Annotated in this window: 55 protein-coding genes (1 of these 55 running past the window's edge); 37 read left to right on the top strand and 18 right to left on the bottom strand. The window is 40.6% G+C overall.

The genetic code is table 11. The features are described from left to right. The 3 genes from Q3A68_RS21215 to msrB all read left to right on the top strand — a co-directional run. Positions 1-2894, top strand: partial view of a tolB protein precursor gene (locus tag Q3A68_RS21215; RefSeq protein WP_302903144.1) — the 3' portion only. 316 nt of this gene lie to the left of the window's left edge; only the last 2894 of its 3210 coding nucleotides appear in the window; the start codon falls outside the window, past its left edge; the stop codon is at positions 2892-2894. Positions 2895-2986: 92 nt separating this feature from the next. Continuing rightward, the gene (locus Q3A68_RS21210; RefSeq protein ID WP_302903143.1) at positions 2987-3595 is read left to right on the top strand and encodes a fasciclin domain-containing protein; all 609 of its coding nucleotides are present in this window, start codon (positions 2987-2989) and stop codon (positions 3593-3595) included. 22 nt (positions 3596-3617) lie between these two features. After that, positions 3618-4088 carry a peptide-methionine (R)-S-oxide reductase MsrB gene (gene msrB, locus Q3A68_RS21205; RefSeq protein ID WP_302903142.1) on the top strand — a complete coding sequence of 157 codons (471 nt, stop codon included), beginning with the start codon at positions 3618-3620 and terminating at the stop codon, positions 4086-4088. Here msrB and Q3A68_RS21200 read toward each other — a convergent pair. Continuing rightward, complete coding sequence (locus Q3A68_RS21200; protein WP_302903141.1) at positions 4078-4434, bottom strand: GIY-YIG nuclease family protein; 357 nt, start codon at positions 4432-4434, stop codon at positions 4078-4080. The genes msrB and Q3A68_RS21200 overlap by 11 nt on opposite strands. Before the next feature lie 83 nt (positions 4435-4517). On the opposite strand from Q3A68_RS21200, the gene Q3A68_RS21195 reads away from it, so the two are divergent. The 6 genes from Q3A68_RS21195 to Q3A68_RS21170 all read left to right on the top strand — a co-directional run bounded on the left by Q3A68_RS21195 (position 4518) and on the right by Q3A68_RS21170 (position 9023). Continuing rightward, on the top strand, positions 4518-5291 hold the full coding sequence (locus Q3A68_RS21195; RefSeq protein ID WP_302903140.1) for an XRE family transcriptional regulator: 774 nt from the start codon (positions 4518-4520) through the stop codon (positions 5289-5291). A 236-nt stretch (positions 5292-5527) separates the two neighbouring features. Then, positions 5528-5896, top strand: coding sequence for a DUF4890 domain-containing protein (locus Q3A68_RS21190; RefSeq protein ID WP_302903139.1), 369 nt, complete (start codon positions 5528-5530; stop codon positions 5894-5896). 78 nt (positions 5897-5974) lie between these two features. Next, complete coding sequence (locus Q3A68_RS21185; RefSeq protein ID WP_302903138.1) at positions 5975-7096, top strand: aminotransferase class I/II-fold pyridoxal phosphate-dependent enzyme; 1122 nt, start codon at positions 5975-5977, stop codon at positions 7094-7096. Then, positions 7093-7710: a dethiobiotin synthase gene (bioD, locus tag Q3A68_RS21180; RefSeq protein ID WP_302903137.1), complete on the top strand. Its 618-nt coding sequence runs from the start codon at positions 7093-7095 to the stop codon at positions 7708-7710. Before Q3A68_RS21185 ends, bioD begins: the two co-directional genes overlap by 4 nt. A gap of 62 nt (positions 7711-7772) precedes the next feature. Further along, complete coding sequence (locus Q3A68_RS21175; protein ID WP_489671739.1) at positions 7773-8666, top strand: 3-hydroxybutyryl-CoA dehydrogenase; 894 nt, start codon at positions 7773-7775, stop codon at positions 8664-8666. Positions 8667-8729: 63 nt separating this feature from the next. Next, positions 8730-9023 (top strand): hypothetical protein, encoded by a 294-nt coding sequence (locus Q3A68_RS21170; protein WP_302903136.1) that lies wholly within the window; start codon positions 8730-8732, stop codon positions 9021-9023. 99 nt (positions 9024-9122) lie between these two features. Here Q3A68_RS21170 and argS read toward each other — a convergent pair whose 3' ends face one another. Further along, complete coding sequence (gene argS / locus Q3A68_RS21165) at positions 9123-10889, bottom strand: arginine--tRNA ligase (RefSeq protein WP_302903135.1); 1767 nt, start codon at positions 10887-10889, stop codon at positions 9123-9125. Positions 10890-11011: 122 nt separating this feature from the next. On the opposite strand from argS, the gene Q3A68_RS21160 reads away from it, so the two are divergent. The 4 genes from Q3A68_RS21160 (at position 11012) to Q3A68_RS21145 (ending at position 15744) form a co-directional block, all read left to right on the top strand. Further along, complete coding sequence (locus Q3A68_RS21160; protein ID WP_302903134.1) at positions 11012-12460, top strand: arginine deiminase family protein; 1449 nt, start codon at positions 11012-11014, stop codon at positions 12458-12460. An 86-nt stretch (positions 12461-12546) separates the two neighbouring features. Then, on the top strand, positions 12547-13473 hold the full coding sequence (gene ctlX / locus Q3A68_RS21155; RefSeq protein WP_302903133.1) for a citrulline utilization hydrolase CtlX: 927 nt from the start codon (positions 12547-12549) through the stop codon (positions 13471-13473). 113 nt (positions 13474-13586) lie between these two features. Then, positions 13587-14981, top strand: coding sequence for a type III PLP-dependent enzyme domain-containing protein (locus Q3A68_RS21150; RefSeq protein ID WP_302903159.1), 1395 nt, complete (start codon positions 13587-13589; stop codon positions 14979-14981). Between the two features lie 43 nt (positions 14982-15024). Next, the gene (locus Q3A68_RS21145) at positions 15025-15744 is read left to right on the top strand and encodes a class I SAM-dependent methyltransferase (protein ID WP_302903132.1); all 720 of its coding nucleotides are present in this window, start codon (positions 15025-15027) and stop codon (positions 15742-15744) included. A gap of 24 nt (positions 15745-15768) precedes the next feature. Here the strand turns inward: Q3A68_RS21145 and Q3A68_RS21140 are convergent, their stop codons facing one another. Next, positions 15769-16488: an RluA family pseudouridine synthase gene (locus tag Q3A68_RS21140; protein WP_302903131.1), complete on the bottom strand. Its 720-nt coding sequence runs from the start codon at positions 16486-16488 to the stop codon at positions 15769-15771. Between the two features lie 126 nt (positions 16489-16614). Here Q3A68_RS21140 and Q3A68_RS21135 point away from each other — a divergent pair, with 126 nt between their 5' ends. Beyond that, positions 16615-17076, top strand: a complete 462-nt coding sequence (locus Q3A68_RS21135; RefSeq protein ID WP_302903130.1) for a hypothetical protein — start codon at positions 16615-16617, stop codon at positions 17074-17076. Between the two features lie 44 nt (positions 17077-17120). Here Q3A68_RS21135 and Q3A68_RS21130 read toward each other — a convergent pair whose 3' ends face one another. The 3 genes from Q3A68_RS21130 to gatB form a co-directional block, all read right to left on the bottom strand. Then, complete coding sequence (locus Q3A68_RS21130; RefSeq protein ID WP_302903129.1) at positions 17121-17810, bottom strand: response regulator transcription factor; 690 nt, start codon at positions 17808-17810, stop codon at positions 17121-17123. A 92-nt stretch (positions 17811-17902) separates the two neighbouring features. Next, positions 17903-19039 carry a TlpA disulfide reductase family protein gene (locus Q3A68_RS21125; protein WP_302903128.1) on the bottom strand — a complete coding sequence of 379 codons (1137 nt, stop codon included), beginning with the start codon at positions 19037-19039 and terminating at the stop codon, positions 17903-17905. Next, positions 19039-20487, bottom strand: a complete 1449-nt coding sequence (gatB, locus tag Q3A68_RS21120; protein ID WP_302903127.1) for an Asp-tRNA(Asn)/Glu-tRNA(Gln) amidotransferase subunit GatB — start codon at positions 20485-20487, stop codon at positions 19039-19041. Before gatB ends, Q3A68_RS21125 begins: the two co-directional genes overlap by 1 nt. Before the next feature lie 283 nt (positions 20488-20770). Here gatB and Q3A68_RS21115 point away from each other — a divergent pair, with 283 nt between their 5' ends. After that, a complete protein-coding gene (locus Q3A68_RS21115) occupies positions 20771-21964 on the top strand; it encodes a M56 family metallopeptidase (protein ID WP_302903126.1) in 1194 nt (397 codons plus the stop codon). A gap of 108 nt (positions 21965-22072) precedes the next feature. Here the strand turns inward: Q3A68_RS21115 and alaS are convergent, their stop codons facing one another. After that, positions 22073-24757 carry an alanine--tRNA ligase gene (gene alaS, locus Q3A68_RS21110; RefSeq protein ID WP_302903125.1) on the bottom strand — a complete coding sequence of 895 codons (2685 nt, stop codon included), beginning with the start codon at positions 24755-24757 and terminating at the stop codon, positions 22073-22075. 191 nt (positions 24758-24948) lie between these two features. Between alaS and Q3A68_RS21105 the strand changes: the two genes are divergently transcribed. The 3 genes from Q3A68_RS21105 (at position 24949) to Q3A68_RS21095 (ending at position 26717) form a co-directional block, all read left to right on the top strand. Further along, a complete protein-coding gene (locus Q3A68_RS21105; RefSeq protein ID WP_302903124.1) occupies positions 24949-25284 on the top strand; it encodes a MerR family transcriptional regulator in 336 nt (111 codons plus the stop codon). A 368-nt stretch (positions 25285-25652) separates the two neighbouring features. Beyond that, positions 25653-25937: a hypothetical protein gene (locus Q3A68_RS21100; protein ID WP_302903123.1), complete on the top strand. Its 285-nt coding sequence runs from the start codon at positions 25653-25655 to the stop codon at positions 25935-25937. Between the two features lie 138 nt (positions 25938-26075). Beyond that, a complete protein-coding gene (locus tag Q3A68_RS21095) occupies positions 26076-26717 on the top strand; it encodes a hypothetical protein (RefSeq protein ID WP_302903122.1) in 642 nt (213 codons plus the stop codon). Between the two features lie 70 nt (positions 26718-26787). On the opposite strand, the gene Q3A68_RS21090 is transcribed toward Q3A68_RS21095, so the two are convergent. The 4 genes from Q3A68_RS21090 to Q3A68_RS21075 are packed head-to-tail and all read right to left on the bottom strand — an operon-like array spanning position 26788 to position 30076. Beyond that, positions 26788-27399, bottom strand: a complete 612-nt coding sequence (locus Q3A68_RS21090; protein WP_302903121.1) for a hypothetical protein — start codon at positions 27397-27399, stop codon at positions 26788-26790. 3 nt (positions 27400-27402) lie between these two features. Beyond that, the gene (bioA, locus tag Q3A68_RS21085; RefSeq protein ID WP_302903120.1) at positions 27403-28668 is read right to left on the bottom strand and encodes an adenosylmethionine--8-amino-7-oxononanoate transaminase; all 1266 of its coding nucleotides are present in this window, start codon (positions 28666-28668) and stop codon (positions 27403-27405) included. Further along, positions 28665-29105, bottom strand: coding sequence for an NUDIX domain-containing protein (locus tag Q3A68_RS21080; protein ID WP_302903119.1), 441 nt, complete (start codon positions 29103-29105; stop codon positions 28665-28667). Before Q3A68_RS21080 ends, bioA begins: the two co-directional genes overlap by 4 nt. Further along, the gene (locus Q3A68_RS21075; protein WP_302903118.1) at positions 29105-30076 is read right to left on the bottom strand and encodes a cation diffusion facilitator family transporter; all 972 of its coding nucleotides are present in this window, start codon (positions 30074-30076) and stop codon (positions 29105-29107) included. The genes Q3A68_RS21080 and Q3A68_RS21075 overlap by 1 nt, the downstream gene beginning before the upstream one ends. Before the next feature lie 222 nt (positions 30077-30298). On the opposite strand from Q3A68_RS21075, the gene Q3A68_RS21070 reads away from it, so the two are divergent. Beyond that, the gene (locus tag Q3A68_RS21070) at positions 30299-31492 is read left to right on the top strand and encodes a pyridoxal phosphate-dependent aminotransferase (protein ID WP_302903117.1); all 1194 of its coding nucleotides are present in this window, start codon (positions 30299-30301) and stop codon (positions 31490-31492) included. Between the two features lie 69 nt (positions 31493-31561). Here Q3A68_RS21070 and Q3A68_RS21065 read toward each other — a convergent pair whose 3' ends face one another. The 4 genes from Q3A68_RS21065 to Q3A68_RS21050 form a co-directional block, all read right to left on the bottom strand. Further along, positions 31562-32119, bottom strand: coding sequence for a hypothetical protein (locus Q3A68_RS21065; RefSeq protein WP_302903116.1), 558 nt, complete (start codon positions 32117-32119; stop codon positions 31562-31564). A 339-nt stretch (positions 32120-32458) separates the two neighbouring features. After that, positions 32459-35632 carry an efflux RND transporter permease subunit gene (locus tag Q3A68_RS21060; protein ID WP_302903115.1) on the bottom strand — a complete coding sequence of 1058 codons (3174 nt, stop codon included), beginning with the start codon at positions 35630-35632 and terminating at the stop codon, positions 32459-32461. Between the two features lie 27 nt (positions 35633-35659). Continuing rightward, positions 35660-36817 carry an efflux RND transporter periplasmic adaptor subunit gene (locus Q3A68_RS21055; RefSeq protein WP_302903114.1) on the bottom strand — a complete coding sequence of 386 codons (1158 nt, stop codon included), beginning with the start codon at positions 36815-36817 and terminating at the stop codon, positions 35660-35662. A gap of 31 nt (positions 36818-36848) precedes the next feature. Beyond that, the gene (locus tag Q3A68_RS21050) at positions 36849-38180 is read right to left on the bottom strand and encodes a TolC family protein (protein WP_302903113.1); all 1332 of its coding nucleotides are present in this window, start codon (positions 38178-38180) and stop codon (positions 36849-36851) included. 345 nt (positions 38181-38525) lie between these two features. Between Q3A68_RS21050 and spt the strand changes: the two genes are divergently transcribed. From spt to Q3A68_RS20995, 12 genes are all read left to right on the top strand, one after another. After that, the gene (gene spt, locus Q3A68_RS21045) at positions 38526-39731 is read left to right on the top strand and encodes a serine palmitoyltransferase (RefSeq protein WP_302903112.1); all 1206 of its coding nucleotides are present in this window, start codon (positions 38526-38528) and stop codon (positions 39729-39731) included. Between the two features lie 85 nt (positions 39732-39816). Then, positions 39817-40932, top strand: a complete 1116-nt coding sequence (locus Q3A68_RS21040) for a hypothetical protein (protein WP_302903111.1) — start codon at positions 39817-39819, stop codon at positions 40930-40932. A 193-nt stretch (positions 40933-41125) separates the two neighbouring features. After that, entirely contained in the window at positions 41126-42448 is a 1323-nt protein-coding gene (locus Q3A68_RS21035; protein WP_302903110.1) for an inositol-3-phosphate synthase, read from the top strand. Beyond that, entirely contained in the window at positions 42448-42900 is a 453-nt protein-coding gene (locus tag Q3A68_RS21030; RefSeq protein WP_302903109.1) for a phosphatidylglycerophosphatase A family protein, read from the top strand. The genes Q3A68_RS21035 and Q3A68_RS21030 overlap by 1 nt, the downstream gene beginning before the upstream one ends. 292 nt (positions 42901-43192) lie before the next feature. Continuing rightward, positions 43193-45787, top strand: coding sequence for a DUF5686 and carboxypeptidase-like regulatory domain-containing protein (locus Q3A68_RS21025; RefSeq protein ID WP_302903108.1), 2595 nt, complete (start codon positions 43193-43195; stop codon positions 45785-45787). A 28-nt stretch (positions 45788-45815) separates the two neighbouring features. After that, positions 45816-46523, top strand: a complete 708-nt coding sequence (locus tag Q3A68_RS21020) for a CDP-alcohol phosphatidyltransferase family protein (protein WP_302903107.1) — start codon at positions 45816-45818, stop codon at positions 46521-46523. A 22-nt stretch (positions 46524-46545) separates the two neighbouring features. Further along, positions 46546-47115: a DUF4833 domain-containing protein gene (locus Q3A68_RS21015; RefSeq protein ID WP_302903106.1), complete on the top strand. Its 570-nt coding sequence runs from the start codon at positions 46546-46548 to the stop codon at positions 47113-47115. A 4-nt stretch (positions 47116-47119) separates the two neighbouring features. Further along, positions 47120-47743, top strand: a complete 624-nt coding sequence (locus Q3A68_RS21010) for a sterol desaturase family protein (RefSeq protein ID WP_302903105.1) — start codon at positions 47120-47122, stop codon at positions 47741-47743. Between the two features lies 1 nt (position 47744). Beyond that, the gene (locus Q3A68_RS21005; RefSeq protein WP_302903104.1) at positions 47745-48683 is read left to right on the top strand and encodes a phosphatase PAP2 family protein; all 939 of its coding nucleotides are present in this window, start codon (positions 47745-47747) and stop codon (positions 48681-48683) included. Positions 48684-48986: 303 nt separating this feature from the next. Further along, the gene (locus tag Q3A68_RS21000; RefSeq protein ID WP_302903103.1) at positions 48987-49670 is read left to right on the top strand and encodes a hypothetical protein; all 684 of its coding nucleotides are present in this window, start codon (positions 48987-48989) and stop codon (positions 49668-49670) included. Next, positions 49607-49777: a Loki-CTERM sorting domain-containing protein gene (locus Q3A68_RS23250; protein ID WP_489671740.1), complete on the top strand. Its 171-nt coding sequence runs from the start codon at positions 49607-49609 to the stop codon at positions 49775-49777. Before Q3A68_RS21000 ends, Q3A68_RS23250 begins: the two co-directional genes overlap by 64 nt. Positions 49778-49831: 54 nt before the next feature. After that, positions 49832-50407 carry a CAP domain-containing protein gene (locus Q3A68_RS20995; RefSeq protein ID WP_302903102.1) on the top strand — a complete coding sequence of 192 codons (576 nt, stop codon included), beginning with the start codon at positions 49832-49834 and terminating at the stop codon, positions 50405-50407. On the opposite strand, the gene Q3A68_RS20990 is transcribed toward Q3A68_RS20995, so the two are convergent. Then, complete coding sequence (locus Q3A68_RS20990) at positions 50404-51084, bottom strand: pseudouridine synthase (protein ID WP_302903101.1); 681 nt, start codon at positions 51082-51084, stop codon at positions 50404-50406. The two genes, Q3A68_RS20995 and Q3A68_RS20990, sit on opposite strands and share 4 nt — an antisense overlap. Continuing rightward, positions 51084-51365 carry a DUF1456 family protein gene (locus tag Q3A68_RS20985; protein ID WP_302903100.1) on the bottom strand — a complete coding sequence of 94 codons (282 nt, stop codon included), beginning with the start codon at positions 51363-51365 and terminating at the stop codon, positions 51084-51086. Before Q3A68_RS20985 ends, Q3A68_RS20990 begins: the two co-directional genes overlap by 1 nt. Positions 51366-51500: 135 nt before the next feature. Between Q3A68_RS20985 and Q3A68_RS20980 the strand changes: the two genes are divergently transcribed. The 5 genes from Q3A68_RS20980 (at position 51501) to Q3A68_RS20960 (ending at position 56191) form a co-directional block, all read left to right on the top strand. Next, the gene (locus Q3A68_RS20980; RefSeq protein WP_302903099.1) at positions 51501-52799 is read left to right on the top strand and encodes a DEAD/DEAH box helicase; all 1299 of its coding nucleotides are present in this window, start codon (positions 51501-51503) and stop codon (positions 52797-52799) included. Positions 52800-52803: 4 nt separating this feature from the next. After that, positions 52804-53031 carry a hypothetical protein gene (locus Q3A68_RS20975; RefSeq protein WP_302903098.1) on the top strand — a complete coding sequence of 76 codons (228 nt, stop codon included), beginning with the start codon at positions 52804-52806 and terminating at the stop codon, positions 53029-53031. Between the two features lie 106 nt (positions 53032-53137). Next, positions 53138-54265, top strand: a complete 1128-nt coding sequence (locus tag Q3A68_RS20970; RefSeq protein ID WP_302903097.1) for an acyltransferase family protein — start codon at positions 53138-53140, stop codon at positions 54263-54265. Positions 54266-54275: 10 nt separating this feature from the next. Further along, a complete protein-coding gene (locus Q3A68_RS20965) occupies positions 54276-54653 on the top strand; it encodes a hypothetical protein (RefSeq protein WP_302903096.1) in 378 nt (125 codons plus the stop codon). An 11-nt stretch (positions 54654-54664) separates the two neighbouring features. Next, complete coding sequence (locus Q3A68_RS20960) at positions 54665-56191, top strand: FAD-dependent oxidoreductase (protein WP_302903095.1); 1527 nt, start codon at positions 54665-54667, stop codon at positions 56189-56191. Here Q3A68_RS20960 and Q3A68_RS20955 read toward each other — a convergent pair. Continuing rightward, a complete protein-coding gene (locus Q3A68_RS20955; protein ID WP_302903094.1) occupies positions 56188-56598 on the bottom strand; it encodes a Dabb family protein in 411 nt (136 codons plus the stop codon). The two genes, Q3A68_RS20960 and Q3A68_RS20955, sit on opposite strands and share 4 nt — an antisense overlap. Before the next feature lie 223 nt (positions 56599-56821). Between Q3A68_RS20955 and Q3A68_RS20950 the strand changes: the two genes are divergently transcribed. Beyond that, positions 56822-57583, top strand: coding sequence for a DUF4382 domain-containing protein (locus tag Q3A68_RS20950; RefSeq protein WP_302903093.1), 762 nt, complete (start codon positions 56822-56824; stop codon positions 57581-57583). Positions 57584-57671: the final 88 nt, after the last annotated feature.

Raw genomic sequence — 57671 nt, 5'->3', positions numbered from 1 at the left:
AGCAGACAACGGCTATTGACGGCGATATAGGTGTAGGTACCGGCGGTGTTACAGAAGGATTGAAAAACCGCGTGGTAATGCCAATGATGGAAACCAATCAAACCACACGGCATGTTATCGGTCACGAGTTGGTGCACGCTTTTCAATACCATACCCTTTTGAGCCGTGATTCGGCAATGTATGAGAACATTAACAATATCCCGCTATGGATGATTGAAGGTATGGCCGAATATCTTTCCATTGGTAAAAAGGATGCTTATACGGCAATGTGGATCAGGGATGCTTATCTCAATAAAAACATACCCACTATACGAGACCTGACGGAAACCAATAAGTATTTCCCCTATCGTTATGGCGAAGCATTCTGGTCGTTTGTAGGGTCAACTTATGGAGATACGATTATAGTACCTTTCTTTAAAAACACGGCACGTTTTGGCTTAGAATATGGTATCCGGCGGACCTTTGGCTATGATGATAAAACATTATCCAATCTCTGGAAAAACTCAATCGAAGCAGCATATAAGCCATTGCTTAAAGACACATTACAAAAGCCTGTTGGTAAAAAACTGATAGACAACAAAAATTCAGGCGAATTGAATGTTGCTCCTGCTATTAGCCCTGATGGTAATTATTTAGCATTTCTGTCAGAAAAAGATTTGTTTACGATCGACCTGTATTTGGCTGATGCTCATTCGGGACGAGTCATAAAAAAATTGACGAGTAAAATCTCGAACAGTCATATTGATGAATTTAACTTTATAGAATCTGCAGGAACCTGGTCGCCGGATAGTAAGAAATTTGCCTTTAGTGTTTTCAGTCATGGCAGAAACCGGATGCTGATCGTTGATATACCAAGCGGAAGTGTCTCGGACAATATTTCGATGGAAAAAGCAGAGCAGTTCAGCAACCTAAGTTGGTCGCCGGATGGAAAAAATATCGTCTGCCAGGGAATGTCGGACGGACAAAGTGACCTGTACCTATATAACTTCGATACAAAAAAGGTTACACAGTTGACCAATGACAAGTTTTCCGATTATCAGCCAACTTTCTCAAGGGATGGGAAAAGGATCATATTTACAAGTGACCGTACTACTTATGACAAGTCACTATCGCAGGACATTACCTTTAACCTGGCCGAGTTAGATCTTGCTACTGGTCAGATTGCTAATATTAATGTATTTGACGGAGCTAATAATTTAGACCCCCAATACTCGGCTGACGGCAAACAAGTCTATTTCCTGTCAAACAGGGATGGCTTCCGCAATATGTACCGCTACACGCTTGCTACCGGGCAAGTAGAGCAAATGACTGATCTGTTTACAGGGATTTGTGGTATCACTGAGTATTCACCTGCAATCAGCATATCGAATAACGACGATATAGTTTATTCCTACTACAATGCCCAGAAATACTTTTTATACAATGCCAAGGCATCAGATTTTAAACCAAAGGATGTAGATAAGCAGGCTTTGAATTTTGATGCGGCGATGCTCCCGCCATTCCGCTCAGTTGGTGTCGACTTGATTAACTCAAACCTGAACAACTACCTGGCTTACAAAAAAATCCCGACCGACTCTATCAAGAATATCCCTTACAAACCGATGTTTAAGCTGGATTACCTGGCAAGTAGCGGCGTAGGCGCTTCGGTAAGTCAGTTCGGGGCAGGCTTTTCCAGTGGCGTGCAGGGTGTGTTCAGTGATATCCTTGGGCGTAACCTAATCTATGGTGGCCTTAATATAAATGGCCAGGTATATGATTTTGGTGGCCAGTTTATTTATATCAACCAGGAAGGCCGTTGGAATCTCGGGACCGGAATATCGCATATCCCGTATCAGTATGGTTTTTATACAAATACTTTCCCCACCAGGAATGTTAATGGGAAAAACGTTACAGTTTTGTCTCAAAACACAGATATACTGCGGAATTTCCAGGATGCAGCCCAGGTGTTTACTGCATATCCTTTTTCCAAAATTACAAGAGTTGAGTTTGGCGGAGGGGTAACAAGAATCTATTATCGCGTTGATCGCTATAGTGATTATTATAAACTTGATACGATTTCAAATAACGGGACAACCCAAATTAATTCAACCTACATTGGGTCTGATAAAAGCAAAGTTTCCAACGCTGATGAGGGTACTTTAATCGGAACAAATCTGCAGCCGTATACACTCCTTCAAATCAATGCTTCCTTGATTGGCGATAACTCATTTTTTGGAGTTGCTTCACCTCTTACTGGTTTCCGCTATCGCCTGGAGGCTGAATATGATTTTGGCTCATTTAATTTTTTCGCTCCTACTGTTGACTTCCGTGAGTATATCCGGGCGGCTCCCGTAACCTTTGCCGCAAGGTTATTGGGATACGGACGATTCGGAACGGTAGATAAGCTATACCCTCAATTCCTTGGCTATCCATTTTATATAAGGGGTTACGAGGCTCAAACCTTCTATGGCAGTAATAAAAAGCCAACTAACAACTTTACAATTAATGATTTGTCGGGGAACAACCTGGCAGTCGCAAACTTTGAGGTCCGTTTGCCTTTCAGTGGACCTGAAAAGTTATCTCAGTTTAAATCGAAATTCTTTTTTACGGAGCTCAATTTGTTCTTTGATGCCGGGTTAGCCTGGAGTGCGAGTGATAAAGTTGAGTTTAGTTCAAATCCTTCATTGGTGCGTACAGAACCTATACTTGATGCAAGCGGAAAACCAGTATTAGATTCGTCAGGAAAAGTTGAAGTAAATTCGATCTATTCAAAAGTTCCGGCTTTGAGCGCCGGTATTTCCATGCGTGTAAACCTGTTTGGTTACTTTGTATTGGAGCCTTACTTTGCATGGCCATTTAACCGTACTGATATCAGTAAGCCTGTATTTGGTTTAGGATTTACACCAGGATGGTAACAAAATTCATCCCAGAAAACGCCTGATATTTACAGGCGTTTTTTATTTAAAACCTATTTTAGTCTCAGTAGTTAAGGATACAAAACTTTATAATGAACAAACTCTTCCTGTTTCTTTTTATAGCGTTCAACAGTTCAATCGTTTTGGCTCAAAAAACGGATTCAGTAGTAAATAAATCAGCAAAAGCACGAAATGTGGATGGCTCGTTAATGAGCCCTTCAAAAACTATACAAGTGAATATTTCAGCATCACCTGGTTTTTCAACTCTTGCTTCTATTATAAAAGCTGATACCACAAATATTTTCAATGGCGACAACCCAATCACCATTTTTGCACCAGACAATAAAGCCTTTGGAAAACTACCTGCCGGGACGATCGATTCCTTATTATTGCCTACTCACAAAACTGACTTGATCAACCTGCTCAAATACCATGCTATTGCAGGAAAGATAACATCTAAAGACATAGAAAGGCAAATAAAAGCAGGAAATGGACAAGCTACTTTTACATCTCTATCCGGACGGACATTAATGGCAAAGATTAATGAAAACCGGAATATTGTGCTAACTGATGAGAATGGCGGACAAAGTATAGTGAGCCGGTTAAATGTTGAGCAAGGCAACGGGATACTTTATGTGGTGACACAGGTGTTAATGCCTAAGATGACACAACAATTACAGGAAAACAGCAAACCGCAATAAATCTGTTTTCGTAATTCTAAGTATGAAGATCACCCTGTTTACAATCACAGCCAGTGCTTTATTTTTATTCGGCACTTTAAACGGCATGGCACAGGCTAAAAGAAAACTAAGCAAGCCTGCCTCAGAATGGAAAAAGATACTTACCCCAAACCAATATGAAATCATGGTCGAAAGTGGTACTGAAACACCTTACAAAAATGCCTATTGGAATAACCACGAAAAAGGCGTTTATGTCAGCGCTGCTACGGGTGAAGTTTTATTCAGCTCGGATGACAAATATGACAGCCATACAGGCTGGCCAAGTTTTGTAAAACCAGTTGATCCCAACAAAGTTGAAATAGCGAGGGACAACAGTTTTGGTATGGTACGTGACGAAGTGATCGAAAAAAGCACGGGTTTACACCTGGGCCATGTTTTCGATGACGGTCCCGCAGATCGCGGTGGCAAACGCTACTGCATGAACTCCGGCGCACTGAAATTCATTAAAAAGTAACCATTTTACGTGCAGCACTGATGGACGGGCGGATCATTGATCTTGCGCGGGTGTTGTGCTCAAAATTCAAACCGATGGTCAGGTCTACCCAATCAGGGTTTACAGATCTGATCATTTTTTCTTTTTGCGGGCGGGTAAATGTGCTCACATATTTAAAACGCTCCATGGCTTGTTCTTCCGTATTGATCTCTTCAAAGTATACTAAACGATTTAGTTGCTGGGCTGTATCAAAGAATAAGGTTGGCATTTCGCGATAAAAATTCAGTGTCTTCAAAATATCTGAACATAGTCCAACATGCAAATTGTTTCTGTTTCTGTCAGTTATGATATATATAAAGCGTTTCATTTAAATAAAAATTTGCTGGTTAAAAAATATTTACTAATTTTATGAGCATAAAAATACTAATAATTTTAGCAATTGCAAATTTTATGTCAATAATTTCATCAAATATTAAATTCCTCAGAAAAAAGAAAGGTCTTACACAGCAACAGTTTGCAGACCAGATAGGTATAAAAAGGTCGCTTGTAGGCGCCTATGAGGAAGAAAGAGCAGAACCGAAATACGATTTGCTAAAAATAATAGCATCGTTTTTTGACATTACCATAGATGACTTTATTAATGAGACTATAAATGAGAAATGGGCGCCAAAACCTAAAGGCGATCCTGCCAATCTGCGCATACTTAGTATATCAGTAGATAAAGATGATAACGAAAATATCGAACTGGTGCCGTTAAAGGCAAGCGCCGGATATTTAAATGGCTATGCCGATCCGGAATATGTTGCTGCTTTACCAAAATTCTACCTGCCTATGTTTAAACAAGGTACCTATCGTGCTTTTGAGATCAAGGGCGACTCGATGCTACCGCTGGTATCAGGCACCATCATCGTTGGTGAGTACCTTGAGAACTGGGGAGACATCAAATCAGGTGATACTTACGTTATCATATCAAAATCTGAAGGTGTAGTATATAAAAGAGTGAACGGGAAATTTAAGGAACAGAAAAAGCTAAAATTAGTATCAGACAACCCGGTTTATGAGCCTTACGAAATAAGTGGCGAAGATATCCTGGAAATATGGAAAGCAAAAGCATACATCTCGACCCACCTGCCCGAACCAACACCGGAACCAACCATGGAAAGCCTGACAAGCATGATGGCGCAAATGCAGCGTTCTATTTCTAAGCTTCAGCAGAATAATTAGTTTATTGGTTGTAGTTGTTGTAGTGGTTAAAAAGCTTGTAACGGTTAAAAATGTGTAATGATTAAATATTGTCTAAGCCAACTATAGGGTCTGCAACTATTATAACTTCTACAACTACTTCAACCTTTACAACCAATACAACTATTCCTCCCCAGGCAACAATTAAGTTACACGATAGTAATTAAACTATTAGCGGTTAACTTTATCAAAAGATCAAATTGTTAAAAAACTGAAAAATGAAGAAATTTCTTTTAATGTGCTGTTTCCTTATAGGAATTACAGCGGTATGCCGTGCACAAGGTGGCGGTATGAGGAGAAGCCCCGAAGAAAGGGCTAAGCAACTGCAAACGCAACTTAAACTAAATGATGATCAGACATCTAAAATAACCGCTATTTATAAAGCTCAGTCAGCTAAAATGGATAGTGTAAGAACGGCTGCTAATGGCGACAGACAGGCGATGATGCAGGCCATGATGCCAATGATGAAGGATGCTAATGATAAAATAAAGGCCCTTTTAACTCCTGAGCAAGCTACTGCTTATGATAAATTGGTGCAGGAAAGAATGAATAGAATGAGAAATGGTGGTGGGGGTGGTGGCAACTAACGTGCCTATAATCATTTTTTGAAGAAAGCCTTCCGCTTTAACGGGAGGCTTTCTCTATTTTAGCACAAATTTTTAACCTTGAGTGCTGCAGAAAAATTTATCCGGGAAAGACTTGAAGAAAGACGGGAAAATGGTTCTTACCGAACTTTAAAACCGGAAAATAACCTGGTCGATTTTTACTCAAACGATTATCTCGGCTTTGCACGTTCATCTACCTTAAAACAGTGGATAGATGATGAGATTGCAGCTAATCAGCGTGTATTAAATGGTTCTACTGGTTCCCGGCTTTTATCAGGCAATCTTACTTATACTGAAACATTAGAACGACAAATTGCGGATTACCACAAAGCTGAAGCCGGGTTGATTTATAATTCAGGATACGATGCCAACATCGGTTTGTTCTCGGCTCTACTTCAACGGGGCGATACCATTATATCGGACGAACTGATCCATGCTTCCATTATTGACGGGGCAAGACTGAGTTATGCTAACCGATATACCTTCAGGCACAACGATCTGGTAAGCCTGGAAGAAAAACTAAAACACGCCAAAGGGAATTGCTATGTAGTGATTGAAAGCGTTTATTCAATGGATGGTGATACACCGCCCATAAAAGAGATTTTGGCTATTACCCAAAAATATCATGCTGAACTAATAGTTGATGAAGCGCACGCTATCGGACTATATAACAATGGGTTAATAAATAAGTTGGCTTTAGAAAAAGAGATATTTGCCAGGGTTGTAACTTTCGGGAAAGCTTTGGGTTGTCATGGTGCTGTTGTGTTAGGAAGCAAAACATTAAGGGAGTATCTGATCAATTTTTCAAGGTCCTTTATCTACACCACCGCAGCTTCTTTTCACCAGATCGCATCAGTAAGAATGGCTTATAAAATGCTACCACAGGCCACTAATGAGATTGAAAAAGTGCGCAGCAATATTCAATTATTTAAAAAGCTGATAGTGGGTGCAAAGGGTGATTTATTGCCGAGCGATTCATCTATTCAATGCCTGGTTGTTGGCAATAATCAAAAGGCGAAAACAATAGCAAGTGAATTACAAAGCGCAGGTCTGGATGTCCGCCCTATTCTGAATCCTACGGTTGCTAAAGGGAGCGAACGATTACGAATATGTTTGCATTCCTTTAATTCTGATATTGAAATAACTTTGCTCTCGGAAATTTTACATCAATATACACTATGACCTCTAAAAACCCTCTGTTTGTTACCGGCATCGGTACTGGCATTGGCAAAACTGTTGTATCTGCCGTCCTGGTTGAAAAATTAAAGGCCGACTATTGGAAACCTATCCAATCCGGCGACCTGGATAAGAGCGACTCTCTATCGATAAAAAACCTGATATCAAATACGGTTACTAAAATTCACCCTGAAAGTTATCGTCTTACACAACCCTTTTCGCCGCATAAATCCGCTGCAATTGACGGTATAACGATTGACCCGGATAGATTCCATCTTCCTCAGACTAATAACGTCTTAATTGTAGAGGGTGCTGGTGGTTTAATGGTGCCCTTGAGCAATAATTTTTTGATGATTGATCTGATAAAAAAACTAGATGCCGAAGTGATTCTCGTATCTCAAAATTATCTGGGTAGCATTAATCATACCCTGCTATCTATCCATGCATTAAAAAATTACGGTATACCATTAAGAGGCATTATTTTTAATGGGACCAAAGAGAATTATTCCGAAGATTTTATTCTAAAAAACTCAGGGATTAAACTATTGGGGCATCTCCCGGAATATGATGGGATTGATAAAAAAGCCATAATTAACGCAGGCAATTATATTGAATTGTAATAATCAGATATTTTGCCATGTAAAGAATTTGCATCAACTTAGCATAATTCTAAACACCAATTATGATACAAAACGTTACGGTTATCGGTTCGGGAACTATGGGTAATGGCATTGCTCATACCTTTGCTCAAAATGGTTTTAAAGTTTCGCTGGTTGATATCAGCAGTGAGTCATTGGCTAAAGCATTGCAAACCATTACCAATAACCTGGACAGGCAGATCAAAAAAGGAGCAATTGAAGAATTTGTAAAGGTCTCTACCCTTTCTAACATTACCACTTATACTGAACTGAAAACTGGTGCAATCAATGCTGACCTGGTTGTTGAAGCCGCTACTGAAAATAAAGAAATCAAACTAAATCTTTTCAAACAACTGGGCGAACTCTGCAAGGCCGAAACAATACTGGCATCAAATACTTCTTCCATTTCAATCACGCAAATCGCAGCTGCAACCAGCAGACCTGATAAGGTAATTGGGATGCACTTTATGAACCCGGTTCCCATAATGAAACTGGTTGAGGTAATCCGGGGGTACGCCACAAGTGATATCACTACAAATGCCATCATGCAGCTTTCGCGTGACCTGGGAAAAGACCCTGTTGAGGTGAACGATTACCCAGGCTTTGTAGCTAATCGTATTTTAATGCCAATGATCAACGAAGCTGTCTACACTTTATACGAAGGCGTTGCTGGCGTTGTTGAAATTGATACTGTAATGAAACTGGGTATGGCGCATCCGATGGGCCCACTACAATTGGCTGACTTTATTGGGTTGGATGTTTGCCTGGCAATTTTAAAGGTATTATATGATGGTTTTGGCAACCAGAAATACGCCCCTTGCCCCCTGTTGGCTAACATGGTAACAGCTGGACATTTAGGCGTAAAATCAGGCAATGGCTTTTATACCTATACACCCGGAAATAAAGAATTAATAGTATCTCCCAAGTTCAAAGCTTAAAGACAATTAAACCTTTTCTGTATTTATCTGTTTATAGTTTATACCTATTTAAAACGAAAACAGATGAAAACTTTAATAAAAATAGGGCTGATCGCCGCGATGGGGTCATCTCTGTTTCTGACCTCATGCGCAGGCGAATATTATGTTTACGATCAACCAGCCGATGTATATTATGACCCGGGACCACCGCCCTTTACAGGCGCTATATGGATTGAAGGTGATTGGGTATACAGCGGTGGGCATTACGTACATAACCGCGGTCATTGGACCAGGGGACGGGCAAACCGTGCCTGGGTTAAAGGCAACTGGGAGCACAACAACCACGGTTATCGTTGGAACAGAGGCCACTGGCAATAATCAGTTGGCAGTTCTCAGTTGGGACTTTAGACCTTTCTAAATAGAAAAAGCGGTTTGCATCAAATATGCAAACCGCTTTTTTGTAATTATAAATCGAAATCACATTCTTTCCGGAACTTCAATTCCTAATAATCTCATCGCCTTTTTTATCACACGCGCTGTTGCAGATGACAGCTGTAAACGAAATTGCTTAGAGGTTTCATCTTCAGCCTGTAGAATCGATTTTTCGTGATAAAACTTATTGAAGGCCTTGGCTACTTCGTATACATAGTTGGCAATCACGGCCGGGCTATGTGAAGATGCAGCCTGTGATATAGTTTCTGGGAATTGACTTAGAATCAATATTAAATCCCTTTCCACAACATCTAATAATTCAATACTTATTTTTTGATTACCAAATCCCTCAGCCCTGCTCAATACTGAACGGATACGTGCATGTGTATATTGAATAAACGGACCTGTATGCCCCTGGAAATCCACTGATTCATTTGGATCGAACAGTAAACGCTTTTTAGGATCAACTTTCAGTAAGAAATACTTTAATGCCCCCATGCCGATAGTGTGATAAAGCTCGGTCTTTTCGGCTTCACTATAGTTTTCAACTTTCCCTAAAGCTTCAGTTTGTTCTTTGGCGGTTTGCTCCATTTCGGCGATCAGGTCATCAGCATCAACTACCGTTCCCTCACGCGATTTCATTTTACCGGACGGCAGGTCAACCATACCATACGATAAATGGTACAATCCTTTTGCCCATGATTTACCCAGTTTCTCCAGAATCAGGAATAGCACTTTAAAGTGGTAATCCTGCTCGTTACCTACTACATAGATGGACTCATCCATGTGAAAATTTTTATATTTCTCCTCGGCAGTACCTAAATCCTGGGTCATATAAACTGACGTACCATCGGAACGACGTACCAGTTTCTGATCCAAACCGTCGGCAGTCAGGTCTATCCAAACCGAACCGTCTGCCTTTTCAAAAAACACACCTCTTTCAAGTCCTTCTTCAACGATATCTTTTCCTAATAAATAAGTTTCCGATTCGTAATAAAATTTATCAAAATTGACGCCTAAAGCTTCGTAAGTTTTACCAAAACCGTCATAAACCCACAGGTTCATCGTCTTCCACAGGTTGATTACTGCTTCATTTCCAGCCTCCCATTGCTGCAGCATCTCCTGTGCTTCTTTGATGATGGGCGCATTCTTTTTGGCTTCCTCTTCTGTTTGTCCAAATGATTTGAGCTCGTCTATTTGTTTTTTGTACTCCTTATCGAAAAGTACATAGTATTTACCAACTAAATGATCGCCTTTTTCTCCGGTCGATTCAGGGGTTTCACCATTGCCGAATTTTTGCCAGGCCAGCATGGATTTGCAAATGTGGATCCCCCTATCGTTCACCAAATTGCTTTTGATCACATCGTAGCCATCAGCCTTTAATATTTCCGCAACAGAATAACCCAACAGATTATTACGCACGTGGCCTAAATGGAGTGGTTTGTTCGTATTGGGTGATGAGTATTCCACCATCACTTTTTTGCCATTTGGTTTATAATCAGCAAAATCATCAGGCAGAATTTCATTATAGAATTTATCGACCCAATAGCTGTCTGCCAGCGAAATATTCAAAAATCCCTTGATCACATTGAAACCGGCGATTTCTTTCACATCGTTCTTCAGAACCTCTCCTATTTCGGCGCCGGTTTGCTCTGGCGATTTACGTGAAAACCTGGTAAACGGAAACGTTACGATAGTTATTTGTCCTTCAAATTCCTTACGGGTTGGCTGCAGGTTTACGTCTGCGTCATTCAATTCTGTTTGGTATAGGGTTTTAACTGCTTTAACAGCGGCTTCAATTATAAAATCCATTCGCCAAAATTAATAAATTGGTTGGTAGTTCGTGGCCGATAGTTCATGGTTTTCCTAACTATGGGTTATGAACTATCAACTATGAACTAAAAAGTATAGCTTTGCTATTCTCGTAATTATTTATGACCAAAAAGAATAATGAATTTCGTATCGATGTAACGTCCGAAATAGGCGACCTGCGTTGCTTGTTAATACATAGTCCCGACAGTGGATTAGGAAAAGTAGTACCCTCAAAAGCGCAGGATTGGCTGTTTGAAGATATTGTGCACCTGGATACCATGCGCCGCAATGAGTATGACTATTACGTAAAACTGCTCATGTATTTCCTCGATCCGGATAAAATAAAAGGCAGATTGAAAGAGATCGACTCAAAAGAACACGACCGTGCCTTTTTTAAACCTGATAACGAAAGCTTCCATGCATCGACCAAAGTGATCGAACTGCAAAATCTGCTGGCAGATATTTTGATTGAGGATGATATTCGCAAAAAACTGGTGGCCTCTGTTTGTGCTATTGAAGGTTGCACCTATCGTCTTCAGCAAAAGTTAATCAATACCAAGGCTATTGAACTGGCTAAAATATTTATCTCGGGATCTTTGGGCAATGATGAAATGATCTTCGCCCCCATCCCCAACCTGATATTTTCGAGGGACATTGGCATCGCTATTAATGATCATATGCTGCTGAACAAGCCTGCAAAAAAAGCCCGTGCAAGGGAAACTCTGTTAGCGCGATATATTTTCTTCAATCACCCGCTTTTTGCTAAATATCAGGGCAATATCCTCGAGATACCAGAGACCGTGCACCATTTCTTACGCCCTGGCGAAGAGCAGGAAGAAAAAACCACACTGGAAGGCGGTGATGTAATGATGGTTAGCCCTAATCATTTATTGATCGGTTGCAGTGAACGTACCTCGATAAGCGGAGCCAATGAGGCGATGAAGCTGCTTTTTGAGAACGATGTGGTGAAGAAAGTCACCATCGTAAAGATTCCTCATAAGCGTGATTACATGCACATTGATACGATCTTTACGCAAGTAAAACGCAACGTGTGGGTGATGCTGGGTTCTCTTTCGGCATTGGAAATTCAGGAAGAAGAAACCAACGTGGTAAAATGGTTCACTGAAAAAAAACAGAAGGATAAAACGGATATTATCCAATTTGAAAAAGACAGAACCAAACCACGAATATTTAAGAGCCTGGAAGAATTGCTAAGCGATATCAGCGAAAATGACCTGCAAAGCGGCAAAAAAACCAAATTTATTTATTCGGGCAATGACAAATTCCCTTTTGATGCCCGCGAGCAATGGACCGACTCCTGCAACTTGCTGGCTTTAAAAGAAGGCGTGGTATTAGGTTATGACCGTAATGATAAAACCGTAGAGGCTTTCAGGAAAAAAGGGTTTGAGATTGTGAAAGTGGCTGACCTGCTGCAAAAGTTTGAGAATGGCGAGATCGATCCGCACGATCTGAAGGATACATTGATATTAATGCCTTCGTCGGAACTTTCCCGTGCCCGCGGTGGTTTCCATTGTATGAGCATGCCGCTATTGCGGGATAAAATATTGTAGTCATTGATCACTGGTCATTAGTCATTAGAAAAGAGCGGATGACTAGTGATCAATGACTAACGACATTCACCAATGACTAATGACCAATGACTAACCAACAGACAACATCTACCATATTAATGATCCGCCCGGTAAACTTTGTGTTTAACGAGCAAACTGCCGGAAGCAACGCTTTCCAGAACAGAAATGCTGAACAGCAACGAGTACAGGATAAGGCTCTGGAGGAATTTGATCGCTTTGTTAGCCTACTGCGTGAAAATGGCGTTGAAGTAATCGTGATCGATGATACAACTAAGCCGCATACCCCGGACTCCATCTTTCCAAATAACTGGGTATCATTCCATAATGATGGCACCGTTTTTCTTTATCCGATGATGGCTGAAAACCGCCGACTGGAGCGCAGAGAAGACATTATCACCCAGCTGGAAGATGAGTTTAAGGTAAAGCATGTGATCGACCTAAGCCATTTTGAGCATGAGAATAAGTTTCTGGAAGGAACAGGCAGCATGGTACTCGATCGTGAAAATAAAATCGCCTATGCCTGCTTATCGCCACGCACTGATAAGGAAGTGCTTGAGGAATTCTGCAAGGACAGTGGTTACAAGCCTGTGATTTTCCACGCTATCGACCGAAATGGCATGGATATTTACCATACCAATGTATTGATGTGCATCGGCAGCAGCTATGCGGTGATCTGTCTGGATAGCATCAAAGATGAAACAGAAAAGGCCACAGTGACCCAGTCATTCCGATCAACCCAAAAGCAAGTAGTAGATATTTCCTTCGATCAGATGAACCATTTTGCCGGTAATATGCTTGAGGTTCAAAATAAGTCCGGAGAAAGTCTTCTGGTGATGTCCAAAAGTGCCTGGGATTCGCTCAATTATGAGCAAAAATCTATTTTAAGTTCGTTTAGCAAACCGCTTTATTCTGACATCAGTACCATAGAAAATAATGGCGGAGGCAGCGCCCGCTGCATGATGGCCGAAGTGCATTTACCACATAATTTATAAGATTTTTAAACCGAATATGATATTAAGGTAAAATATTTATTAAAAATCTTTTAAATCACAAATTGATGTATATATCTCGTTAAAAAATTACATTTTTGGCAAAATTTTTAAGAATGCAGAGTTACCAGGAATTTCTTGATCTGAGTGTAGGTTTTCCGCAGGATGGGTTCGAGATCATTGATGATGAGTTATATTTTAATGATCTGAATTTGATGGAGATGATCGAAACGTATGGCACACCGCTTCGTTTCACTTATTTGCCTATGGTATCCAAAAAGATACAGCAGGCAAAACTGTTATTTCAGCAGGCGATTGTAAAAAACAATTACCGTGGTAGCTATAAATACTGTTATTGCACAAAAAGCTCTCACTTTAAACATATTGTTGAAGAAGCGCTGAAAAATGATATCCACCTGGAAACATCTTCAGCATTCGATATGCCAATGATCGATGCATTAGAGAAAAAGGGCGCACTAACTAAAGATATGACCGTTATCTGCAACGGTTTTAAAACTTTCCAGTACAAAACCTATATTGTTGATATGCTGCATGATGGATTCAAAAACATCATCCCGGTATTGGATAATAAGGAAGAGTTTAACATCTATGATGATGAGATCGAGATGGATACTCCTTGTAACCTTGGTATACGCATAGCGGCTGAGGAGCAGCCTGATTCGCAGTTCTATACGTCTCGTTTAGGTATACGCATGGAGGATATTATCGATTTTTATTATAACAAGATCGAACCAAATCCGAACTTCAAAGTAAAACTGCTGCACTTCTTTATCAACTCCGGTATTTCGGATACGCCGTATTACTGGAACGAGTTGGAAAAATATGTAACCCTGTATTGCAAGTTTAAAAAGATCAACCCCGATCTGGACACTTTGGATATTGGCGGAGGCATGCCTTTTAAAGATTCATTGGTATTCGATTTTGATTATGAATACATGATCAACGAGATCGTTAGCCGTATCAAAGAAATTTGCGCCGACAACGATACCGAGGAACCAGATATCATTACTGAGTTTGGAAAATATACTTGTGCCGAAGCTTCAGGAATTTTATATAAAGTGCTCGGTCGTAAACAACAAAATGACCGCGAGAAATGGCTAATGCTGGATGGTTCATTTATTACCAATCTTCCCGATGTTTGGGCACTGAATCAAAAGTATATTTTGTTGCCGGTAAACAACTGGGACTCAGAATATGAGCGTGTAAACCTTGGCGGTATTACTTGCGACGGCCAGGACTATTACAACCAGGAAGCACACATGAATAGTGTATTTATGCCTAAAACACGTAAAGTGCAATACCTGGGCTTCTTTAATACCGGGGCTTACCAAGAGGTTTTAAGCGGATATGGTGGTATTCACCATTGCCTGCTGCCGTCGCCTAAGCACGTTATCATCCGTCGCAACCGCGATGAGACTTTCAATTTCGAAGTATTCGGCGAAGAACAAAATAGTAAACAAGTACTGAAGATATTAGGCTATACCACCTGAGATTATTTCATAAACTTATTAAGCCGACCGCTGTTAAGTTATTATGCTTAAAATCGGATCGGCTTTTTTGGTGCTTATACCCCTGCTCTGTTCCGTATCAAACCCCAGATCTCAACAGAAGGACGATAGCATTTATACCTATAAAACTGCTTCGGATGGCGGTACAGGCAAATTCTATTTTGGCCGCGAAATAGCCCATATAATGGATTTCAGCGGATCGGCCTGGCTAGAACGAAATAATCGCCAGATCGAGGAGAATTCAAATCTGACTGTTTCCAAACTTCCCATAAACGAAAACAGCGTTGTGGCTGACATTGGCGCAGGTACAGGTTATTATACCTTCAAAATCTACAACCGGATAACCAAAGGGAAAATATACGCCGAAGAAATACAAGACGATGCGGTAAATTATCTCAAAAATAAAGCGGGTCAGCTGGCAGCGATGAATGTCATTATTGTTAAAGGCAATGAAAAATCGCCAGAATTGCCTGCGAATAGTATTGATCTAGCCTTAATGGTGGATGTTTACCATGAATTAAGTTATCCCCACGAAATGCTTCAAAACATCCGTAAATCATTAAAACCCAAAGGCAAACTATTATTGCTTGAATATCGCGCTGAAGACCCTAAAGTAGACATAAAACCGTTACACAAAATGACCGTAAAACAGGCTAACAAAGAATTAAGTGCAAACGGTTTTCATTTGATTGAAGATGGTGAGTTTTTACCTATTCAGCACTATTTACTGTTCGAAAAAGACTGATAACTAATACCCGGGCACCGATCACTAACTATCAAACTTCTCCAGCAACTTCAACAAGGTCTCTAAATCCTTAGGGTATGGCGCGTGAATAGTAACTTCCTTGCCATCTAATAATTTAAAACTTACCTCGTAGGCATGCAGCGCAAATCGCTTCATAATCGGTTGCTCTTCCTGGTCTTTGCCTAAATGGTATTTGCGCTTGATCTCCGATAGGAAAACCGGCTTGCCGCGATACATTTCATCTCCAGCTATCGTGGCACGCTGTGAGGCCAGATGAATACGGATCTGGTGCATACGACCTGTCACAGGGCGGCATTCAACCAAAGTATAATGTTTAAAGTATTTTAGTGATTGAAACCATGTTTCGGCGCGCTTACCTTCTTGTCTGCTGATGCTTACGTTTCCTTTACCAACATTCAATATCGGGAGGTCAACCAGCAAGTTTTCGAAAACATGGGTGCCTTCAATAATAGCGTGATATACTTTCTTAACCTGCCTTTTCTCAAACTGTATGGAAACGGTTCGATAAGCTTCCGGATTTTTTGCGATGATTAGCGCACCTGAAGTTTCCTTATCCAAACGGTGACATATCTGCGCATCCTCTGAGTATGCCTTTGCCATGCGCAGCAAATTGATCTCTCCGCCTTCACGTTCATCCAGCGAACTTAAAAAAGGCGGCTTATTTACCACGATCACATCTTCATTCTCAAACAATATCAGGTCGGCAAACTTCGGAAACTTCATAGCCGGCAAAAATACGCTTATTAATAGAAATACCGAAAGGGTGCACGCTTATGAGCTAGTAATAAAACAAACATTGCAAGCCAGTGGTTAAGCAAGTGAAAAACATTAACATCTAACTACAAAAACATGAGCACAAACTCAACCGGACCTGAAGAAAAGGGATTTTTCGAGAAGGTCAAAGAAACCATAGAACATCTATGGGATGGTACTAAAGATACAGCCGAGGGAATAAAAGATAAAACTGCCGATACGATAGAACATATAAAAGACAAAGTAACAACCGAAAAGAAAACGGTGGCCGGGAAACCAGTTACCGACAAAAAGAAGGTGGCTGCAAAATCAAGAATAGTAAAAGCCAAAGCAGAGGCAGCAGCAGCTGATGTGAAAACTAAAGCGGACACTAAAATAAAGCAGATTAAGGCAAAGGCAGCTGACGAAACCTCTAAGGCTAAAAAGGTTGTGGCTAATGTAAAGTCGAAAACGGCTCAAAAGACTAAGGAAATAGAAGCCAAGGCAAAAGCAGCAAACACAGCGGTAAAGAAATCAGCCGCCAAAAAGACTGCGGCCATAAAAAAAACAACCGCTTAAATACTTTATAAGTAAAAATGCCCCGGGGTTGCGGGGCATTTTTACTATCCTTCAAATTTATATCCGACGCCTTTTACCGTCGAAACGATATCGTCTCCGAGTTTTTCGCGCAGCTTACGGATGTGGACATCGATAGTACGGTTGGTTACCACTACCGAATCTTCCCAAATATTTTTTAGTATTACCTCGCGGGTGTAAACCTTTCCGGGTTTCGACGCTAACAAGTATAATAATTCAAATTCTTTCTTAGCCAATACAACCTTTTCACCGTTCTGGTAAACCAGGTAGGCTTCACGGTCTATGGTAAGGCCGCCAATTTCAAGTTTGTTATCGGTTACTTCTTCAGCAGGAGCATTTCTTCTTAAGATCGCATTGATACGGCTAACCAGCGCGCGAGGCTTAATAGGTTTGGCGATGTAATCATCTGCACCTACATTAAAACCAGCAATCTCTGAGTATTCTTCACTGCGGGCAGTCAAAAACACCATAAAAGTATTTTTGAACTCGGGCATGGTACGCATAATGCGACAAGCCTCAATGCCATCCATTTTTGGCATCATAATATCCAGCACAATTAAGTCCGGAAGTACTTTTTTAGCCTCAGAAACAGCTTCCTGGCCATTTCTTGCGGTATAAACCTGATACCCTTCCTTCTTTAAATTATATTCTATCAACTCTAAAATATCCGGTTCGTCATCAACAATAAGAATTTTTTGCTTCGTAGATGTGCTCATATTACAAATTTTGCATAAAGATATAAGCTTAAAAAAAGCAAATGGTTACGTAGTTGTTAACAAATTGTTAAGTGTTACCTTATCTTAACTTATTATTGAGGCTTATTAAACGTTTTGTTTAAGAAATCTTCAAGATCGCTTCCGGTAATATTCTTGGCAATTATATTTCCCTGAGGATCAATCATAAAATTTGAAGGGATCGCATTTATATGATAGAGCCTTTCAGTTGGCCCCTCAAAGTTCTTTAAATCAGAAGCATGGCTCCATGAAAGTTTATCCTGATCAATAGCTTGCTGCCACTTGCCTTTATCTACATCCAATGATATACCCAGTATATTAAGACCTTTATTTTTATAGCGCTCGTACTGTTTTACGACATTCGGATTTTCCTGGCGACAAGGTGCACACCAGGATGCCCAGAAATCAACCAACACGTACTTACCTTTATAATCGGATAATTTAACAGGTTTTCCATCGAGCCCTGTCGTTGTAAAATCAGGGGCTTTATGGCCTACTGAGATCGGCTTTACCTCCATCATGTTACGAACAAAACGTTTCACCGCAGGGTTATCACTGAAGAGATTTTTCGCCTGGACATTATCTGCATAAGCTACCAGTTGTTGCTCGTACCTGTTGGGATCTACGCCCGTGATCGCAAAAAAACCTGCAAGCGAGCCACTGTTGTCATTGGCAAATTTCAGTACAGCCTGGCTTTGATCATTCAGCAGCTTTTCGAGCCTTGGACGGTAGACTTTGATAAGTGAATCCGACTCACGGCCTATCTTTTGTGCCTCTTGACGATATTGTTCGGTAAGGATCGCAATTTGCTTATTATATACATTATCGATCTGGTTAAACTGCTTGATCTTTTCTGAATCATCTGAACCAGTAACCGTATACTTTCTTGTAGTATCCGCCAAATCGGTCGAGAAAGAAATGTCATCACCGTTTTTGGCAATCACATCAAAAACGGCAGTTTTACCTGTGCGTACATCGAACAGGTTTTGATAAGGCGACGACCGCTTGAACTCAAATTTCCCATTTTCGCTCAAATTAGTCGAATCTACCATTGTCAAACCAGCACTATCAGCTTGAAAAAGGTATACCTTTTTTACTGGCCCCGGATTCTTGATAGTTCCTGAAAGAGTAAATGCTGACTTGTCTTTACAAGAACTGATTATTCCCATCAATCCCACAATACAACAATAAACAATAAAACGATTCTTCATTATTTCGATTCTAATTCTTTTATCAATAACTGGTTAGTTTTCTGCGGGTCAATTTTACCTTTTGACCGTTTCATGATCTCACCCATAAATAATCCCAAAACCCCCTTCTTCCCTTTCCGGTATTCAATCACTTTATCCGGGAATTTGGCTATAGCTTCGTTTATAAATTGGTACACATCGTCTACATCGGCGGTGATCAACAGGTTCAGTTCTTTAGCTAATTGATCAGGTCCTTTTTCGGGATCATTGATCATAGCAGGGAATAGCTTTTGCGATGCTACCGAATTATTAACCTGGCCCGACTCAATCAACACTATAAGCAAGGCTAAATTAGCAGGCTTGATGGTGAACTCATTAATACTTATGCCATTTTCATTCAGATATGATTTTACTGAGCCCATCAACCAGTTTGATGCTGATTTATAGTTTCCGGTATGTTTGATCAGCTCTTCAAAATACAAAGCAAACTCTCTGTCCGCAGTAATTACAGAAGCATCATAAGCAGGTAAACCAAGCGTTGAGATACACTTGTTATAAAGTTCATTTGGCAATGCCGGTAATTCTTCCTTTATCTTGTTTACAAATTCGATATTCAGAAATAAAGGCTGCAGATCAGGTTCTGGAAAATAGCGGTAATCGTTTGCCATTTCTTTTGAGCGTAAAACAGAGGTCTCGCCTGTATCTGCATTAAAGTTTAGTGTATTTTGTTCTATATGGCCACCCTTCTCAATTATCTTAACCTGGCGCTCAAATTCATGATCAATAGCCCGCTGAACATTACGAATAGAGTTAAGATTTTTCACCTCACACCGATTCCCGTAAATGGTGTTTCCTCTTAATCTCACTGAAATGTTGGCATCACAACGCATGCTGCCTTCTTCCATATTACCGTCGCAAATATCAAGGTAGCGAAGCAGTTTACGTATCTCAGTCAAGTATTGTCCGGCTTCCTCACTGCTGCGGATATCTGGTTCTGATACGATCTCGATCAATGGTACCCCTGCCCTGTTCAAATCAATCAATGAATCGGCTTGATGCTGATCGTGCATACTTTTACCTGCATCCTCTTCCATGTGGATATGATGAATGGCTATATCTTTCTGAGTACCGTCAGACAGGCGTACGGTAACGTATCCGCCTAAACACACCGGGGATTGATCCTGCGTAATCTGGTATCCTTTAGGCAGATCTGCATAAAAGTAATTCTTACGGGCAAATGTATTATTGAGGTTGATGCTACAATTACAAGCCAGACCCATTTTAACGGCATACTCAACCATGCGCTTATTAATGCGTGGTAATGTACCCGGATGGCCCAGCGAAATCGGGCTGATATGTTCATTAGGACCGGCACCAAATGCTGCTGAATCCGAAGAAAAGGCTTTGCTTAATGTAGATAACTGAGCATGCACTTCCAAACCTACCACCAGCTCATATTTGTCTTTCATCTTCCCAGATAGAATTTCTTGATCAATATTTTAATACCAAATTAACGGCAAGCGTCAAATATAGTTAAAACTATAAAATACATAGGCAATAAAGCTTATCTTATAGGCTGAACCTGCTTTTTTATGATTATTCACTGCAATTTGAAAACTATGTTTATCGTTATACACACATAATCAACTGATTAAAATAAAATATTCACTCAAACTAAATATTTAGTTATAAATGTCATAACAACTCTTTAACTTAGTATAACTAAAAACTTAATTATTAACCTTAGCGCCTATGAACCCCCTGCAATATATAGTTTTGGCAAACCTATTCCTTAGCGCATTCTTTGGATTATATGTACTTCTGTTGAAGAATGAGACATTTTTTCTGATAAACAGAATCTACTTATTATCATCCCTGCTCCTGTCATTTATCCTGCCGCTTATTCACACCAATTGGTTTGGAGAATCTGCTATTGCCGAACAGATAAAATATTCCGTTATAGGCAATCCAATTGAGGTATTTGCGACCGGACAGGCGGATGCATCCCATTTTACATTTTTTCAGTTTGCATCATGGGCATATTACGCGGGGATTGTAGTTTTTGCTTTGCATCTTCTTATCAGGTTATTGGCTGTTAAAAAGATCATTTTTAAATCAGATGGCCAGTCATCCTATTCATTTTTCAAGAAGATATATGTGAGCGATAGTAATTCGGCCAGTCAACTTATATGCGAGCATGAAAATATCCATGCTGCTCAATGGCATTCAGCAGATGTGTTATACATGGAGATCGTGATTGTTTTCAACTGGTTTAATCCCTTGGTGTACTTATTCAGAAAAGAATTGAAAAATGTACACGAGTTTATTGCTGATGAAGGCGCTTTGAAGCTTTCTGGCAGTAAAAAGGACTATGCCATACTTTTAGTCAGTCAAACGTTTGAAACACCTATAAATAACTTAGTTAATTCATTTTTCAATCAAAAATTATTAAAACAACGCATTATGATGATCCAAAAAAATAAATCGCAAAAAAGCGCGCTATTAAAGTATCTGCTCGCTGTGCCTTTATTTGTGTTGATGTTAACGCTGTCTTCAGCAACCATTGCTAAAAACGAAACAGTCATCTCATCAGAGAAAACAATACTTCCACCGCAGCAAAAAGATACTCGAATATTCACCGCGGTTGAGCATGCGCCAAACTATCCCGGGGGAGTAGATATATTTTATAAATTTCTACAGCAAAACATTAAATACCCTGCTGAAGCACGTAATAAGAAAATAGAGGGTAAGGTTTTTGTGTCCTTTATAGTGGAAAAAGATGGTTCTCTCAGCACTTTTAAAGTTCTACGCGATCCAGGTGCCGGCTGCGGGGTGGAAGCGCTTAGAGTAATGAAGTTATCTCCTAAATGGAATCCAGGAATCCAAAATGGGCATAAGGTAAGGGTTCAGTATACCTTGCCGATCAGCTTTACGCTTAAAGCATAACTTAATACGGGTGTCATGCTGTGGCTCTCGAAGCATGCGGGCAAGGCCCCTAGGCACACACTTCGAGTGCCTCAGTGTGACACCCATTTATTTATTCTCTTTTCTGTTCTATATAAAGCTTTTGGCCTTCTTTAATACCTTATCTAATCCGCTAACATCTTTACCGCCTGCAGTTGCGAAGAATGGCTGACCGCCGCCACCGCCCTGAATTTCCTTAGCAAGTTCGCGAACGATGTTGCCGGCATTCAGCCCTTTATCTTTTACCAGATTTTCAGAGATCATGACGGTGATGTTCGGTTTACCTTCAAAATCAGCAGCCAGAACAAGGAAAAGATCACTAACCATATCTTTTAACTGGTAAGCCAGATTCTTTAGGGCATCTGCATTTGGAAGAGCCACTTTTTCAGCGATAAAATTGACACCATTAATATGCTGCGCTTTTTTAGCCAATTCATTTTTTAATCCAGCTGATTTTTCGAGAACCGATTTCTCGATTTCTTTTTTCAGCTTGCTGTTTTCATCCAGCAGACTCTCGATGCTTTTGCCGATATCTTTCGGGTTTTTCAGCAACTCCTTTAGCTGGTGGATGAGCAGGCTTTGCTCATTGATATAGTTTTCAGCACCGATACCTGTAATAGCCTCGATACGGCGAACACCTGCCGCCACAGCGCTTTCAGCTATGATCTTAAAATAACCGATATTACCAGTAGCTTTTACATGCGTACCGCCGCAAAGCTCTTTCGAGAAACTGTCATCAAAAGTGATCACGCGCACATATTCGCCATATTTTTCGCCAAACAAAGCAGTTACACCGCTACTAATAGCTACCAGGTATGCCACGTTACGTTCTTCTTTTAAAGGAATATTCTCACGTACTTTTTGATTTACAATTGCCTCTATCTGTGCCAGTTCCTGCTCGGTTACTTTGGCGAAATGCGAGAAATCGAATCGCAGGTATTCGTCATTTACCAATGAGCCTTTCTGGTTCACGTGACTGCCCAATACCTGCTTCAAAGCAGCATGTAATAAGTGCGTAGCCGAGTGATTGCTCATAATATTGGCCCGGCGCGCTGGGTCTACAATGGCTGTCAGCACATCATCAATAGCTTCTTCAGATGGCAGCTTATCTACAAAATGTACGATCAGCGCATTTTCTTTTTTGGTGTCGGTTACATTAATTACTTCTCCATCCGGGAAAACCAATTCGCCCGTATCCCCTACCTGGCCACCACTTTCGGCATAGAATGGCGTTTTATCTAATACAATCTGATATTGTTCTTTTCCTTTAGCAGTTACTTTACGGTATTTCACTACATGGGCTATGGTTTCGGTCTCGTCATAGCCTGTAAATTCGGTTGTGTCTTCGTCTTTTATAACCGTCCAATCGCCTGTGTCAATAGCGGTGGCCGCACGGGAACGTGATTTTTGTTGCTGAAGCGCTTTATTGAAATCCGCCATGTTAATTTCACCACCCTTTTCACGCACCATCAATTCTGTCAGATCTATTGGAAACCCGTATGTGTCGTATAATTTAAAGGCGTTTTGTCCAGGAAGTATTACTTGATAAGCCCCTAATCGTGGATTATCACCTCCTATTCCGGCTTTTTCTGCTTTTTCATAATAATCTTCAAAATACTTTATACCATTTTCTAATGTTCTAAGGAATGAATTTTCCTCTTCCAACACCACCTTTTGCACAAAATCCTTCTGACTCCACAATTCATCGAATACACCTTCAAATTGCTTTGCCAGTAATGGCACAAGATGGTTTAAAAAAGGTTCCTTAATATCTAAATATTGATACTGATACCTTACAGCTCTGCGTAAAATCCGGCGAACTACATATCCCGCTTTATTGTTTGACGGCAACTGTCCATCTGCAATGGTGAAGCTTACAGCACGAACATGGTCAGCCAATACCCGCATGGCAACAGCCTCATGCCATCCGTCTTCACCCGGTTTGGCAGCCGCATTATATTTTTTACCGCTTTTTTCAGCAATAAATTGTATCAGTTGCTGAAAAATATCGGTATCATAGTTTGAAGTTTTATCCTGCAGTACACGCACCAATCGCTCAAAGCCCATCCCGGTATCCACGTGTTTGGCTGGCAATGGCTGTAATGAGCCATCCTTTAGGCGGTTAAACTGCATGAATACATTATTCCATATCTCGATCACCTGGTCACTGTCGCCATTTACCAGGCTTGCACCTGATACTTTAGCACGCTCATCATCGGGGCGGTTATCATAATGAATTTCCGAACATGGTCCGCAGGGACCGGTTTCGCCCATTTCCCAGAAATTATCCTTTTTGTTTCCCATCAGGATGCGGTCTTCGGCAATATACTGCGCCCAGAAATCATAGGCTTCCTGGTCTTTTGGTAACCCTTCTTTTTCGTCTCCCTCAAAAACGGTTACGTACAGGCGGTCTTTGTCAATTTTATATACATCGGTCAGCAATTCCCAGCTCCAGGCAATGGCTTCCTTTTTAAAATAGTCGCCAAAGCTCCAGTTGCCCAGCATCTCGAACATGGTATGGTGATAAGTGTCGATACCCACTTCTTCCAGGTCATTATGCTTGCCAGAAACACGCAGACAACGCTGAGTATCTGCCACACGAGGGTACTTGGCTGGTGCTTCACCCAGAAAAATATCTTTAAACTGGTTCATCCCAGCGTTGGTAAACATCAGTGTCGGGTCGTTTTTAATAACAATAGGAGCCGATGGCACTATGGTGTGCCCTTTGGAAGCAAAAAAGTCCAAAAAAGCCTTACGTATCTCTGAAGAAGTCATGAAATGTTAAATAGTTCGCAAAGTTAATTATTCGCCTCAAAGTGCGAAAACATGCCCTCTAATCACTTTATTATGAGAATGAGCACGTTACAAGGATTAAAAGAATAAAAACTTTTCCACACTTTGTGATTTTATAGAACTTTCTTAGCTGATTGTGCGTTAAAAAGAAAAATTGAAATTAATTTTGGACTATGCCTTACAAAGAGCACGAGATTAGTAAAATGTACTACACCATGGGTGAGGTAGCTGCTATTTTTGACGTAAATCAGTCATTGATCAGATTCTACGAAAAAGAATTTGATGTATTACAGCCCAAAAAGAACAAAAAAGGCAACCGCTATTTCACTCCTGAGGATATAGAACACCTGCGTATTATTTTCCACTTAGTAAGGGATAAAGGCTATACCATTAATGGCGCGCGTGAACACCTGAAGAAAAACATGGATGAATCCAAAGACCATCAGCGTGTTGTTGATTCGCTTGAAAGCATCAAAAAATTCCTGCTGGAAGTCCGCGAACAATTATAATCCCAATTTTAGCGAACTATTATCTTTTTTAAAGATTTTTTCTCTTTGAAATCCTATCTTTATTTCCAGATTTTTTGTGCTGATCATCATCAGTACCTGAACCTGTAAAATTGATATGATAGCCGCTCACAAAGGCGAAATTCCATTTGCGATATTATTACTCCACTTTTTAGCTGGAATCGGTTTAGGTATTTATTTTCCTATATTTTCTTTTACGTTTCTAGCGATTCTACTCGGGAGTTTGAATGTGCTGTTTATCAGCCTAAACTTGATTTATAAAAAACTTAATCTTCACAAATTAAAATGGGTTGGCGGAATATTGATTTTCAGCATATCATTCTGTTGAGGGTGGAACATCCCCTTAAAACATGACGAACTCAACGAAAAAGATCATTTTTCAAAAAAGCCAAACCCTGGCTGATGCAGGATTATCACAAAAATTGAAGATCGACTATTTATACCTATCTGGTTCTGGCAGTTCGGACGCTGATCTCAATTTTAACAATAAGAACTATGATTACCATTCGTTGATTATCGACAATACCAATTCAAACTTCCTGATTGACAAGTCGCAAAAACAAGCACAATCACAACATGTCAATTTTCACACATTACATCGTAACAATTCAATAGTCGTATCATCTAACGAATAATTAAACAAAATTTGCACTCAAAACATTTAATATCTATTTTGTCACAAATAAAATCCAAAGCATGAAACCATCGTGGCTTATAAAAAACGAACACTGCTCATGATAGCTTCATTACCATTAATAAACAAATCAAATACAATGAAAATCAAACTCTTAGGCGCAGCTTTCGGTGTTGCTTTATCGGCAATATCGTTAAGTGCCAGTGCGCAAAAAAACTTCACGGAGGGCGTGGTTACTTATAAAACCAGTATGCGCGGCCAGGATGTGGAAATCAAAGAATATTTCAGGGCAGACTCCACTGCAGCTACTTTTTCTGCGGGTCCGGCTACAATAAAATTATTATCTGACGCTAACCACAAATCGTTCGCCGTATTGGTTGATGTACCTGTAGCTTCAATAAAAAAGGCCGCTATCTACACTCCTGACGAAGTGGAACAGGCAATGAACGGTTTACCAACTTTTACCTTTGCGCCAGGCACTGAGACCAAAACAATTTCTGGTTTCAATTGCAAAAAAGTAGTTGCTACTGATAACAAAGACAAAAAGACTTATGACATCTGGGTTACTAATGATATTGCAGTTCCTCCTACTGCTATCCCGGTATATTATAAAGCAATTGGCGGTTTCCCCGTACAATACACCGCATTTCAGCAAGGTCAAAGCACTGAAATTACCGTTTCAAGTGTAACAGACCAGAAAGCTCCTGCCGGAACTTTTGGCATTCCTGCTGACTTTGATAAGATCAGCAAAGATGACCTGGCCGCTATGTCAGGTGGTTGATTATTATCCTTAAGGCATAAAAAAAGCGATCCGATTAATTCGGATCGCTTTTTTTGTTTAGTACTATTGATTAGTTAGCTACTTCCTTATTCAATTGATCCACCCATTGATTGAACAATCTGCTTTCGATTTCAACCGCTCTATTGGCATGCAATTGCCAGTCAGGAGAAAAAGTTTTTAACTGATTGATCATTTCCTCCAAATGGCCTTCTTCTTCCAGAATAATGGATTTTACGTTGACCTTGCTACCATTCTTATCCAACTCTTCCTGGTAAACGGGGTAAAGTTCATCAGCCCGAACTTCGATAGCATAAGTAACCAGCAAATAGGCAGCAAAACGCAATGCACTCGCTGTTAAGCCCAATTCCTTTTTTAAGTATCTGCATACATCCACATCCAACTGATTGAGATAGTATTTGCTGCTTTTCGGAGCAATCAGGTAATCACTTGTATAGGTTGGGCACTCTGCCAATTTTACTTTCTCTATCTGTTTTTTAAGATAAAAAGCATGACGATGCTCCTCAGCGGCATGTTTAAGTATAATATAGGTAACTGTTTCAGGGTCTTCACAGGCTGATATTTTGCGTGCGCCGGTGTTTTCCATCAACGAGAGGGTATTCAACCATCGTGCATGCAACTGGTCGTTATTAATTATGGCAGATATTAGTTTATTGAATTCCATTAGTTATAATTCGTCAAGTGCACTTTCAATTTTGCTGTAAATATAATTGAGTTGCTCATTGGTGATGCAATACGGAGGTAAAATATAAATGATATTGCCCAATGGACGCAGAATAATTCCTGCCTCTAAAAAATATTGATAAAGGCGGTCACGCAACGAACTGAAGTATGAGGTATCCGAACCGGTCTCCCATTCCATCGCCAGGATGGTGCCTGTCTGTCGTGTAGTTCTGATCTTAGGATGATCTTTGATCTTCGACGCAAACTTATTGTGCGATTCTGCAATACGATCAATATTTTCCTGTGTGGATGGATCTAAAAACAGATCGAGACTGGCCAGTCCTGCCGAACACGCTACCGGATTAGCTGTATAAGAATGTCCGTGAAACAATGTTTTCAAGCGGTCGTCTGATAAAAAGGCATTAAATATTTGCTGGGTACACGTAGTTAAACCCAAAGCCATAGTTCCGCCTGTTAAGCCCTTGGAAAAACACATTATATCTGGTTGCACCGAAACATGGTTACAAGCAAAAGGCTTTCCTGTGCGGCCGAAGCCGGTAAAAACTTCATCAGCAATGAGCAGCACACCTTTTTCACGGCAATGCGCCATTAGCTCCTCCAGGTATTTCGCCTCATACATCAACATTCCTGATGCGCCCTGAACCAGGGGCTCGAAGATAAAACAGGTTAGATCAGATTTGAGATTTGAGATTTGAGATTTGAGACCTTCGATATTCGATGCGTCGGGTGTATCGATAAACTCTACCTCGAACAGCAAGTTATCAAAAGCGGCAGTAAAAGCACTGCGACCGCTCACAGCCATGGCACCGAAAGTATCACCATGATAGGCATTTTTGAATGCCAATATTTTAGTACGGTTTATACCCTGATTGTGCCAGTATTGCAGGCACATCTTTATCGCTACCTCTACTGCCGTTGAACCATTATCGGAATAAAATGCCTTTTGCTGATTTGATGGCAGTATTTGTAAAATACGTTCGGCTAATTCTACCGCTGCCGGATGGGTGAACCCGGCAAATATTACGTGTTCCAGTTTATTAAGTTGTTCAGCAACTTTCTGAGCGATATAAGGATGCGCATGCCCATGAATATTTACCCACCAGGATGACACCGCATCGACATAGCATTTGCCGTTTTCGTCATACAAACAGGCCCCTTCACCGCGTACGATAGGTACAGGCGGTAAAGCAGTTTTCATTTGAGTATAAGGGTGCCATATAACTTTTAAATCTCTTTCTACCAGACTCATTTGTTATTTATTAAAAGTTTTACTACATGCTGGTCTATCGGAAATGTAACATCTTCAGGATGAATATCTGCCATGTTTACCCATCGAAAAGATTGCAACACTTCCCCTTCTCCATCAAAATCAAAAGCGATGGTTTTGAATGCCAGATTCAGTGGCGTAATATTTTTAACCATATAGTATACACTGATCATCTGCGATTCGTTAAAGGCTGATTTGATGTAAAAATCGGTGGTATAAAAATGGCGGAGCACCTCTATTTCAACATTACACTCTTCAACAAATTCCCGTTTTAAGCCGTCGATCAAACCCTCACCATGTTCCAGACCACCGCCCGGAAATTTAGTAAACCGCATACCAAATTCCTGTTCATCGGTGATGAGGATTTCATTTTGGTCATTAATCAACAGACCGTATACGCGTACATTAAATGGATACATTATTCGAAATGTTTTTTGTTACGGATCACCTTTTCAAGCGTCCAGGTTATGTCTTCAGTTTTTGCTTCCGATCGTATGGGGCAGTCGGGCATGCGGCAGTAATGACAACATTGAGGCACACATGGGTCTGTATGGATAAACAACTCTGTTTTGGTTACCTGTTCATTTATAAGCTGATCAATTCTTTTAACCTCATCATGTACCTGAATAAGGTCCAGATAATTCGGCAAGGTTAAATGGCAATCGATGTGCAGATCATTACCATATTTTTGTGCCCTGAAATTATGTATGTCTATCCATTGATCTCTTCTTTTCTCATTCAATACTGAAACTACCTCTGTGACAATATCAAAATCTGCTTCATCCATCAAACCCGAAACAGATTTTCTGACCAATTTATAGCCGGTATAAACAATGTATAATCCTACTAAGACAGATAAGATGCTATCTAGTATTAAGATTTGGGTAAAATGGATAAGTAATAACCCCAAAACAAGACCTAAACTAGTGACCATGTCGGTTATCAGGTGTTTACCATCTGCCTCAAGAGTAATTGAACGCAAGTGCTTTCCCCTTTTTATCATATAGTAACCGTAACCGCCATTTACTACACCGGTTGCGCCGATGATAATCGCTCCGGCAACAAGCTCCTTAATCTCGTGCGGATAAAAAATATTGTAGCCCGATTTAAATAAAATGACTAATCCGGCCAGACCGATTAAACCGCCTTCAATGAATACAGAAAAGAATTCAATCTTCCCATGACCATACGGGTGATTCTGATCACGAGGTTGTGCAGCCAGATAAATACTGAAAAAAGCAAATGAACTCGCTAATATGTTTACAATGCTTTCAGCAGCATCAGTTAACACGAAATTTGAAGAAGTTAAAAAGTAGGCACTGAATTTCGCCAGCATTAGAACAGTACCTGTAATCAGGGATATTAATATGATCCGTTTTTGTTCTTGCAAAATATTGAGGATTTGCGCGCAAATTTAGGAATAACATCTTGAAGTCCTAAGTCAATAGTCATAAGTCTTGTGTTAGTTGCATTAAAATTAAGAAATCGCAAAAAAGCAAAGCTTTAGGTCCCTAAATTTGAGAAAAATGAAAAAATAGAAAATGACTTAAGACGCTAACCCGCGACTAAAGACTTTTCCTATATTTGCGCCCGGAATAAAATTAAGTTAATTATGAGCGCATTAAGTAACAGAATCAACAACCTTGCTGAATCGGCAACTATCAAAATGGCCAAATTGGGCCGTGAGCTTGCTGCTAAAGGTGTTGATGTAATCAGCCTTAGTTTTGGCGAACCGGATTTTCATACCCCTGAGTACGTAAAGGAAGCGGCTAAGAAAGCCATGGATGAAAATTTCACCTATTACACCCCGGTATCTGGTTATCCTGAACTGCGAAAGGCAATCGCTGCTAAACTTAAGAACGAAAATGGCCTGGACTATGATTTCAGCCAGATCGTGGTTTCTACGGGCGCTAAACAGGCTATCGCCAACGCTGTGCTTTGTTTGGTTAACCCTGGCGAAGAAGTAATTATCCCTACTCCTTACTGGGTATCTTACTCTGAGGTAGTAAAATTGGCTGAAGGCAAAAGTGTGTTTATTGATACTACTGTTGAGCAGGAATTCAAGATCACTCCTGAGCAATTAGAAGCTGCAATAACGCCAAATACCAAACTGTTCATGTTCTCTTCGCCTTGTAACCCTACAGGTAGTGTTTATAGCAAAGCGGAACTTGAAGGCTTAGCTAAAGTATTTGAAAAACACCCGCATGTCTATATCCTGTCTGACGAGATATACGAGCACATCAACTTTGTTGATAAGCACGAATCAATAGCTCAGTTCGACAGCATTAAAGACCGCGTGATCATCATCAATGGTTTTTCAAAAGCATTTGCAATGACCGGTTGGAGAATCGGTTATACTGCATCGAACAAAGAGATTGCTGCGGCTTGCGATAAAATGCAGGGCCAGATCACTTCAGGCACCTGCTCAATCACCCAGAAAGCAGGTGTTGCGGCAAGTGAAGGTGGTTTAGAAAGTGTTTTGAAAATGCGTGAGCAATTCAGAAAACGCCGCGATATCGTTTATGCATTATTGAAAGAAATTCCGGGTGTTCATGTAAACCTGCCGGAAGGAGCATTCTACTTCTTCCCTAATGTGACTTCATTCTTTGGTAAAAGTTATAATGGCAATACCATTAAAGATGCAGACGAGCTAAGCATATTCCTGCTGGAAGAAGCACACGTGGCAACTGTAGGCGGCGACTCATTTGGCGATCCTAAATCGATCCGTATATCTTACGCAGCTGCCGAAGATAAGCTGATAGAAGCTATCAAAAGAATCAAAGCAGCTTTGGCGAAACTAAGCTAAAGAAGTCCGATATTCATAAAAAACCCCATTACGACGCCGTAATGGGGTTTTTGTTTAATGCAAATTTGTTTACAGCGTAAAGCCGTAAGCAACACGCAAGTTTACAAGACCATAGTTTACGCCGCCGCCCGATAAGTTTTCGTAACGTGCACCTATGTCCCATGACTTATTGGCCCAGCCTAAGCCTGGTGATAACAGAAGCCTTGTGCTGCCGCCTGATGAAGTTTCAAATCCGGCACCTGCTTCACCGCTTATATAAATTGGTGAATTAAAAAATACCTTAGCACCAGCTTTTACCGGTATCAAACCAAAATTTGGGGCTTTAGCTGTAACGGTTGTTACCCCGGTTCCGGAAACGATGGTGGCCGTATAATCTTTACCAAAGAAGTTGTAGTACCCAGAGGTCAGCATGATAGCGACATTTTTATCGATTCCATACTGTAAGCGCGCAGTACCACCTAAGTCCCAGCTAGAAGTATTGTGAATATCGCCGGTTGGCAAACCGCCTTCTACGCCGACCCCTAAACGCCATGCGCTTTTGTCTACGGTTTGAGCTTTCACATTCGTTGCAAAAAATATAGCTATGGCTGTTCCAGCGATAGCCATTAGTTTAGTTACTTTTTTCATAGTTGTTGTGTTTGGTTAAACTAAATGGTTTATGTTATGCCCCCTTTACAAATATTTTGCCATTGTGATTTTTCGGGGCTTTCTTCTGCTAAGTAACGAAAGTTATTAAGATATATTATTAACAAATGTTAATATGTTAAATTATTGTACAACAGCTCATTGACTGATCAAGTATAAAAGCATAAAAAATCAAACAATTGATTAATGACTTTTTAATGAGTTGATAGTAAAAAAGCACTTCTGTACTCTATTGTAGAGCTCTGTGTTCTGTTTGCAAGGCATTTTTCCAACCTACAATAATGCCGCTAAATAAAAAAACCCGTACTCAGGGGCTTCTGTTTATGCTTGAGTATCGCGATCGGGGTCGGACTTATAATGTTTTTGTAATTCGGCTAATTTCTCTTTACCATATGCAGCCCGTGTGATCAGATAAAATAGTACCGGTACGATAAATATAGCCAGCGATGTAGCCGCCAGCATTCCCCCAAATACCGTCCAGCCAATAGTTTGCCTGGCTTGCGCCCCGGCTCCGGATGCAACCAATAGCGGACCTACACCTAAAATAAAGGCCATTGACGTCATGATGATTGGACGCAACCGTAAACGCACAGCTTCCAGTATTGCTTTCTCCAGCTCTACCCCCCTGTCCACACGTTCCTTAGCGAATTCGACAATCAGGATTGCATTTTTGGCCGCCAGGCCGATAAGTGTAATCAAACCGATTTGTGCGTATATATTGTTGTCCAGACCTTTGTTAAAAGGTAGGCTTAAAAACAATATCGCCCCAAAGGCGCCCAATGGTACCGCGAGTAGTACCGAGAAGGGAACCGACCAGCTCTCGTATAAGGCAGCAAGGAACAGAAACACGAATCCGATAGATAGCATGAAGATGTATACCGTTTTCGATCCGGACAAAATTTCCTCGCGGCTCAAGCCTGAGAATTCATATCCATAACCTTCGGGCAAGGTTTTGGCCGCCACTTCCTGCAAAGCTTTAATGGCATCGCCACTACTGAACCCTTCAGCCGAGTTGCCGTCAATTTCAGCTGAGCGGAAAAGATTAAAGTGTGAGATCAACGGTGCATTTTCAATCATCTTGTAAGAAGTAACCGTACTTAGAGGTACCATTTGCCCATCCTGGTTCCGCACAAAATATTGGCCCAGACTTGAAATATCTGTACGGTAGTTGGTATCTGCCTGAGCTACCACGTGAAAATTACGGCCGTAAATGGTAAAGTCGTTGACAAAATAACTACCCATATAGGTTTGCAGGGCTGAGTTGATATTAGAGATAGATACACCTAAACGCTTAGCCTTTTCACGATCGATGGTTAACTGATAAGCAGGAGTGCGTGCCGTAAAGAATGAAAATGCCTTTGATATTTCTTTTCGTTTCCTCACCTCAGCCAGGAAGTTTTGAAGTGTTTTTTCAAATGCACCAATGTCGCCTGCCTGTCGCTGTTCAAGTATAAAAGAAAAACCTGCAGTGGTTCCCAATCCGGGTACCGCAGGCGGTCGGATTACCACGACAGTGGCTTCCTTAAACCTGGCCATTCTTTTCTGGATTACACCAACAAGCTGTTCTGAGGTTAACTTGCGGTCGTCCCAGGGTTTTAACTGCACAAATATGGTTCCGCTGTTAGACTTATTTGCAAAGCTCACCACATTTAATCCCCCTAATGCAGCATAATGCCCCACTTCAGGAATACTATCCAATAAATTCATCATCTCATGCAAGCGCGAAACACTCCTTTGTGTGGATGATGCTTCAGGCAGATCGTAAGTGATATAAATACGCCCTTCGTCTTCAGTCGGTATAAAACCGGTAGGTTTACCCCTAAATAGTAAGATAGTCGCGACGATAATACATACCAGGATAATGATTATAAATTTAGAATTCTTGATACTTCTATCAACCGCATTTCTGTACCTGCCCGTTACCCTGCCAAACCATACATTGAATTTGAAGAAGAACTTGTCTAAACCCTTTGAGTTTTCATCCAATTTATGAGGACGCAATAGTATTGTGCATAAAGCAGGTGTTAATGATAGCGCCACAAATGCTGAAATCAACACAGAAATAGCAATAGTAATCGCAAACTGTTGATAAAGTCTGCCAACGATACCCGGAACAAAACCCACAGGAACGAATACCGCAGCCAGAATCAATGCGATGGCAATTACCGGTGCCGAAATATCTTTCATCGCATGGTTTGTAGCCTCTTTAGGCGACATACCATCCTCATCCATATAATGCTGAACGGCTTCGACAACCACGATGGCGTCATCGACCACTATACCAATAGCTAAAACAAAGCCGAAAAGTGTTAACGTATTGATAGTGAAATTTAAAGGTATAAAGAATATAAAGGTCCCTATGATTGACACGGGAATAGCCAAAACAGGGATGAGTGTTGTGCGCCAGTTTTGGAGGAATAGGAACACGACGAGAATCACAAGCGTTAAAGCAATTAATAAGGTTACAACTACCTCATGTACTGATACTTTTACAACGGTTACTGCTTCAAACGGAACGACATAATCAACGTCTGTAGGAAACGATTTTTTAAGCTCCTCCATCGTCTTAACCACATTCTCTGCAGTTTCAATTGCATTACTGTTGGGCGCCTGGTAAATTAACAGGTAGGCAGCTCTCTTATTATCAACAAATGAATTACCTGCATAATTAAATTTGCCGAGTTCAACACGGGCTACATCTTTCAAATGTACTATTGCCCCATTTCCAGGCTGAGTCCTTACAATAATATTTTCAAATTCCTGAGGAGTCCTCAACCTACCGTTCGCTAGTATAGTGTATTCAAAGCTTTGTGTCTTCTCCTGGGGAGTTGAGCCTACCGATCCCGCTGCGATCTGCGCATTTTGTTCCTGGATGGCACTTGTCACATCGGTTGCTGTCATTCCTAACGCAGCAAGTTTATCCGGTTTGAGCCAAATACGCATACTAAAATCGTCCGCCCTATTAATAACGTCACCTACACCTTTAGCTCGTAAAAGTGCATCACGCACATATACATTGCTATAATTGTCAAGAAACGGCACTGTATGACTCCCCTTTGGAGCAAAGATTGCCACCAGCATCAGGATACTTGGGTTCCGCTTGCGGGTTATGATACCTATACGCTGAACATCCTGAGGTAATGTTGGTGTTGCTATGCCTACCCTGTTTTGTACGTCTAACGCTGCCACATTGATGTCGGTACCCACTTCAAAGTTAACCGTCATGCTCATTTGTCCGTTGCTAGCGCTGTTACTCTGCAGATACGTCATGCCCGGCGTACCGTTTACCTGTACTTCTATCGGCGTAGCAACAGTTTGCTCAACAGTTTGCGCATCAGCACCGGTGTAGGTTGTAGAGATATTAACTGTTGGAGGTGTAATTTCAGGATACTGGCCTATAGCCAGGTTAGTTATAGATAATATACCCACCACAACTATGACCAGTGAAATAACTATGGCTGTAACAGGTCGTTTTATAAAGGTTTCTGCAATCATTCTTTTTGTTTTTAGGAAAAGCCCCTATTATTTCCCTTGTTTTGGCTGACCTTGCTGGCCTGTTGCTCCGGTACCACCCTGTGTTCCGGCTGGGTTACCCAAAGTGATCTTTCCGCCGTCGCGCAGGCGCTGGAAACCATCGGTTATTATCTTATCACCCGCATTAACGCCCGATAATACTATTACATCATTCCCAACGCGGGGCCCTAATTGTACTTTATACTGTTTAGCAATGGTGTCCTGGCTTACAAATACAAAAAATTCACCCATTTGCTCGATTAAGGCCTTATTTGGAATAAGCACTCTTTGTCCGGAAGCTGCATTAAGTACTTTTACCACACAACTCATCCCGTCTTTCAACTCATCTTTTTCATTTGCAAACTCGGCCCGAACCTTAATAGTACCTGTTTGATTATTTACGCCACGGTCAATTGCCAGTATTTTACCAGGTTTATTATAAACAGTTATGCCATCTGATAACTGAAGCCTAAAAGTAGAATCGGTAGTTTTTTTCTGCAGGCCATAAAAACGGTCGATATCCTGCTCGTTGATCACAAAATCAACACCAATCGGATTTTGGCTCGAAATGGTGTTTAATAATGTAGTCCCTGGAGTAACCTGTGCTCCTAATTTAACCTGCGAAATACCAATGCGACCAGTAAATGGCGCAGTGATTATTGAGTAAGAAAGATCAGTTTTAGCTGAGATCACTCCTGCTTTTGCTACCGACACCTGGCTTTTCGCAGACTCATAAGCTGCCTGAGCCTGATCAACCGTTTGCCTGGCAACAGCGTCCTCTTTTTGAAGATAGTTGTAACGATCAATATCTTTTTGAGCCTTAACCAGGTTCGCCTCTGCGCCTGACAGGTTGGCAACGGCTTGATCGTATGCGGCTACATATTTGCGGCGGTCTATCTCGTAAAGCTGCTTACCTTTCTGCACGACCTCACCTTCTTTAAAAAATATTCCGGTAATAAAGCCGGTCACCTGGCTGCGTAATTCAACCGAATTCAAGGCAACCACAGTCCCCTGGAATTGGTCGTAATAAACTGCTTCAGCTGTTCTTGCTTCAGTAACAGCGACAGGTGTTGGCGGCAAAGGTGCATTTTGATTGGACGGTGCCTTGCATGCTGATATAGCAAATAATGCCACTAAGCCTGCCTGGTATAGGTAATTATACTTCATCGATGGTATGAAAATGAGATTCAATGTTAAATTAGTTTTGTTGTACAGATAAAGTCCCCAGTGCTTTTTGCAGGTCGATCTTACTCGACAAAACCTGGAATAAAGCATTATAATAATTAAGCTCAGCTGTTCTTAGATCTGATTGGGCCACAATCACATCGAGGTAAATCTTAATACCCTCCCTGTACTGCAGGCTTACTACGTGATATACGTCCTTTGCCAGGCCTACATTCTCCTTTAGAAATTGCCAGTTAGTATAGTTGCTTTTATAACTCGCCAATGCCTGCACATATTCAGTACTAATCGTATTTTTTGCATTGGTAATATCCAGATCAGCTCTTTCTGCCTGCAAACGTGCTTTACTCAAGTTTTGCAGTCGCTTATTACCCTGAAATATGGGCAGATTAAGCGATACCCCCACATAAGAATTCGGGAATGATTTATTATAAAGAGTTGAGAAACTATCACTAAAGTAATTTAGATTGTAGACGCCTGTTGCAGATAAAGATGGCAGAAAACCCCATTTGTAATAGTTTACGTTTACATTTTGCAAGCTTTTTTGCGTTTGCAATAATTGATATTCTATACGGCTATTGTAGTCTAGTTTCTGATTAGTATCAGCAATGGCTTCTGTTTCGAATCGTGCAGAATCGTAAGATAAAGTAAACTTACTTTCAGCACCTAGCCCCATGATCTGCTTCAGATAAGCTTCTTTACTTTTAATGGCTTGTTCAGTTTGCTTGCGCGAAGCCAATGAATTATTTAAAGCGATAGTCGCCTGTTTATAGTCAGTTTTGTCAACCACACCGGCATTGTACTGTGATTTTGCATCCTTCAGGCTTCTTTGTAATCTCAGGATATCTTCATCCAAGATATTTAATTGCTTTTGCGATAACAAGACATCGAAAAATGCCTTGCTCACATCAGCCACGAGATTGATCTGACTGCTGGTTGTGTTCTGTTTATAGTACAGTCGGGAATATTTTGCTGCTTTGGCTGCCTGTAATACATCATTATTATATATTACCTGGTTAGCCTGTAAACCGAGGGTCGACAAATTATCGATTCTTCCCGTGGTATTCGAGCTGGTTGATGGCACAATTGGCGATCCTTTAAAATAATAATTATATAAGCCCGATCCGGTTACCTGTGGCAACCATGCCGAAAGACTAATATTGATGTTTCGCTCGTTAATAGCTTCGTCAATGGCTGCCTGCTTAACTGTCGGCTGGTTCTTTAAAGCAAACTCAACGCATTGTTTTAAAGTAACTACCTTTAAAGAAGTATCGGCATTTGATTGGGCAAAAACAATCACGGGTAAGAATAATACTATAAAATAGAATAGGAATATTTTTTTTGCCATAGGGTTGGTTTGGTCGTAGGATTAACAGACAAAGTAAGCGCAATGTTCCGTATTTTTAAGTAAATTTACTCGATTAGTGTGAATATGGCACAATTATGAATAAAAGATAATAGCGAGGCGTTTTTTTGGTAATTGCCATGTAACCACCATTTTGAAGCTAAAATTTGTGGCTTTTTTAAAAAAATGAAAAATAGTGACATGAATTAAATAAAAAATTTAATTAATTTGCCTCTCGGGAATTTATGTTGCGACACAAAATGTAATGTAAACATTCTCAGTTATCTAATCTTGAAATTGTAAACTTGTTCATGATATTTTTACAATAAATTAAAACAAGGCTAATAAATGGGTAAAAAACTACATGATAAAATTGCGTTGTTCAAAGACGCAGAACTGGCCAGGGAAAAGGGCGTTTATCCTTTTTTCAGACCTATTGAGTCCGGGCAGGATACAGAAGTAATTATAGATGGTCAAAGGGTGTTGATGTTCGGTTCAAATTCTTATCTCGGACTAACAAATCACCCTAAAATTAAAGAAGCCTCTAAAAAAGCTATCGATAAATACGGCACTGGCTGTGCAGGATCAAGGTTCTTAAATGGCACACTTGATATCCATATTGAGCTTGAACAGCGCCTTGCAGATTATGTGGGCAAAGAAGCTTCTGTATTGTTCAGCACCGGCTTCCAGGTAAATCTGGGAGTTTTATCTTCTATCACCGGTCGTAATGATTATTTGATTCTAGATGAATATGACCACGCTTCGTTAATTGACGGAAGCCGCCTTTCGTTTTCCAGGGTAATTAAATATGCACATAACGACATGGCTGATCTTCGTCGTAAACTGAGCATTTTGCCTGAAGATGCGGTAAAGCTTATTTCCGTTGATGGTATATTCAGTATGGAAGGTGACATTGTTAAGTTACCTGAAATAGTTCAGCTTGCTGAAGAGTTTGGTGCCAACATTATGGTTGATGACGCCCACAGTTTGGGTGTTATAGGTGAAAAAGGTGCAGGTACAGCTTCTCATTTCGGCTTAACTGAAGATGTGGATCTGATTATGGGCACGTTCAGTAAATCACTGGCATCATTAGGTGGCTTTATCGCTGCCGACTTTGCCACTATAGATTATCTGAAACACCGTGCACGGTCATTAATGTTTAGTGCCAGTATGCCTCCCGGCGCTGTAGCAAGTGTTATAGCAGCTCTTGACATTATTGAATCAGAACCTGAAAGAATTCAAAAATTGTGGGATAATACAAACTATGCTCACAAGTTATTGGTAGATGAAGGATTCGACCTTGGCCCAACCGAGAGCCCGATCCTGCCTATCTATGTACGTGATAACGAAAAAACATTCCTGGTTACCAAATATCTGCAAAACTCGGGTGTATTTGTTAACCCGGTAGTATCGCCGGCTGTTCCATCCGACTCATCTTTGCTCCGCTTCTCATTAATGGCAACCCATACCTTTGCTCAAATAGAAGAGGCAATCGATAAGATTAACAAGGTGTTTAAAGAGGTCGGTGTATCGATGATCAAAGAAAATATCTAAAAAGAAAAAGTCATCCTGGTAAAATTACCGGGATGATTTTTTTAGTACCATTTTTTTTAATACCAATTAAAAACTCTTTACCCCAATGAAAAAAGTAATTCCAGTTAGTAATAAAAAAGAACTGGCAAAATTTATTGACTTTCCGCACGACCTTTATAAAGATGATCCATATTATGTACCGGAATTATTCATTGCTCAACGGGACCTTTTAACCACACATCCCTTCCATAAGCACTCCCAAGTGCAGCCTTTTTTAGCTTATGATGGCGATAAAATTGTTGGGCGTATTGCAGCAATTAATAACACTAATCACAATCAATTTAATAAAACCAATGATGGCTTTTTTGGATTTTTTGATTGTGTTAACGATCCGGAAGTTTCCCGGTTATTGTTTGATGCAGTGATAACGTGGTTAAAAGAAAAGAAACTGGATAAAATTGTTGGCCCCGTAAACCCTTCAACTAATGAAACCTGCGGATTATTGGTTAAAGGTTTCGATAGCTCGCCAATGGTGATGATGACCTATAATCCGCCTTATTATATTGATTTGGTTGAAAAAGCAGGTCTGAAAAAGCAAGTTGACTTACTCGCCTGGCATTGGGATAAAACAAGCTATAGCGATAAATCAGTCCAACTGTTAGATAAATTACAGGACCGCTTGAAAAGAAATGATATCACTATCAGAAAAGTAAATCTGAAAAAATTTAAAGAAGAGGCTGCTGCCCTGCGCGATGTGTACAACACTGCATGGGATAAAAACATGGGCTTCTTCCCGATGACCAACGAAGAATTTGACTACACGGCGAAGGATCTCAAAATGATTCTCGATCCTGATTTCTGTCTCCTGGCAGAACAGCATGGTAAAATAGTTGGGTTTGGGGTTGCGATCCCGGATATTAACGCTATTCTAAAAACAATTAAACGCGGCCGCTTGCTTCCTACCGGTATCTTTAAGCTATTATTGAACAAAAGTAAGATCAAAGGTATACGCATTATGCTGCTGGGCGTGGTTGATGGCTATCGCAAAATGGGTATAGAGGCCGTTTTATACGGAAATATTATAAAAGAATACCGCAGAAAAGGCTTGGAGTACGCTGAAGCATCATGGACACTGGAACACAACGATATGGTGAATCGCGCAATTGAAGCTATTGGCGGCGATCAATATAAAACATACAGAATATACGAGAAAGCAATCTAGGCTATCGCATTTTACCCCTATCTGTATCTCTCATTATTGTTACCTGAACTGGGCCTGAACTCAAAATTGACTATTTTCATATTTTGGTCAATTTTGTAATTTTGCATCATTCTTTATTGAAAAATGCAGTCTTTTGAGCACTCAAATAAACGCATGGCATTGCCATTATACTAACAACTTGAAAAAATAAAACATGAAGAACAACATTCAACCAGCTAAAGGCAAATTAGGGATTTTAATACCGGGCTTAGGTGCAGTGGCTACTACATTAATTGCAGGTGTTGAAGCCGTGAAAAAAGGGATATCACAACCTATTGGGTCACTTACCCAAATGGGGCATATCCGTTTAGGTAAAAGAACTGAAAATCGTTATCCAAAAATTAAGGATTTTGTTCCCCTGGCTGATCTGAATGACATTGTTTTTGGTGGATGGGATGTATATGAAGATAACGTATACGAAGCGGCGATGCATGCTAAAGTATTGGAACCAGGATTATTGAACGCTATTAAACCTGAATTGGAAAAAATCAAACCAATGAAGGCTGCTTTTGATAAAAACTATGCAAAAAATCTTGACGGTTCGTATGTTAAACAAGGGACACGTCAACAGCTTGCCGAGGCTGTAATGGAAGACATAGAAAATTTCAAAGAACAAAACGATTGCGATAGAATAGTGCTGGTATGGTGCGGTTCGACAGAAATTTACTACGAAGCGTCTGAGATACATCAATCATTAGCTGCATTTGAGCAAGCTCTGGTAAATGATGATAAGCTGATATCGCCAAGCATGATTTATGCTTACGCGGCACTTAAACTAGGTGTACCTTTTGCCAATGGCGCTCCAAATCTTACTGTTGATATCCCTGCATTGGTTGAGCTTTCAAAATTGACCAATACCCCTATCGCCGGCAAGGACTTTAAAACAGGTCAAACGTTAATGAAAACCATTTTGGCTCCTGGCCTGGCTGCAAGGTCACTGGGTATAAGCGGATGGTTCTCGACTAATATTTTGGGCAACCGAGATGGTTTAGTTTTAGACGATCCGGATAACTTTAAAACCAAAGAAGTATCAAAATTGGGTGTATTAGAAGACATTCTACGCCCTGAAGATAACCATGAATTGTACGGAGATATATTCCACAAGATCCGTATCAACTATTATCCTCCGCACGGTGATAATAAAGAAAGCTGGGATAACATCGACATCTTTGGCTGGCTCGGTTATAAAATGCAGATCAAGATCAATTTCCTTTGCCGCGACTCTATCCTGGCAGCACCGATCGCATTAGACCTTGCCTTGTTTATTGATCTTGCTAAGAGAGCCGAAATGAGCGGCATACAGGAATGGCTGTCCTTCTACCTTAAATCACCACAAACTTTACCTGGTTTGAGGCCTGAGAACGATATATTTAAACAATTGATGAAACTGCAGAATACTTTGCGTCATTTAATGGGCGAAGACCTGATCACTCACCTGGGTTTAGATTACTACCAGGACCTGGTTGAAGTATTATAATGCTTTTTCATAAGCTAATTTCCACAAGCCTGGGCATAGGATATATTGGCAAAGGTGCCGGGACAGTAGCAGCTGTCGCGTGTTGCATTTGCTGGTACTTTGCCTGGGCTTCTGGCTATCATCCAGTTGCTGCAATTATTATTACGCTGCTAATTACGTTGATCGGTGTCTGGTCGTCAACTGTCGTTTCTAAGGTATGGGGCAAAGACCCTTCCCGCGTAGTGATTGATGAAGTATCGGGTATGTGCATCAGTTTACTTTTCGTTCCGGTAACTTTAAAATGCGTAATTGTTGCCTTAGTACTATTCCGCTTTTTTGACATTGTAAAACCTTTGTTTATCAAAAAAATGGAAATTTTCCCCGGTGGTTGGGGGATCATGCTTGATGATGTGCTGGCCGGTATTTATGCCAATATTATACTGCAGGCGGCTATTTTATTCAAACTGCTCTGAATGCAATACTAAAAGAATTTATTAATCGTTTGATTAATTTTGACTTTTTGACCACAAAAGTCTGAACGGAATTTTTCTATTTTTGCGGTTAATAACAGGCCCGCTAAACTAATAATGGAAATTATAGTCTGACAGGAGCAAAACGGAGGGCAAAACATTTATTTGAAACCACTGCATCAGGGAAATGTTAAGAAAATACTGATGCATCAAATTAGATGTAGTTAAATAGTGCAGATTAAATAAAATTGTATCAATATTAATATAGTTACGTTTACAACTATCCGGGGGCAAAATGAGTTGGTATTTGCGTAACTGCATCGGTCATATGAATTTTAAAAATATTTACCTGAAAATATTTCTTCTACTGCCATTACTACTTTTATCATTCATCACATTTGGACAGGTAACCAAGGTGAGCGGTGTAGTTACCGATGCTAAAACCAATCAAACTCTTCCTTTTGTAAATGTATTCGCCGCCGATAGCTCTGTAAATATTACTGCTGACGAAGAAGGCAAATTCACTTTAATATCCAAGCCCGATAAGCCATTCAGCCAGCTAAAAGTATCTTTCGTGGGGTATAAACCCACTACCATCAATGTAAGACCGGGGCAGGATCAGATTGTCAATATTAAGTTGGTTCCTGTGGCGCAACAACTTAGTGAGGTTGTGATCAGATCGGGCAAAAAGGCCAGGTACCGTAATAAAGACAACCCTGCTGTTGAACTCATACGACAGGTTATAGCACATAAAGAACAAAACCGACCGGAAAGCTATGACTATATTCAGAATAAGGAATACGACAAAATGATGTTTTCGGTGCTAAATGTCTCCCCTACCATCGCCGATAGAAAGTTCTTCAAAAAGTATAAATTCTTATTAGATAATAGAGATAGCACCACGATACCAGGCAAAAATTTATTGCCTATATATCTTGATGAAAAATTAAGCCAGAATTATTATCGTAAAACTCCCGAAAAAAAGAAAACTATTCTGCTTGGCGAAAAGAGTGTAAACTTTGGCAGCTATATTGATAATGAAGGTCTTGGCCAGTATTTCAAACATATGTATTACGAGGTTGATATTTATAAAAACAATATTTTCCTGATGACCAATATGTTTCTGAGCCCGATATGCGATGCAGCCCCTTCGTTTTATAAGTTCTTTATTACGGACACCATTGTTGTTAACAACGCAAAGGTTGTTGAATTGAGCTTTACCCCTCGCAATACAACTGACATGTTATTTGAGGGTAAGATTTATGTAACGCTTGACGGGCGTTATGCAGTTCAGCATGTAGGGCTTACGGTTAACAAAAATATCAACCTAAACTTTGTAAAATCGCTGCATGTTGACCAGGATTTTGAGCAAAGTCCTGATAGCAGGTATCACTTAAGCAAGAGCAATACAATAGTTGATTTTAGCTTCAACAAAAAAGGCAAAGGCGGCCTATTGGGAATTCGGACAATTACTTATAAGGATTATATAGTCAACAAAGCGATACCCGATACTACATTTGATGGGCCGGCACTGGTGGAAACTGACGAAGCGACGCGCAGAAGCAATGATTTCTGGACTCAAAATCGTTTGGATACACTAACAAAAGCTGAATCAAAAGTTTATCATAATATTGATACGCTCAAGTCCATGCCGTCATACCGACGAACTATGGATATTCTGACACTATTATTGGCAGGCTATAAGTCATTCGGCCCGTTTGAAATGGGACCGGCAAATTCCTTTTACAGCTTTAACCCTGTTGAGGGTTTTAAATTGAGACTTGGCGGCCGTACAACACCTGAATTAAGCAAGCGATATTACTTTGAAACGTATTTGGCTTATGGATTTAAAGATGAAAAGTGGAAAGGTTTTTTAAGTGCTACTTATTCCCTAAACGATAAATCCATTTATAAATTCCCGCAGAATTATATACGTGTGAGTTATCAAAAGGACACTAAAATCCCGGGACTGGCACTTCAGTTTGTACAGGAAGACAACTTCCTGTTATCATTTAAACGCGGCACTAACGACAAATACCTGTACAACGACTTTTATAAGATTGACTATGTCCATGAATATGAAAATCACTTTTCATACAGCATTGGGTTAAGAAGATGGTCACAATCACCAGCAGGATCATTATTTTTTACCAATGAAGTAAATGGCGTTCCTAATAATATAAATGGTATTACAACAGCCGAAATAACCGGACAATTGCGCTATGCACCGCATGAGCAATTTTACCAGGGTAAGATCTATCGTATTGATATTCCTAATCAATACCCGATCTTTACACTTGACTATACTCAAGGCTTAAAAAACGTATTCGACGGACAATACGCTTATAAAAATCTTCATTTTGAGATTGATAAACGTTTTTACCTGTCGCAGTTAGGCTATGCTGATATTACAGGCGAAGCAGGGCATGTTTTTGGGCAGGTTCCTTTTCCACTGCTTTCTATACCACGTGCGAACCAAACCTATGCTTACGACTTGTATTCATATAACCTGATGAACTTTCTTGAGTTCGTTAATGACCATTATGAAAGTATCATGATCGACCAGCATTTTAATGGTTTTTTATTTAACAAAATACCATTATTTAAGAGATTAAAATGGCGCGAAACGCTTTCGTTTAAGTCACTTTGGGGTGGATTAAGGGATGAAAACAATCCATCATTGCATCAGTCATTGTTTCAGTTGCCGGTGGACGAAAACGGTCGACCTACCACATTTGCCTTAGGCAGAACACCTTATGTAGAAGGCAGCGTTGGTATTGAAAACATTTTTAAATTTGTAAGAGTTGATTTGGTTAGGCGTTTCACCTATTTAGACAATCCCGATGTTGCTAAATGGGGCATTCGCACTAGGGTTCTCTTTACGTTTTAACCTGGGTTTATTAAAGATTATTTTGACAATGGCACATCAAACATCAATACGTACCAATCTTCAACTCGGCATCTATAAAGTAATAGATCCTTTTGTAAAAGTGCTGATCAAATTAGGACTTACTCCTAATGCGGTTACCACAATAGGTTTTATATTGAATATTGGTGTCGCTGTAATTTTTATTATAGGTGCTGAAGAAGGCAACCGTGGCGACTTGACCTATGTTGGTTGGGCGGGGGCTCTGATTCTGTTTGCCGGCTTATTTGATATGCTTGACGGTCAGGTGGCAAGACTTGGAAATATGAAATCAACTTTCGGCGCCCTGTATGATTCAGTTCTTGACCGATATAGCGAATTGGTAATGTTTCTCGGTATCTGTTATTATTTGGTTGCCCACCACTATTTCCTGAGTTCGATTTTTGCTTTTATTGCATTGATTGGGTCAATGATGGTAAGTTATGTTCGTGCCCGGGCTGAAGGTTTGGGTGTTGATATTAAAGGCGGGTTGATGCAAAGGCCTGAACGGGTGATCACACTGGGCCTGTTTGCTATGCTGTGCGGAGTTACCTCATTATATATTGGTGGCAACTATAAATTATACGTTCCCGGAATCAAATTCCACGTGTTCGAAACGATGTCAATTTTTACATTCCCAATAGTTGCATTAGCCGTGTTAACCAATGCAACCGCCATCAGGCGGCTGGTAGACGCTAAAAAAGCGCTGGGAAAAAAATAATGCAATATCTCTTTTTAATTTAATGCGATTATATTTTTTACTATTTGTTTCCATTTTATCCATAACATCCGCCTATGGATATTCAAAAAAAATTGATAAAGGGCCGGGGGGCGATAAAGGCGCCAATGTGGTTTACCCGACACCTCCCATAAGTAACGAAAGGTTATTTTACGTACAACGTACCCCGAATGCTAATACAATCGTTTACGACTTGAACCTAAATAGCGACGGGAAACTGAATACCGACCAGCCAGTGAAGGTTTATTGGCTAAAATATGCGGAAAAAGGACAAAAAGAGGAATTAAATTATATTCAACGTAAATTTGCATACGGTTTAAATACAAAAGCGCTGAATAAGGGCAGTTATGATATCAGATTTGTGTCTTACAAGAAGTTTCCGCTTACTTTAATAAGGGGCGAAGACGGAAAATATCATATATTCGCGTCAGTTGCACAAAAACAGGTAATACTCAACCGTATTTTTGTAAAAATTGAAGGCGGCAGCTTTTGGATCCCTAACGTCGTTTATGTAGAGGTCAAAGGCACTGACCCCGAAACAGGCAAAGAAATAGTTGACCGTTTTAAACCCTGAAGTGATGAAAAAGAAATTTGTTTCCAATTCACAGGAGTCTGTGAGAATGTTTAAGAACGACCTCTTTGAGGCTTTATCAAAGGTACATTTCCTAGTGCCGGTATTTATTTTTATGCCGGTTATTTTCTATTGCATCTACAGGTACTTCTTCATAGCTGAGCTACCCGGACTTACCTTTTTCGGTCTGTTCTTCGTGGCTTTATTTGTGTGGACTTTTGTTGAGTACGTAATGCACCGTTTTGTATTTCATTACGCGCCACCAGATAAACCATGGGCACAACGCATGCATTTTATCTTCCACGGAGTTCACCATGATTACCCAAGCGATGCCAAGCGTTTGGTGTTACCGCCTTCAGTAAGTATACCCTTAGCTACAGGCTTCTTCTTTTTATTTAAAGGTATGCTGCCTGTGGATTACATATGGGGTTTCTTCCCTGGCTTTATCCTGGGTTACCTGATTTACGATGAAACTCACTATGCTATTCATCACTTCAACTTTAAGGGCAACATCTGGAAAAAGATAAAACAGCACCATATGTTGCATCATTATCAGGATGCAGACAAGGGCTATGGTGTTAGCTCACCACTTTGGGACAAGGTATTCGATTCCGATTTCATTAAGAAATAGCATGGATGTTGATGCCGTTTCAAGTAACACAGTCACAGTACGGTCTGTAACTGTTGTTTCTATTGCATCATTTGCATACTTATTATTTTCTGCTTTCCTTGTCGGCTTTAAATCTGACCAGGTAGTGCTGGTAGTGCTTTTTAACCTGCTTTTTTATGCATCTGCCATCACTCGCAAGTTCATAACAGGCTTTTCCATTTTCGTCGTGTATTGGATCATATACGACTATATGAAAGCCTTCCCAAATTATGAGTACGCCACAGTACATATAGCCGATATTTATAATTTTGAAAAGCACCTTTTCGGGGTTCACTTCCAAGGCAAATTGCTAACGCCCAATGAATATTTTCGTTTAAACGGCACCACTTTCCTCGATATACTTACTGGCATATTTTATTTGTGCTGGATACCAGTACCGATGGGTTTTGCTGTCTACCTGTTCTTTACCCGAAGAAGGCAATTTTTACTATTCCTGCTCACTTTTGTGCTGGTCAACTTTATAGGTTTTATTGTTTATTATACTTTCCCTGCTGCACCGCCATGGTACGTACAGTATCACGGTTTTGCTTTCCATCAACTTACTGCGGGCAATACAGCGGGCCTCGCGAAATTTGACGCCTATTTTAATGTGAGCATTTTTAAATCGATATACTCCAAGGGTTCAAATGTATTCGCGGCCATGCCATCCTTGCATTCCTCCTATCCGGTTATCGTATTATATTATGGCTTGAGAAATAAATTGGGCAAAGGCAATATTTTTTTCGGGATAGTAATGGCTGGAATATGGTTTTCCGCAGTATATCTTAGCCACCACTATATAGTAGATGTTCTGGCCGGTATATTATGCGCTGCAATCGGGATTACATTATTCAATATCACCTTATCCAAGGTAGCTCCTTTCAGAAGGTTTATCGATAACTACGAGAACCTGATAAAGTAGCAAGTTGAGGAGTGCATTGTACTAATTACTGTACTTTACGCCAATTTGTCTGTTGGTGCCTTATTTAAATAATTTATCAATTCTATTGATTTAAAGTCACGTTAAGGAACTTTGAAGCTGACTTTAAGTATAAAGGCACGGCTTTTGTAGTTATCCGTTGTCAATCTGATGAATACAGTTATGCCTTACACGAGAAAAACATTACTACTTCTTTTATTTTTATGCAGTACGTATAGTTTATTTGCAAACACTAAAAGAATTGACAGTTTAAGCATACAAGATCAATCAATCTCAAATATAAATTTGATAGACAGCCTAAAAAAAGAATTGGGCAATATTAAAGATGATTCGCTTAAAGCTTCATTATATAGTAAAATTGCTGCGGAGTATCTCAAATACGACTCAACCGCCAGCAAAAAAGAGCGTCGCATCTATCAGAACGAAGCAATCAGCAATACACTTTCCGCCATTCATCATTACTCAAAATACGACGACTCAGTAGGTTTGCGCAATAGCTTCGATGTACTGGCGAAAGTTTATCATGTACAGCACAAATACATCCAGGCTAAATGGTTTATCATTCAATCGAACTCGATCTCAAGAGTCATGAACGATAATCCGAACATTATAGCATCTCTGCTTGAAATGGCTTCTATCAAAGCAGATATAAAGGATTATAAACTTGCTGCGCGCGATTTGAATGAAGCATTGGCTATTTCTTCCAAAAATCATATGCCCAAACTGGAGGCGGATGTTCAGCTGCATTATGCCCTATTCTATAATGTGACCAGGAACACGGAAAAAGCTGCAGCCGCTATGAAACGATATACCGCGATTAATGACAGTATCAGGCGAGATAACGAGGCGCGTACATTGGCTAAGCTAAAAATCACTGATTCGTTGCAGCAGGTCAAAAAAAAAGTATATATGAGCAGCAGCGACGGAAAGAGCTTCTCAACAAGAATGGTATTATTATCGACCTTATAATCATCATTGCTGTAATTTCTGTCAGCTTACTTTTTCTTTACAGGCGCAAACGCCGTAGATTTTGGCGGTCCAAGATCAAACATCCGCACCATACCGATAATAGTTAGCGAACAAATAACATTTGTTTAAACCTGCCGTTTGAATAAACGTCAATAGAATATATGAAGAGATTATTTTTGGGCGGATTATCACTGTTAGTTATCCTGCTCACCTGTGTTTCTGCCGCACCGCAGCAGATTAATAATAACCGTTTTAAAGAAGAGTTTTTAAGTCGCATAAATAAAATACGCGCGAAAGGTTGCAATTGCGGTGTTACTTATTTTCCACCCGCCCCACCAATGAAATGGAATGAGCAACTGGAGTTCGCTGCCCGTGGGCATGCCCTTGATATGTCGGAGCGAAATTATTTCAGTCATACCAGTATGAATGGCCGCAGCATGTCCGATCGTGCCCTGGATGCAGGCTATGGCTTTAAGGGATTTAAAACCTATGCCATTGGCGAAAATATCGCGAAGGGACAAACGAGCATCCCCGAAGTGATGAATGGCTGGCTGCACAGCGAAGGCCATTGCCGCAATTTAATGAATCCCATTTTTAAAGAAGTAGGCGTAGCTGTAATAGACCATTACTGGGTGCAGGACTTTGGCGGCCGTGGAGAGTTTTCACCGCGCGAGCAGCAGATGCTCAAGAGCGGAAGGTACAAACTGGTGCAAAAAGAGATTTCTCAAGGGCATTAATTCCACCCCATCAAAGTCTTCACCTTGATAAACTCGGGCTGAAGTGATGCTTCAATAGTTATCATTTGTCCATCCACCGGATGCTCGAACGTCAATTTCGAAGCATGCAGCAGCATAGTAGTCATTCCCCATTTTTCTTTAAACAGCTTATTCTGCTTATTACATCCATGGGTTCTGTCGCCAATAATCGGGTGAAAAATATGGGCGAAGTGCTTGCGTAGCTGATGCATCCGGCCGGTTTTGGGCATCGCTTCAACAAGGGAATATCTGGAAGTAGCATGTTTGCCAAATGCCACATCCAATTCGGCCCGTTTTAACGTATGGTAAATTGTAAAAGCCTCTTGCAATGTGCCGTTCTCCTTTCTTAAAGCATAATCTATTTCACCGTTATCGGGTGTATGCCCACGAAGAATGGCCAAATATTTTTTACTGACCTTGTTCTCCATAAATCGCTTTTGCATTACAATCTCGATAGCTTTATCAAAAGCAAACAGCAGCACACCTCCTGTTTTTCTGTCTATCCGGTGAACGGGATAAACCTTTTGCCCTACCTGGTCACGTAATAATTGCAGGGCGAAGACTTCGGCATCTGCAGCGATATTGGAACGATGTACCAACAGATCATGAGGTTTATTTATAGCGATCAGGTGTTCGTCCCTGAATAGAATTTCCAGCATTATTTGTCCGGATTTTTGGAGGCAGCCTGATTCGAATCCGGTTTGTTTGGAGCTGATTTCCTTTCCATAGGTCCACGTTTAAAGATGATGAGCCCATTCAGGAAATTACGCAATAGCTGATCGCCGCAGGGCTTAAAATTAGGGTGGTCTTTATCGCGAAATATGGCTCCGAGCTCCGCTTTAGATGTGCGGAAATTTACAAGGCTACAGATATGAACAATGTCATCATCCCGCAATTGCAGTGCCACACGTAACTTCTTCATGATATCGTTATTGCTCATATTTGCTATTTTATACGCTGCAAAGTTAATATTTAAGTCCGAAGCGTGAATAATTGGTGGCACGCTTAACAGATATATGACTTAGAACTTTTGACTTAAGACTTATTAGTACCTTTGCACCCAAATTAAACGCTTGTGTGGGCAGAAAAACTAAAACTAAGTAAACAGCTGGTACGGTCGGTAACGGCAGCCGGGTACTTCACTCCAAAGGAAATACAATCCAAAACCCTTAGCCGGGTAATCGGCGGACAGGACATTATCGCAATAGCTCCCGAAGGCAGCGGGAAAACAACTGCCTACATCCTTGGCGTTCTAACACGCTTAAAGTACGGCTTTGAGGAAGCGCCAAGAGCGCTTATCCTGGTACCTGATAAAGAGAAGGTCCTTGATGTTATCGAAAAAATTCACCTGTTAAATCAAAATGCCAGCATTCGTACGGTGGGGCTATATACCGAACCATCAATGCAGGTCCAATTGGACGCTTTGGCCGACGGAGCAGATATTGTAGTGGCTACGCCCGACAGGGCACGCGCCATCTATCTGAAGCTTGGCTTAAATCTTAATAAGATCATGATGCTGGTGATTGATGATGCAGCGGAGATTGTAAGGCTTGGGGCGCAACTACCGGTAGCTGAACTGGCCAATAGTATCATCAAGTGTCAGCACCTGATATTTACCGAAGTAATGCATAGCAAGCTGCAGCAAATGATTGATCCTTTTATGAATATGCCTGCACTGATCGAGATAGAAGAATTGAGTGGAGTCAAAGCGGAAATTCATGAACAATCCTTATACCATGTAGCTGACTTTAAAACCAAGCTCAACCTGTTAACATTGCTGCTAAAAGATATTCTCCCAACTGATAAAGCAGTAGTTTTTGTAAGCACGCGCCTGAACGCTGAAAAAATATATAACCATATTCGTTTAAACTTCAAAAATGAAGTAGCGATATTAAACCCAATGATGTTTGAATCAAAAGGATTTAGCTCAATTGAGAATTTTAAAGAACAACAACAAGTAAGATTTTTGATTGTTGCGGATGAATTAAACCGTTCATATGAATTGCAAGGCATATCGCTATTGATACATGTTGAGATACCGGCAGACACGGATGTTTTTGTTCATAGAATGATAAAAGACTTGAATGAGCCTGGTAATGTGCAATCTATCAGCATGGCAACTGATCTTGAGTTGTCATTGATTAAGAAAATTGAACAAACCATTGGTCAAAAAATTAGGTTAAATGAGCTCCCTGAAGACTTGAAAATCGCTGATGTGCATAAAGACAAGAAAGTGGCCAAACCGGATAAAGCTTCAAAGAATGAAGAGCCTTTGCGCGGTGCAGCCTTTCATGAAAAAAAGGCCAGCAATAAAAAGGACTACAACTACAGCGCCGGCACCAAGGCAAAAATGAATAAGAAGAAAAAACATTAGCAGAATGAAAGATCCATTTGACATCGAAGTAAACGGCATCACCTACTCCATATTCCCCGAGGGCGAGGATATTTATGCTGTATTCAAAGAGGGCGAAGATTACTTGCGGATCCAAAAAGATACCGAAACACATTGGCTAAAGCTTGATCCGGAAACAGAAATGCCCTTTTTTGATAATGATGAAGAAGTAAATGCTATTGGCCGTGAAATAGAAGCTTACAACGAAGAGTAAAAATTTTGTAACAGACTATAAATGTGCTGTTAGCATTTCGTATTAATTGTTGGAAATGATTAGTTTTATTTCGTAACCCTAACTAATTATTTTTCACAATTAAACGATGAATACACAACTTGCTGACGATTTTCAGAAAACACCTACCCGGCTTTATTCGTTAGATGCGCTACGCGGATTCGACATGTTTTGGATCATGGGCGCCGAAGAGATATTCCACGCATTGGCTGATGCCACAAATTGGGGGCCCTTCGAGGCTATTTCTAATCAATTAACCCACCCTGCATGGAATGGCTTTCATTTGTATGACCTGATCTTCCCGTTGTTCTTGTTTATGGCGGGCGTGTCCACCCCATTTTCGGTGGGCCGCGAGCTTGAAAAGGGTAAATCACGTCAGCAATTACTTTTCAGAGTCATCAAAAGAGGTCTCATCCTGGTATTGCTTGGCGTAATTTACAATAACGGCCTCAATATTAAGCCGATTGCAGATATACGCTTTGCTTCAGTTTTAGGTCGCATCGGTTTGGCCTATATGCTCGCCAACATCATCTACCTCTATTCGGTTGAAAAATGGCAGATTTTCTGGTTCTGGTTTTTAATCATCGGATATTGGCTGTTGCTTAAGTTCACCTCTGCTCCCGGCTTCCCGGCAGGCGATCTTACCATGCAGGGTAACTTTGCATCTTATATGGACAGATCTATACTACCTGGCCGCTTATATCTAAAGATACACGACCCGGAAGGATTGTTCTCTACAATTCCTGCAATCAGTACCGGTTTATTAGGTATTCTGACCGGCATCACCCTAAAGAAAACAACACTTACGCAACTGCAAAAAACTTTAAGAATAGCGGTAGTCGGGGTCATTTTCCTGGTACTTGCCCAAATATGGAATCTGGATTTTCCAATCAACAAAAACCTTTGGACAAGCTCATTTGTATTGAATGTCGGTGGATTAAGCCTTTTGTTAATGGCGTTATTTTATTACGTGATTGATGTATTGGGCCATCAGAAATGGGCCTTCTTTTTCAAAGTCATTGGCATGAATTCCATCCTTATCTACATTTCCGGAAGATTTATTAATTGGGAGTATACTACAAAAGGGTTCTTTAACTGGTTACTTTACTTTTTCAGCGACCCTTATAAGCTGGTGGTTGGAGCCATTTGCTTTGTATTTATCAAGTGGTTGTTTTTGTATTTTATGTACAAAAAGAAGGTCTTCTTACGGGTATAACTATTAAAATATGCAAAGAAGAACATTCATACATTTATCGGCATACACCGCACTGGCCTTGACATTGCCTTTTGCAGATGGATGTTCTCCATCGCCAGAAAACATAGCATCGCGCCCTTTTCTGTTCTCCCAGTTAGCGGATAAAAAGACAATTGCAGAGGCAGGCATTGCTTACCGGAAAAAGTTCCCCAAAGAGGACGATAAAACCCTATTAAGCAACCTGCTTATTGGCGCTAACGCATCGCTGGATAAATCAGCTATCGAAAAGCAACTGGATGATCGTGTTTTGAATGATTTTAGAACAGGTAAAACTATAATGGCAGCGGGCTGGGTACTTTCAGTGACGGAAGCCCGTCAATGCGCATTATACTCTATTTTAAACGCCTAAGTCGAAGCATTATGCATATAGACGCCAGGGAATTACCAAATAACTCATTAATAGAAGGCGACATCTGCATTATCGGCGCAGGCGCTGCCGGAATCAGTGTGGCGTTAGAATTTCTGAATACTCCGCACAAAATAATTCTGCTGGAAGGCGGCGGTTTTGAATATGAATCGCAAATGCAGGATTTATATAGGGGAAAAACGACTGGGCAGCGTTACTTCCCTTTAGAATCAGCACGATTACATTATTTTGGCGGCACAACCGGGCATTGGGCGGGTTTTTGTTCGCCGCTTGACCCAATAGATTTTGAAAAGCGGGATTGGGTGCCATACAGTGGCTGGCCGATCAAGCGAGCGGATCTTGATCCTTACTATGCCCGTGCGCATAAAAACCTTGATCTGGGACCTTATGAATATCGCGATAGCTATTGGTTAGGGAAAGACCCCAAACTTGATTCATTACCATTTGATCATGCTGCTATCTTTAACAAGATGTGGCAGTTTAGTCCCCCCACACGCTTTGGAGCAAAGTATAAAGACACGATAGTCAAGGCGCCTAATATCCATTTATACACCTACGCCAATGTAACCAATATTGATGCTAATGAACATGCCTCAGCTATACAACAAGTAACGGTCAAGAATTTTGCGGGCAAAACTCATATAGTTAAAGCCAAAAAGTTTGTCCTGGCCTGTTGTTCTATTCAAAACGCACGGTTGCTGCTCACCTCTGATCAACAGGCAAAACAAGGTTTAGGTAATGATAATGACCAGGTCGGCCGCTACTTTATGGAGCACATTGAGATTAAGTCTGCTGAATTGTGGCTGACCAAACCGGAAGCTTTGAAACTGTATGCCATCGATTTTGGAAAAACCAAGGCCCGGGCGGAATTAGCTATAACCGCCGAAAAACAGCGAGAGTTAAAAATATTAAACGGCACCGCTTCCTTTACTCCTTTAGAGGTCGCTCGCAAACAGCCCGCTTTTATCGATATGTGGACATCAGATACTGCACAGACGAAGAAAAACATGTCGAAATTTGACGAGGCTGAAAAGAAAGCGCTCTCAGAAAGCAAACATGATTCTTATCAGCTTTTTACCCGCATAGAACAAGCACCAAACCCTAACAGCCGTATTACCCTTGACTCCGAAACAGATGCTTTAGGCATGCCCCGCGCAAGGCTGCATTGGGTACTCACTCCGTTGGAAAAAAGAAGCATCCGCGAAATTTATAAGCTGATCGGAACTGAGCTTGGCCTCCTAGATAAAGGACGCGTGCGGTTAATGGAATACCTGCGCGACGAAAACGACAATAACTGGCCCGAATTTACAGGTGGCGGATGGCATCACATGGGGACTACCCGCATGGGCGACAATCCAAAACAAAGTGTGGTTGACGCCAACTGCAAAGTTCATGGCATCAGCAACTTGTTTGTGGCCGGAGCGGCATGCTATGCCACAGCAGGGGCACCAAATCCAACGTTGACCCTGGTTGCACTTACTATCCGTTTAGGGGATCATTTAAAACAGGGAATCGCTTAAGCGTCCACTGCATCATACACGATCACTTTCTCCCACAGATGGCTGCAATTTTTAATAAACTCCAGGTGAACGGGATGATTCTGATAAGCTGCCTGCCCTGCAAGATCGCTGAAGAACATTAATTCAGATACGCCCCAGCTTTTATCAACTACATCGCGTTTTTCGGTATCAGCTACTATGCCCACCCGTAATTCTCGAACGGTTTCAATTTTAGCCAGCGTCTTCACTCCTGCTACTAATTTATCACGGTCTTCTTTTGAGTTGGGGTTTTTAAGCCAGAAAAAAACGTGATGAATAATTGGATATTTATTTTCGGTAATTGTCAAAGACATAGCTGATGCAGCTGCGGTTCCTATAGCCAATGAAGCGGTTGTCGCGATGAATTTTCTTCTGTTTGATTTGTTCATAATGGTTTGATAATCCCTCAATTTTAATAAAAAAATAGCACCTTAACTATATACAAATTGACATTCTCTCACTTACTAACCCACAATTAGTTGCTTTAAGTAAAGAATTTTACGCTTTGGGTATTAGATCACTAATTGGATGTCGTGCCAACAATCAAAACAATAATGCAACATTATCGTTACATTTAACACATTTTAATTATTGATTAATCAACACATTTGCATGAAAAATTACATTTTAATCCTTGTTGCCTTTTTAAGTCTTTGCCTCGCGTCGTGTAAAAAGGAAAGCTCATCTGGTACTACTCATGTTAGCGTAAAACTAACAGATGCACCGGGCCCCTATGATGCCGTTTTACTAAGCATTAAAAACGTTGTAATCGTAACAGATAAAGGAGAGCAGACACTTGCTGTTGGTGGTGGTATCATCAACATCTTAAATTTCAGATTGGGAAAAGACACTTTATTAGCGGCACAAGACATACCCGCCGGCACTATTCAGCAAATCCGTTTGGTATTGAATAGTACGGGAAACCAGGTGGTTATTGGCGGAATAGCTTACGATCTGACCACTCCAAGCGGACAAACTTCCGGAGTAAAACTAAATGTTCACGATAATCTAACAGCCGGAGTAGACTATACCCTGACATTGGATTTTGATGCCGCTCAATCAATTGTATTAACAGGAAACGGCAAATACATACTAAAACCTGTTATCCGTGCGGTAGCTAATGCTGCCTCAGGGGCATTAAAAGGCGTAGTTACGCCTGCAGCTTCTTATCCAAAAGTTTACGCAATTATGGGCACAGATACCATAGGTACTGTCGCAGATTCTACTGGAAAATTCTATTTTCCCGGTCTCTCTGCCGGAACATATACGGTAAACTTTGTTCCTGTTAGTCCATACCTTAAGAAAACTGTAAGTAGCGTTGTCGTAACTAACGGAAGCGTGCAGGATATGGGAACGGTGACTATATCACAATAACAATAAATGGATGACTAGTCCTAAAAAAACGATACAGGATTAATAATAAATAAAAGTACAATATTCAAATAGCAGCAAGATTATCCTT

Origin of the sequence: Mucilaginibacter tolerans (assembly GCF_030519375.1) — a bacterium.
In the GTDB taxonomy this organism is placed as follows: domain Bacteria; phylum Bacteroidota; class Bacteroidia; order Sphingobacteriales; family Sphingobacteriaceae; genus Mucilaginibacter.
The sequence above is the reverse complement of the archived record's forward strand: the minus strand, read 5'-3'. Positions and strand labels throughout refer to the sequence as shown.

Excerpts from the sequence above, each read along its gene's own strand:
- Q3A68_RS21210 (WP_302903143.1), top strand. The coding sequence starts at position 2,987 with ATGAACAAACTCTTCCTGTTTCTTTTTATAGCGTTCAACAGTTCAATC.
- msrB (WP_302903142.1), top strand. The coding sequence starts at position 3,618 with ATGAAGATCACCCTGTTTACAATCACAGCCAGTGCTTTATTTTTATTC.
- Q3A68_RS21200 (WP_302903141.1), bottom strand. The coding sequence starts at position 4,434 with ATGAAACGCTTTATATATATCATAACTGACAGAAACAGAAACAATTTG.
- Q3A68_RS21195 (WP_302903140.1), top strand. The coding sequence starts at position 4,518 with ATGTCAATAATTTCATCAAATATTAAATTCCTCAGAAAAAAGAAAGGT.
- Q3A68_RS21190 (WP_302903139.1), top strand. The coding sequence starts at position 5,528 with ATGAAGAAATTTCTTTTAATGTGCTGTTTCCTTATAGGAATTACAGCG.
- bioD (WP_302903137.1), top strand. The coding sequence starts at position 7,093 with ATGACCTCTAAAAACCCTCTGTTTGTTACCGGCATCGGTACTGGCATT.
- Q3A68_RS21175 (WP_489671739.1), top strand. The coding sequence starts at position 7,773 with ATGATACAAAACGTTACGGTTATCGGTTCGGGAACTATGGGTAATGGC.
- Q3A68_RS21170 (WP_302903136.1), top strand. The coding sequence starts at position 8,730 with ATGAAAACTTTAATAAAAATAGGGCTGATCGCCGCGATGGGGTCATCT.
- argS (WP_302903135.1), bottom strand. The coding sequence starts at position 10,889 with ATGGATTTTATAATTGAAGCCGCTGTTAAAGCAGTTAAAACCCTATAC.
- Q3A68_RS21160 (WP_302903134.1), top strand. The coding sequence starts at position 11,012 with ATGACCAAAAAGAATAATGAATTTCGTATCGATGTAACGTCCGAAATA.
- ctlX (WP_302903133.1), top strand. The coding sequence starts at position 12,547 with ATGACTAACCAACAGACAACATCTACCATATTAATGATCCGCCCGGTA.
- Q3A68_RS21150 (WP_302903159.1), top strand. The coding sequence starts at position 13,587 with ATGCAGAGTTACCAGGAATTTCTTGATCTGAGTGTAGGTTTTCCGCAG.
- Q3A68_RS21145 (WP_302903132.1), top strand. The coding sequence starts at position 15,025 with ATGCTTAAAATCGGATCGGCTTTTTTGGTGCTTATACCCCTGCTCTGT.
- Q3A68_RS21140 (WP_302903131.1), bottom strand. The coding sequence starts at position 16,488 with ATGAAGTTTCCGAAGTTTGCCGACCTGATATTGTTTGAGAATGAAGAT.
- Q3A68_RS21135 (WP_302903130.1), top strand. The coding sequence starts at position 16,615 with ATGAGCACAAACTCAACCGGACCTGAAGAAAAGGGATTTTTCGAGAAG.
- Q3A68_RS21130 (WP_302903129.1), bottom strand. The coding sequence starts at position 17,810 with ATGAGCACATCTACGAAGCAAAAAATTCTTATTGTTGATGACGAACCG.
- Q3A68_RS21125 (WP_302903128.1), bottom strand. The coding sequence starts at position 19,039 with ATGAAGAATCGTTTTATTGTTTATTGTTGTATTGTGGGATTGATGGGA.
- gatB (WP_302903127.1), bottom strand. The coding sequence starts at position 20,487 with ATGAAAGACAAATATGAGCTGGTGGTAGGTTTGGAAGTGCATGCTCAG.
- Q3A68_RS21115 (WP_302903126.1), top strand. The coding sequence starts at position 20,771 with ATGAACCCCCTGCAATATATAGTTTTGGCAAACCTATTCCTTAGCGCA.
- alaS (WP_302903125.1), bottom strand. The coding sequence starts at position 24,757 with ATGACTTCTTCAGAGATACGTAAGGCTTTTTTGGACTTTTTTGCTTCC.
- Q3A68_RS21105 (WP_302903124.1), top strand. The coding sequence starts at position 24,949 with ATGCCTTACAAAGAGCACGAGATTAGTAAAATGTACTACACCATGGGT.
- Q3A68_RS21100 (WP_302903123.1), top strand. The coding sequence starts at position 25,653 with ATGACGAACTCAACGAAAAAGATCATTTTTCAAAAAAGCCAAACCCTG.
- Q3A68_RS21095 (WP_302903122.1), top strand. The coding sequence starts at position 26,076 with ATGAAAATCAAACTCTTAGGCGCAGCTTTCGGTGTTGCTTTATCGGCA.
- Q3A68_RS21090 (WP_302903121.1), bottom strand. The coding sequence starts at position 27,399 with ATGGAATTCAATAAACTAATATCTGCCATAATTAATAACGACCAGTTG.
- bioA (WP_302903120.1), bottom strand. The coding sequence starts at position 28,668 with ATGAGTCTGGTAGAAAGAGATTTAAAAGTTATATGGCACCCTTATACT.
- Q3A68_RS21080 (WP_302903119.1), bottom strand. The coding sequence starts at position 29,105 with ATGTATCCATTTAATGTACGCGTATACGGTCTGTTGATTAATGACCAA.
- Q3A68_RS21070 (WP_302903117.1), top strand. The coding sequence starts at position 30,299 with ATGAGCGCATTAAGTAACAGAATCAACAACCTTGCTGAATCGGCAACT.
- Q3A68_RS21065 (WP_302903116.1), bottom strand. The coding sequence starts at position 32,119 with ATGAAAAAAGTAACTAAACTAATGGCTATCGCTGGAACAGCCATAGCT.
- Q3A68_RS21060 (WP_302903115.1), bottom strand. The coding sequence starts at position 35,632 with ATGATTGCAGAAACCTTTATAAAACGACCTGTTACAGCCATAGTTATT.
- Q3A68_RS21055 (WP_302903114.1), bottom strand. The coding sequence starts at position 36,817 with ATGAAGTATAATTACCTATACCAGGCAGGCTTAGTGGCATTATTTGCT.
- Q3A68_RS21050 (WP_302903113.1), bottom strand. The coding sequence starts at position 38,180 with ATGGCAAAAAAAATATTCCTATTCTATTTTATAGTATTATTCTTACCC.
- spt (WP_302903112.1), top strand. The coding sequence starts at position 38,526 with ATGGGTAAAAAACTACATGATAAAATTGCGTTGTTCAAAGACGCAGAA.
- Q3A68_RS21040 (WP_302903111.1), top strand. The coding sequence starts at position 39,817 with ATGAAAAAAGTAATTCCAGTTAGTAATAAAAAAGAACTGGCAAAATTT.
- Q3A68_RS21035 (WP_302903110.1), top strand. The coding sequence starts at position 41,126 with ATGAAGAACAACATTCAACCAGCTAAAGGCAAATTAGGGATTTTAATA.
- Q3A68_RS21030 (WP_302903109.1), top strand. The coding sequence starts at position 42,448 with ATGCTTTTTCATAAGCTAATTTCCACAAGCCTGGGCATAGGATATATT.
- Q3A68_RS21025 (WP_302903108.1), top strand. The coding sequence starts at position 43,193 with ATGAGTTGGTATTTGCGTAACTGCATCGGTCATATGAATTTTAAAAAT.
- Q3A68_RS21020 (WP_302903107.1), top strand. The coding sequence starts at position 45,816 with ATGGCACATCAAACATCAATACGTACCAATCTTCAACTCGGCATCTAT.
- Q3A68_RS21015 (WP_302903106.1), top strand. The coding sequence starts at position 46,546 with ATGCGATTATATTTTTTACTATTTGTTTCCATTTTATCCATAACATCC.
- Q3A68_RS21010 (WP_302903105.1), top strand. The coding sequence starts at position 47,120 with ATGAAAAAGAAATTTGTTTCCAATTCACAGGAGTCTGTGAGAATGTTT.
- Q3A68_RS21005 (WP_302903104.1), top strand. The coding sequence starts at position 47,745 with ATGGATGTTGATGCCGTTTCAAGTAACACAGTCACAGTACGGTCTGTA.
- Q3A68_RS20995 (WP_302903102.1), top strand. The coding sequence starts at position 49,832 with ATGAAGAGATTATTTTTGGGCGGATTATCACTGTTAGTTATCCTGCTC.
- Q3A68_RS20990 (WP_302903101.1), bottom strand. The coding sequence starts at position 51,084 with ATGCTGGAAATTCTATTCAGGGACGAACACCTGATCGCTATAAATAAA.
- Q3A68_RS20985 (WP_302903100.1), bottom strand. The coding sequence starts at position 51,365 with ATGAGCAATAACGATATCATGAAGAAGTTACGTGTGGCACTGCAATTG.
- Q3A68_RS20975 (WP_302903098.1), top strand. The coding sequence starts at position 52,804 with ATGAAAGATCCATTTGACATCGAAGTAAACGGCATCACCTACTCCATA.
- Q3A68_RS20970 (WP_302903097.1), top strand. The coding sequence starts at position 53,138 with ATGAATACACAACTTGCTGACGATTTTCAGAAAACACCTACCCGGCTT.
- Q3A68_RS20965 (WP_302903096.1), top strand. The coding sequence starts at position 54,276 with ATGCAAAGAAGAACATTCATACATTTATCGGCATACACCGCACTGGCC.
- Q3A68_RS20960 (WP_302903095.1), top strand. The coding sequence starts at position 54,665 with ATGCATATAGACGCCAGGGAATTACCAAATAACTCATTAATAGAAGGC.
- Q3A68_RS20955 (WP_302903094.1), bottom strand. The coding sequence starts at position 56,598 with ATGAACAAATCAAACAGAAGAAAATTCATCGCGACAACCGCTTCATTG.
- Q3A68_RS20950 (WP_302903093.1), top strand. The coding sequence starts at position 56,822 with ATGAAAAATTACATTTTAATCCTTGTTGCCTTTTTAAGTCTTTGCCTC.